The following is a 54,907-nucleotide window of genomic DNA, read 5'->3' as shown; positions in this document are numbered from 1 at the left end:
CGCCGTCTATGACGAAAATGGCCCCGCTGGCTGTGGTTTTGATCGGTTCGCTGGGTCTGGGTGGCTGTGCCACCAAGGGGTTCGTCCGTGAACAGGTCGCGACCGTCAATCAGCGCGTCGATGCGCTCGATGCGAAATTGCAGACCACCGATGGCACCGCTCAGCAGGCTTTGGCGGAGGCGCAGTCGGCGTCCGGCCAGGCGCAGCAGAACAGCCAGCGCCTCGACCAGCTGAACGGCCGTGTCGATGGTGTGGAGCAGCAGCTTCAGGCCGCCCAGCGCAAGCGCGCACGTAACTGACCCTGCGGGGCGGCCCCAAGCATCGCATGGACGGCGGGGCACACCCGTCCGCCCATGACGATGCGATCATAAAGCGGACGTGCAATTCCCCTTGCGACCGACCCCCGTCGGCGTTCGTCCGTGCCATAAGATCATGACCTTCCCGGCCGGCGTCTTCCCCCTAGGACGCCGGCCCCTTTTCGTGAGTGTAGACAAGAAGATGATCCGTGCTTTCATGGCGCTGGCGGGATTTGCGCTCGTCACCGCCGTCCCGGCCGAGGCCGCCGTCAAGAAGCCAGCCCCCAAATCCGCCGCCGCAAAGAAGAAGGCGGCGACCAGAAAGAAGCCGGCTGCCCCCGTCGCGAAAGTGGAGGCGCCGCCGCCCATATTATCGGACGGCGCGACCCGCGTGGTCGATTGGGTGGCTTCGGCAAAGGACAATCACGCGCTGCCCTATATCGTCATCGATAAGCAGGGGGCTGCCGCCTATCTGTTCGACGCCAAGGGCAAGATGCTGGATCATGCGCCGGTGCTGATCGGCATCGCGCCGGGCGATGATGCGACGCCGGGGATCGGTGCCAAGAGCCTGGCCGAAATCGGCCCTGCGGAAAAGACCACGCCGGCCGGGCGCTTTCTGGCGAAATTCGGCGTCGCGGCGGGCAAGCAGCGGGTGCTGTGGGTCGATTATGCGACCTCCGTCGCGCTGCACACCATCCCGCCGGGCAATCCCAAGGAAAAGCGCAAGGAGCGGATGCTGTCCCCCGGTATCGAGGATAATCGCATCACCTTCGGCTGCATCAACGTGCCCAAGGTTTTTTATGCCAAGGTCAGCCCGCTGTTCGGGCGCAAGGGCGGCTATGTCTATATCCTGCCCGACAGCAAGCCGATCGAGCAGGTTTTCCCGCGGCTACGGGTCCAGCCCTTCCTGAACGCCGCCCGCACCAGTGATGTGGGCTGAGTAGCAGATCAGTCCGCGAACAGCTTGAATTCGGCGAGGCGGATCGCTTTGCCTTTAGCTTGCGTAAAGAGCAGACGGACCTTGCTCGCCTGAAGCCGGGGCCAGCGGACGTCGGTGACGCCGTTGGCAACCGGGCTGCCCTTGGGCACGGCGATGTCGCGCCAGTCCCCGTCCACCCACGCCTGAAGCCGGTAGCTTTGCGGCACGGCAAAGCTTTTGCCATCAGCGAAGAAGGCGAGTTCGGCGCGGGAGATGTCAGTGGGCTTGCCCAGGTCGATCGCATACCATTGATCGGCGGGCGAGGGCGCCGAGGACCAGCCATTGGGCAGTTCCGGGAAGAACCAGACCCGGCCGTCGATCGCATCATGGACATTTTCGACGTCGGCGTTGCTGGAGGCTGACCCCATCGGGAACTGCCCGCGTACCAGTTGCACTGCCCGGTTGATCGGACGCTGGATGGCGGGCGTGGGCGCGCGGGCCACCGGCACCTCGATCCGGCCCAGCGTTTCGCGGTGGGCGACAGGCTGGCCATCCACTTCGATGAAGAGGCCCTTGCCGCGCTTGTAATGGCTGCCGTCCGCATCCCATGTCACCGCGACCTTATGGCCATGATAGGGGACGTCCTGCACCCGGAACCAGGCGAGCGCCTGTGGATCGCCGGCATTCGGCAATAGCGGGTTCACCTCCAGCATATCGTTGGCGCGCGGGCGGATGCCAACCAGCCCGGTCAGGATCAGATCGTTGAAGCCGGAATGGAAATAATGATGGCTGCGGTCCAGGCCCACGATCGGCTTGCCGGTTTCGGGGTGATAATCCTCCTCGATGTCGAGGTGATTTCCCTGATAGTGGAGCGCGGCATATTGGCGCAGCAGGCGCATATAGGCGCTGCGCGTGACCGGACCGGTCTGCGTCTGATGGTCGAGCAGGTTGGCCATGCCGTGCAGCACCTGCGTCGTCTGATATGGCCAGATCGGGCCGTTCCACTGGCATTCCGGGGCGCTGCCCAGATAGCGATATTGGCGCATATAATATTCGTAACTGGCTTCGACCGTGCGCATGCCTGCCTTGCCGGCGAGGGAGGCCGGGTCGAGCAGATGCGCCCAGGCCGCCGCATATTTGGCGTCGTCGGGCACCAGGTCGAACATCCAGGGCAGATAGCCGACCAGTTCGCGGTTACGGATCGGCTCCCAATATTTCACGAAGTCGGTCTTCGACTGGTGGCGGTCGATGAAGTGGCCGAGCTTGTCGCTCCACAGATCTGTCAGGACGCGCTTTTGCAGCGCATCGGCGCGGGCGGCATAGTCGGCAGCCATGGCTTTGTTGCCGGCCATCGCCGCCATTTTCGACAGCGCGCGGGCATTGGCGAACATATAGCTGTTGACCGAGGGGCGGAAAGCCTCACCGCCCCGGAACCCGTCCTTGCCGCCCGATGCGTCGATGGAGGAGACGGTATATTCGGTGGCGTCCAGCAGCGGCTCCACGAAATACAGCCCCTTGGCGAAGTCATATTTATCGTCCCACAGGCGATAGATATGGTTCATCACCGGCAGATGCGCGATCGCGTCCGCCCGGTCGCCATCGACCAGGAAGCGGCCCCAGACGCTGTCGGCCATATGGTCGGTAAAGTGCCGGTCGTTGCCGCCGCTGCGATACATGAAATGGATATAATCGTCGGCGAAGCGCCGGTCGTTCAGCCAGCGTCCCTCGCCGATGTGAAAGCCGCTGGCGTCGTTCAGGCTGGCATAGGGATGGCGCTGCCAATCGACGTCGTCGAAAAATTCGGTGGTGATATAGCCTTCGTCGCCCAGATCCCGCTGATGGCCGCGATAGAGCGCCCAGCGATAATAATAGACCGCGTCGATCTTGGGGTCGGCGGATTCGAAGAAGGGGATACGGTCCCGATACCAGGGTGCGTCGTTGCCGAAGCGCTGGGCGGCGATGGCGGTCGTGTCCATCTTGGAGGGGGGCGCCGACGCCGCGCCGATGCCCATCAAGGCGGCCCCCGCCAGCAGGATCATCTTCATCGCGCGCATCGGTCGTCCTCCTTTGTATCACAAACAAATATGGCGGCCGTAGCGGGACTGGAGAGCATCCCGATACGGCCGCCATGTTATGGGGCACGGCGAGGAGACGCCGTGCCCCATGGGCACTCACTTGAAGGTATAACGAACACCCAGCGCAAAAGTGCGCGACAACATGGTGGTGCCGAGGTTGAACTGCTCCGGCCCACCGACATCTTCAAACTTGTAATAGGTCTGCTGCTTGGACTTGGTGAGGTTCACCGCGTCGAAGGTCACGCCCAGACGGTCGTTGACGTTCCAGGTGAGCTGGAGATCCAGGCTCTTTTCCGGATTGCGCCACACGCCGATCGGGTTGGCGAACAGACGCGCTTCGTTGTTTGCCAGGAACTCCTTGCGCCAGATGTAGGACAGGCGGGCGCCGATCGGGCCGTTATCATAGGCCAGCGTGGCGTTGTAGCTGAGGTCCGACACGCCGAAGAAGGACGAGGTCGACTGGCCGGTGATGTTGCCCGCCGAATCCGACTGCGGAATATTCTGCTTGGAATCGAGGATCGTGACGCTGCCCACGAAGCCAAGGCCGTTCAGGACGCTGGGCAAGTAGGACGGGAAGTAGGTCAGACCCAGTTCGATGCCCTTGAGCACGCCGTCCGACGCGTTGACCGGGCGGGTGATGGCGAAATTGTTGGTCGCACCAGCAACGATGCCGTTGTTCGGGATAAATTCCTGAACCGTCAAGGGAACGACCAGCCCGCTGATCTTGCGACGGAAGGCGGTCGCGGTGATCGCGCTGTTGCGTTCGAAATACCATTCCAGGGCGACGTCGATATTCTTCGAATGGGTCGGGTCGAGGTTAGCCGTGCCCGCCGAACCGCTGCCATAACCAAGGTTGGTCAGATCGCCGACCAGATTATAGTTGGGGTTGATGTCGGTGAAGTTGGGACGACGCAGCGTTTCGCCATAGTTGAAGCGGACGCGCAGATTGTCGAAAATCTCGTATCGCGCGGTGAAACTGGGCAGGAACTTGTCGGACCCACGCGACACGCTGGTCTGCGCACCGTTGTTGTAGCGGTCGAAAAAGTTATAATCGGTGTCGACAGTGACATATCGCACGCCGCCCTGAAGTTTCAACGGGCGACCGAAGATCGATACTTCACCATCGGCCTGGAGATAGGCGGCGATGGTGCTTTCATCGATGTTGAACACGCGCTGCAGCGAGAGCTGGTCCGATGTTTTCAGGCCATAGAGGCCACGGACCGCATCGGCATTGTCGTGCAGCCAATAGCCGCTGGGCAGAGTCCAGCTGGTCGGCACGTCGGCGCCGCCCTGATAGAAATCCTTGTTGGTGAAAGCGGCATCCGCGCCCAGGCCTGCAAGAGTGGTGCGCACCCGCGGCGCGCCTGCATCCTGCGTCCGTACGGACGTCGACGCCTTGCGCTGGTCGATACGGATACCGGCCTTGATTTGGCGGATGAAGCCTTCATCCCAAGTATAATAGCCATCGAGCGTACCGGTGATGGCGCTGCCCTTGTCGCGATTGGCATTGTCGTAGAATTGCGCGACGTTCCAGAGCGCAGGGTTGGTCAGCACGCTGTCATCGTTGAAGTGGAAGGAGGGAATGCCGCCGCCCGCGTTGAAATCGACGTTGATCGAGTTCTGCGTGCTTGTACGCTCCGTACGCATGGCGAGGAACGACGATTTCACCGTGCTAGTCTGATAGGCGATATCGCCGATGATCTTGCCGCGATCGCCCAGATCCCACTTGCCGTTCAGGGCATAGACGAAGCTGTCGGTCTTCGATTTGTTATAGTCACCGCTGTTGAAGCCATAGACGTTATTGGCGACACGCGATTTGACGATATTGGTGCCCTCATACAGCGTCGGCGACTGCGGATTGTCCCAGAAGTCGACGAAGCTGAATTGCAAGCTGTTGAAGGTTTCGCCCCGGTAGCCCGCGTAGAAGACTTCGGCGGTGTAAACTGAGCTGGCGTTCGGCGCCCATTGCAGGGCGACGTTGAAGGACGGGCGTTCGCGCTTGCCATATAGGTCGGAGCTGAACACCGCGTCGCGCGACAGGACGTAAGGCGTGTTGACGCCATTCACCAACATCGAGGAACCGGGCGCGGTCGACAGGCCCTTGTCGAGGCCAGGCTCCCATGCGCCCAAGCCCGGAACACGCCCGAATGCGCCGGTAACCGGATCGCGGCCCACGGGGAAGATGCGCTGGAACGGCGTCAGGCCGGTTCCGGCAGCAGGCGTCATGTTGGCGAAAGGCACCAGCGCGCCAGCCGTCACGGTCTGATCGCGATATTTGGTGCGGGTATAGCTGCCGTTCACCAGGATGCCGATGTCGCCAATGCCGGTTTCCCAGCGATCGCTGACCAGCAGCGCGACGTTGGGATTATAGGTGTCGGCCTGCTCATTGTAGATACCGCGTGCTAGGCCGGAAATGGCAAAGCCGTCAAAATCGAACGGGCGGCGGGTTTGGACATCGACCTGGCCCGCAAGGCCGGTTTCGATCTGGTCGGCCGAACGGGTCTTGAACACGTCGACGCGGTTGACGAGGTTCGCCGAAATATCCTGAAGCGAGAAAGCCTGACCAGCGGCCGTGAAGATGTTGCGGCCGTTGAGAGTCGTCAGTGCGTCGGTCAGGCCGCGGATCGAGATGCCGGCCGCTTCGCCGCCGGTGCGATTGGTGACCTGGACACCCGTCACGCGCTGGAGCGCTTCGATGACATTGTTGTCGGGCAGTTTGCCGACGTCTTCGGACACGATCGAATCGACGATCTGGGTCGATTGCTTGCGGACGTTGAGTGCGCCGACGATCGAGGCGCGGACACCGGTGACGACGATGTCGGCGGCTTCATCCTGCGGTGCGACGGTGGCCGCGTCCTGTGCGTGGGCGGCGCCCGACAGCATCAGTGCGAACATGGAAGCGGAAGCGAGTGCGACCGGCTTGAATGCCATTTGGATATCCTCCCCATAAGCTGGCGCATCTACGCCATGCATGAATTACTCGGACTAATTATTGCTCCGACAAATGAATCGCAAGCGGAAAATTACGGTTCATTGCAGTGAAATTTCAGCGATGTGATATTATTGTCGCAGGCGTGGAACGCCCCATTTTACGGTCTATTCACGCCATGTCGTCGACGAAAAACGGGCGCCTCGCTCTTGGCGAGGCGCCCGTTAGGCTTTGAATAGTCAGACTTATGATGTCAGTCGAGATGCCACCAGGCGCTGGGGTCGCGGCTCGGCACCAGCGTCAGCTGATCTGCCGCAATGCCGATTGCCTTGCCCGGCGTGGCGATCGATACGAAGCGCGCCGCATGCAGCGTCTTCTCGTCGAAGCGGACGAACTGGCTGCGCAGATTGAAGTCCGCGCTCTTGCTGTCGGGTTGCAGGGCCAAGGATCCGTCCGCGCCGGCGACCAGATAATGGTCAGGCATCAGGATGGGGGACAGCATGACGCTGCGCGCGCCGGCGCGGCCGGGCGTCTGGCGGAACTGGGTCTGCGCCAGCGACGGGTTGCCCGCGATCAGCGCCGTGCCGTCATGCGCCATCAAACGCGTGGGATCGGTGGAGGACACGAAGCGTTCGGGCAGTGGGCCATTGCCCACCGGGACGCCGAAATCGGGGGTGCCGTCAGCGGTGTAATAGAGGCGCTGGACGCGGGTGTGGCGGTCCGGATTGAGCAGCGGGTCGCCCTGGATCGCCTCATAGTCGCGGCCATGATAGACGAGGATGTCGCGGCCTTTTTCATCGACGGTGAAGCTGTTGTGGCCGGGGCCATAGACGCTGGTGGCGCTGTTGGAGACGAAGACCGGCTGGGGTGACTTGGTCCAGCTGTTCGCGTCGAGCAGGTCGGCATTTTCGTCCGCCGTCAGCAGGCCCAGGCAATAGCGCGCATCGGTGGCGCTGGCCGAATAGGTCATGAACAGGCGGCCGTTGCGGTGCAGGACGGCGGGGGCTTCGGCGACCTTGTAGCCGCGCACTTCCCAGTCGAGCGTCGGCACCGTCAAGCGCGTGACCTTCTCGCCCAGCTTCAGCGGCGATTCGAGCTTCGCGATATAGAGGTTGCTGTTCGTTTCGATCCCCGGTTCGCGCTGCGCCCAGGCGAAATAGCGCACGCCCTTGTGCACGAAGCTGGTCGAATCGAGGTTGAAACTGTCCCAGGGCGTCTGCAATTCGCCCAGCACGCTCCAATTGCCGGTGATCGGATCGGGACCGTCGCAAACGATGGCGAAGGTGCGGATGCGGAACACGTCGTCACCGCCGCCCGCCGGGCCGGCGGCGAAATACATATACCATTTGCCGTCGATCTGATGCAGTTCGGGCGCCCAGATATAGCCCGAACGCGGGCCGCTCTTTTCATGCCGCCACAGCACCACTTCCTTGGCGGTGGCCAGGCCCGCGATCGTCTTGGACCGGCGCAGGACCAGGCGATCATATTCGGGGACGGAGCCGGTGAGGTAATAATAGCCGTCGTCGTGGCGGAAGACCTGGCCGTCGGCGCGCTGCTTGACCAATGGATTGACGGGGACCGGCGCATCCGCCGGGGTGGACGCGGCCTGGACGATGGCGGGCGTGGCGGACAGCGCAGCAGCGCTGCCGATAAAGCCACGGCGGGACAGGGTGATCGACATCAGAATCTCTCCGAATAGGTTAGTCGGACTAAAAGCGTTCAATATTCGGCCTGGGGCCAGCCGTCAGCCCCCCAGCGCACCGGGGCGATGCGTAAGGTGGGGGCGCCGTTCGCCTGTTTGTCATAGGCGTGGTAGACGACATAGTCTTTGCCGTCCCCGGTCTTACTATCAACGTCGTGGAGCCAGCCGGCATGGCCGGGGCCACGGAAACGCTGCTGTTCCTGAAGGTCGGCGCGCAGGAAGATGGTGCCGCCACCCTCCATCAACGGGCTGCCATCCTTGCCCAGATAGGGGCCGGTAATGTCTTTGGAACGGCCCATGACGGTATAATAGGTGCTGTTCGCGCCCTTGCAGCAATAATCATAGCTGACCATCAGCCAATAATAGCCGCCATGATCGACGATGAAGGGCGCCTCGACCGGAGCCGGGCCGCCGGCGGGGGCGGGGCGGCGCGCGATGGAGACGGGCTTCTTCGCATCCTTGGGCTTGCCGGTCTTGGGGTCCAGTTCGAACAGCTTGATGCCGGTCCAGAAACTGCCGAGGCTCAGCCAGTGGCGCCCTTCGCGGTCGATGATGAAATTGGGGTCGATGGCGTTATAATCATCGTCCTTGGTGGACATGACGACCAGGCCTTCGTCGCGCCAGGCGTAGTTTTTCGCCTTGGGGTCCAGCGTTGGGCTGGTGGCGAGGCCAATGGCGGACCGGTTGGAGCCGAAGGTCGATACCGAATAATAGAGGCGGTAGCGGCCGTTGACGTGAGCAATGTCGGGCGCCCACATGCCGTCGCTGCCGGGAATGGCGTCCTTGGCCCAAGCGGGCAGGGCGGTGAAGATCGGGTCGCCGGCGGTCCAGGTCACCAGATCCTTCGACGTGCGCGTTTCGATCAGCCGCTTGCCATGGCCGGTGCTGAACACATGATAGGTGTCGCCTTCGCGCGCGATGACCGGGTCATGGGTGGGGACGAGGTCGCCGGTCAGGCGGCTGTTGAGCGTCGCTGCGGCCGGGGCCGCCGCCTGCTGCGCGATGGCCGGGGCATTGGTTGCGAACAGGGCGAGGCCCGCCAGCGTGAACATGATCTGCCGGGTCATCCGGGCCTCTCCTTATCGTCAGCGTCATGCACCCGCCCGCTGGCAGGGGCATGACGGCAGGGGGATGGAGCGGGCGGCAATTCCACCCACCGCCCGCTCCAAACAGCTTAGTTCAGTTCCAGCACCACCACCGACTTGGCGGGCAGCGTGACGGTCAACGTGCCGCCGCTGACCTGCGCGCCGGTGAAGGCGACAGGCTTGACGGTTTCGGGCGCGTCGAACGTATTGTGCGCATTGATCGCACCGGCGGTCAGCACGCGGCCGGTGACGGTCGCGGCATTGAGGCCATCCAGCTTCACCGTGACGGTGTTGGGCTGGTTCGGGTCGAGATTCGACAGGCCGACATGCACCTTGCCATCCTTGCCCTTCACGGCCGATCCGCTGACGGCGGGCATGGTGTACTGATCCTTGGCATACCAGGGGGTCTGGATGTCGATCGGCAGCACGGTCGCATCCTGCCAGGGCTTGTACATTTCGAAGACATGATAGGTGGGCGTCAGCACCATCTTCTTGCCTTCGGTCAGGATCATCGCCTGAAGCACGTTCACCATCTGCGCGATCGCGGTCATGCGGACGCGGTCGGCATGACGCGCGAAGATGTCGAGATGGATCGACGCGATCAGCGCATCGCGCAGCGTGTTCTGCTGACGCAGGAAGCCCGGATGGGTGCCTTCGTCCTGCGCATACCAGCTGCCCCATTCGTCCACCGCCAGGAAGACGCGCTTGGCGGGATCATATTTGTCCATGATCGCGCTGTGCTTGGTGATCAGCTCGTCCATCTTGCGCGCGCCGTTCAGCGCATCGGCCCAGCCATTTTCGTCGAAATTGACGGCGGGCGCGCGCGGCGGCCAGCCACCGGCGGGGTGGACATAATAATGAAGCGATACGCCGTCGAGCTTGTCGCCCGCGACCCGCATCATCGTTTCGGTCCAGTTATAATCGTCGACATTGGCGCCGGCCGCGATCTTCAGGATCTTGGTATTGGCGGGCGCCTTGACGAAGGTGGCGTAGCGGCGGGTTTCGTCTGCGGCGAATTCGGCGCGCATATTGCCGCCGCAGCCCCAGAGTTCATTACCGACGCCGAAATAGGGCACCGCCCACGGCTCCTTATGGCCGTTCTTGGCGCGTTCGTCGGCCAGGCTGCCGGCGGGCGAGGTCATATATTCGACCCACTCCGCCATTTCCTGCGGCGTGCCGTTGCCGACATTGCCCGCGATATAGGCCTGCGCGCCGACCTGACGGATCAGCTCGAAAAACTCATGGGTGCCGACCGTGTTCGGCTCGGTCACGCCGCCCCAATGGGTGTTGATCTTGACCGGGCGCTTGTTCTTCGCGCCGATGCCTTCACGCCAATGATATTCGTCGGCGAAGCAGCCACCGGGCCAGCGGATGATCGGCACCGACAGATTCTTCAGCGCCGAAATCACGTCGTTGCGGAAGCCGTTGGTGTTGGGGATCGACTTGTCGTTGCCGACATAGAGGCCGCCATAGATGCCGGTGCCCAGATGTTCGGCGAACTGGGTGAAGATCGCCTTGTCATAGACCGCGCCGGGCTTGTCGGCGTGGATGGTCGCGGTGGTGGGCTTGCCATTGGTGTCGGCGACGGCGGTGGTGGTCGCCAGCGCGCTGGCGCACAGCAACAGCGCAGCGGTCGTGCGGCGCAGAGATTTCATCATATTCCTCTCCCTGTTGGAATTAGTCGTGAAATGCTTCGGTCGTTTCGCGGGTACCGCGCAGGAAGGCATCGGCGACCAGCCGCAACGGGCTGGTGTCGACATCCGACCGGCCGCCCCGGATCAGCGTGGCGAAACGGGCGTAGAGGCCGGCATATTCGACATCTTCGCCATGGTCCGTGCCGCTGGGCAGGGTCAGCACCGCGCCGCCATGGCTGAGTTTGAGCGTCCCCGCATCGGTGTCGACGATGATGTCCCAGCTTTGCGGGCCGGTCTGCCGCCAGTCGAGATCCATGTGGATCGGCGCGCCAGCGGTGTCGCGAAAGGCGAGGTCGGCGGCGATCGGCGCGGCGCGGTTTTCCGGCAGCACCAGTGTCGCATCCTTCAGGAAGAAGGGACGCGGCAGGATATGCGTGACGATCGAGAGCGCATTGATGCCCGGATCGAACACGCCAAGGCCGCCGGGCTGCCAGATCCATGCCTGACCCGGATGCCAGACGCGGACATCCTCCCGCCAGACGATCGACACTTTTTCGATGCGGCGTTCGGCCAGCCATGCGCGCGCCGGGGCGACCCCGGCGGCGAAGCGACTGTGCCAGGCGGCGAACAGGCTGACGCCGACCTTGTCGGCCTGCGACTTGAGAGCTTCCACCTCGGCCAAAGTCGCGCCGGGCGGCTTTTCCAGAAAGAGGTGGATGCCCTTCTTGAGCGCCTGCGTCGCCAGATCGTAACGGACCTGCGGCGGGGTGCAGAGCGCGATGGCGTCCACGGCCGGCCCCTGGGCGAGCAGGTCGTCCAGGCTGGCATGATGCGGCACGCCATCCAGGCCCGCATCATGCGGGCTGACGGTGGCGGCCAGGCTGAAGGCGCTATTGCCCAGGATCGCGGGCACATGCTGATCGCGCGCGATCTTGCCTATGCCCACGATCGCGATACGGATCGGGTCCATGTCGATGGGTTCAGAGTTGCTTGACGGCGACCTGAACGGGGGCAGCGCGCTTCAGCGGGTTGCGCACCGGCAGGGTGAAGGGCGCGGCGATGATTTCGAACACATCGCCTTCCTGCGGCACGATGCCGTCGCTGAACGACAGGGTGGCGGTGCCGAAGAAATGGACATGCACGTCGCCGGCGCGACGGAACAGATCATATTTGAAATGATGATGTTCCAGGTTCGCGAAGCTGTGCGACATATTGCCTTCGCCCGACAGGAACGGCTTTTCCCAGAGGATTTCGCCGTCGCGGATGATGCGGCTTGCGCCTTCGATATGCTCGGGCGGGGTGCCGACCAGCAGTTCCGGGCCAAGCGCGGCCTGACGCAGCTTGGAGTGGGCAAGCCACAGATAGTTATGACGCTCGGTCACATGGTCGCTAAACTCGTTGGCGAGCGCGAGGCCGAGGCGATAGGGGGTGCCGTCTTCACCGATCAGGTAGATGCCGGCCAGTTCCGGCTCCTCGCCGCCATCCTTGGCGAAGGCGGGCATGGTCAGCGCGTCGGTCGGACCGACCAGCTGCGAACCGTCGCCCTTGTAGAACCATTCGGGCTGCTGGCCGACTTCGCCCGCGGCGGGCTTGCCGCCTTCCAGACCTTCCAGGAACATGCGCATCGAGTCCGTCTGCTTTTCGACAGCGGCGGCTTCGCGGTGCATCTTGTCGCGCCCTTCGGCGGAGCCCAGATGCGTGAGGCCGGTGCCGGTCAGCTGGACATGGGCGCCATCTTCATGATCGATGGGGGCGAGCAGGCGATTGGCTTCGAATTCGGCGGCGATATCGACGGCATCGCCCTTGCCGGCGGCATCGACGGCGGCGGAGAGGCTGATTGTCTGCGCGATCGCATGCAGCGCCAGGGCGCGGATGGTGGTGAAGCCGGGCACGAACCAGGCAGCGTCGCCCTGAGCGGCGATGACCGACCGATCGCCATTGTCCGAACGGTGCTGCAACAGGCGCAATGTCATGAAAACTCTCCTCCCGCGCGCCTCAAACATGGCGCTCAATCCAACGTGCAAGACTTTTCGCCGCGGGCCCGCCATCGCGATGATGACGAGGGCAGCGGCGATGAATCCGTTAATTACTCCGACATATGACAGGATGATGGTAATGGCAATGCTTGTATTGTACCGAAGGTTGTGCCTCATTGGGGAGAGGTAAGAGGAGCGGAAATGGTGAAGGAAAATCCGTCTTTGCACAGGGATGAGACGGACAATAGTGGCGCGGCCAAGGCGGTCCGGGGACCGGGGCGTCGGCTGCACGGTGCGATCGCGCATAAATTGGGCATGGCGATCTTGTCCGGCCAATATGCGCCCGGCGACACGTTGTCGGGCGAAGTGGCCTTCGCCGAGGAACTGGAAGTGTCCCGCAGCGCCTATCGCGAGGCGATCCAGGTGCTGACCGCCAAGGGGCTGGTCGAAAGCCGGCCCAAGGCAGGGACGCGGGTGTTGCCGCGCAATCGCTGGAACCTGCTCGACCCAGAAGTGCTGGCCTGGGCCTTTGCCGGGGAGCCGGACATTCAATTCGTGCGCGACCTGTTCGAACTGCGCGCCATCGTGGAGCCTGCCGCCGCCCGGCTGGCGGCGCAGCGGCGCGACAAGGATGATCTGCGGATCATGAAGGATGCGCTGGCCGCGATGCGCCGCCATACGCTGGCGACCGAGGCGGGGCGCGCGGCGGACCGCGATTTCCACAATGCGATATTGAACGCGACCCGCAACGACGCGCTGCTGGTGCTGACCGCCAGCATCGGCGCGGCGGTCAATTGGACGACGCAATATAAGCAGCGTGCCCGCGCCCTGCCGCGCAACCCGATCCCCGACCATGTGCGCGTCTATGATGCGATCGCGGCGGGCGATCCGGTCGCGGCAGCCGAAGCGATGGGCGTGCTGGTCGACCTGGCGCTGGAGGATACGGCCAGCGCCATGGGGGGATAGGAGTCAGGTCAGGATATTGGCCTTCGCCTCGATCGGCGGAGGCAATATGGTTTCGCCCAGCGCGCTCAGCATTTCCCGTTCCACCGTGCGCGTCATGGCGTCGATGGGCAGGTCGTTGGGTTCCAGCCCGAACGGATCTTCCAACTGGTCGCCCAGCGCGTCGAGGCCGAAGAAGGTATAGCTGACCAGAACGGCGGGCAGCAACGTCCACCAGCCCAGCGCGCCGGCCAGCGCGAAAGGCAGCGTCAGGCAGAATATCGTCGCCGTGCGATGCAGCAGCAACGAATAGCTGAAGGGGAGGGGCGTCAGTTGGATGCGCTCGCAACCGGCCTGAACCTGCGCCAGCAGGTGCAATTGCTCCTCCAGCAGGCTGTGATGGATGGCCCCGATCCGACCGTCCTGCATCAGCAGCAGGCAGTGTCGGCCCAAATGCTGGAGCAGCGCGTCGGCCGGATTGACGGCGCCCAGCCATGGTCCCTCCCCGGCATGTCGGGCGATGGCCGCGCGTTCGTCCGCCCCGCGCAACCGTGCCGCAAGGCCGGCGGTGAAGCCGCACAATCCAGTGAGCACAAGGCGCCTATCCGCCATTTCCAATATCGTCGTGCGCCGCGCCAGGGAACGGCAGGCGATAATGAGCGAGCCCCAGAGCTTGCGCCCCTCCCACCAGCGATCATAGCAGGCATTGTTGCGAAAGCTCATGAACACCGACAGGGCGATGCCCATCAGCGTGAAGGGGATGGCGCTGATTTGCGAGAAGATGCCTGGATGCAGCCGCGCCGTCATGACGGCCGCGACGCTGAGCACGGTGATCAGCGCCAGCCGCCCCTTGATGCGGGGCAGGACGGAGCCGCGCAGCGCAAATGCGACATCCATCAGGCCGGGGCGCGGGCGGACGATCATGCGCCGCCCCTGTCGTTCGCGTCGCCATAGATGAAGGCTGTGAGGCCGGAGCGTAACGTCACGGCGCGGCGGACATAATCCACCTCATAGGCGTCCGCGCTGGCGATATCCTGTGGCGTCAGGCGGAACAGCAGGCCTTCGACCGCGTCGGCCGGATCGTCGCTCGGTTCGACCATCGGGTGCCAGCGCGTGCCGCTTTTGGCGATCACGTCCGGGTCGCTGATCTCGATCATATGCTGGCGAAAGCCGGGCAGGGCGTCGGGTTCACCCTCTACCGGGCGGCCGAACAACGCCATCTGCACTTCGATCTGCCGCAGCGTACCGTAGGAGAAAAGCAGGATGTCGGCCATGGCGGGTTCCTCATATGCGAAGCCATGCCGGATAGGCCGATGCACGATCCCCGAAAAGGAAAAAGGCCGGAGCGGCATGTCCGCTCCGGCCTTTTTCCTGTCCGAAATATGACTTTCGACGTTATTCGGCGATCTGCTGCTCCGGCAAGGCGTTGGTCGTCTTCGACCCCCACAGCGCGTAGAAGAGAACATAAAGTTCGCAGGCGGCGGTCAGCAGGAAGCTGGTCTGCAAACCATAATGGTCAGCCAGATAGCCCTGCACCACGACCAGCGCGCCACCGGCGATCGCCATGATCAGCAGGCCCGATCCTTCTTCGGTCAGCGGGCCAAGGCCCTTGATGCCCAGCGTGAAGATGGTGGGGAACATGATCGAATGGAACAGGCCGACCAGGATCAGCGACCACATGGCGACGGGGCCGGTGGTGAACACGGTGACCAGCATCACGACGAAGGCGCCGATCGAGAAGGCGGCGAGGACATGGCCCGCGTCGAACTTCTGCATGATCGCCGAACCCGCGAACCGGCCGACCATCATGCCGCCCCACAGCAGCGACAGATAATTGCCGGCCTGCTCATGCGTCAGATTGGCGATGTCGGGCTGGCTGACGAAGTTGATGAACAGGTTGGCGACGCCGATTTCCGCGATCAGGTAGATGAAGATCGCGGGGATGCCGAACACCAGGTTGCGGTGGTTCCAGAGCGAATATTTCTTCCGCTCTTCCTTGTTGTGGCGCTGCGTCGCGTTGCCCATGGCAGGCAGCGGGAAGCGCGCGATCACCACGGCCAACACGGCCAGAACGATCGCGACCAGAATATAGGGCAGGACCACCGACTGAGCGTCGGCAAGCCGTTCGGCCTGCGTCAGGACGACTTCGCCCTGCGCCGTGCCGCCCTTCGACCGGCCCAGGATCAGATAGGCGCCGAACATCGGGGCCAGCATCGTGCCGGCCGAATTCATCGCCTGAACGAGGTTGAGGCGCGAGGAGGCGGTTTCGGGCTTGCCGACGACCGCGACATAGGGATTGGCCGCAACCTGAAGCAGGGTGATGCCGCTGGCGATCACGAACAGCATGACGAGCGTCACGCCATAAGACGGGATCGACGCCGCGACCGTCATGCCCAGCGCGCCGGCCGCCATGACGAGCAGGCCGGTGACCATCGACTTTTGGTAGCCGACCCGTTCGATCAGCTTGGCCGACGGGATGGAGGCGACGAAATAGGCGATGAACCAGACCGATTCGATCAGGGTCGTCTGGGTATAGCTCAGTTCGAACACGCTGCGCAGATGCGGCAGCAGCGTGTTGTTGATGACGGTGATGAAGCCCCACATGAAGAAGAGGCTGGCAAGTAGCGCGAGGGCAGGGCCGTAGCGTGTGCCGGGGTTATGCGTTGCGACAGGCGCAGCGCCAGACGAGATCGGTCCTGCCATTCATCCTTCTCCAGTGCAGTTCCAGTAGCAGGCCGCCCGATCAAGGGTTGCGCCCGCTTATTTTGTCGGAGTATATCTCCCTCAACCGCCCGTCAATGGGCGCAGTGTCATCGGGAGGAAGTCCATGCGAAAGGTCGTCGATTTGAAAACAGCGCTGTCATACGCTCTGGTCCTTGGCCTCGCAAGCGGCTCAGCGCTCGCCGCCGAAGCCAGCCGCGCACCCGCAGGAACGGCCAATGGCGCTGCCGTCGAAACGATCACGCTGAAAAATGGCGCGGGCGTTTCGGCGAAGATCCTGACCTATGGCGCGACGCTCCAGTCGCTGTCCGGTCCGGGCAAGGATGGCAAGAGCGCCGACGTGCTGCTCGGCTATGACGACCTCAAGGACTATGTCGATCATCCCAATTTCTTCGGCGTGACCGTGGGCCGCTATGCCAACCGCATCGCCGGCGGCAAATTCAGCCTGGACGGCAAACCCTATCAGCTGCCGCTCAATGACAAGGTCAACACGCTGCACGGCGGCGGCAAGGGCTTCGACAAGCAGGTGTGGAAAGTCGTGTCCTTGAAGAGCGGTCCCAAGGTCAGCCTGGTGCTGGGCCTGACCAGCCCGGACGGCGATTCGGGCTATCCCGGCAAGCTGGACGTGACCGTCACCTATACGCTGGACGAAAGCGGCAACCTTGGCATCGCCTTCGACGCGAAGACGGACAAGCCGACCATCGTCAACATGACCAACCATGCCATCTTCAACCTCCAGGGCGAAGGGTCGCCCGATGGCGCGATGGGCCATATGCTGACGATTCCCGCCAAGGCCTATACGCCGGTCGACGCGAACCTCATCCCCACCGGCGAGTTGAAGCCGGTAGAAGGCGGCGTATTCGATTTCCGCAAGCCCCGCCGCGTGGCGGACGGGTTGCGCGATGGTCGCGATGCGCAGATCATCGCCGGCCGTGGTTACGACCATAATTGGGCGCTGGACAAGGGGCTGACCAAGACCCCCGAACTGGCCGCCCGGCTGGAAGATCCAGTGTCGGGTCGCGTAGTCGAAGTGTTGACCACCGAACCGGGCGTGCAATTCTACACCGGCAATTTCCTGGACGGCACCTTCATCGGCAAGGCTAGCCATGTCTATCGCATGGGCGACGGCATCGCGCTGGAGCCGCAGAAATTCCCGGACTCGCCCAACAAGCCGAACTTTATTTCGGCCCGCGTCGATCCCGGCAAGCCCTATCATCATGAAATGGTCTATCGCCTGTCGGTGGCCCGCTGATGCCGGAATGGCGGCTGATCGACCGAGGCGTCGCCGACACGCTGGGGGAGGGGACGCTCTGGTCGGCGCGCGGCAACGCGGTCTATTGGGTCGATATCCTCGCCCCGGCGCTCAACCGGCTGTCTCTGGAGAGCGGCACGGTCGAACGCTTCGCCATGCCCGAGCCGCTGGGCTGGGTGGCGGAGCGTGAAGCGGGCGGCTTCATCGGTGGCTTCCAGAGCGGCTTTGCCGAGATCAGCCTCGATCCGCTGACCATCACTCCCTTCGGCGATCCGGAGCCGCATTTTCCGGGCAACCGGATGAACGATGGCAAGGCGGATGCGCAGGGGGCCATCTGGTGCGGCACGATGGACATGGGCGAAGAGCATGATCGCGGCGCGCTCTATCGCCTGGCGCCCGACCGCAGCTGGACCGTCGTGGACAGCGATTATCGCGTGCCCAACGGCCCCTGTTTCTCGCCGGACGGCCAGTGGCTCTATCATAGCGATACCGCCAGAAAGCAGATGTACCGCTTCCGCCGCACCGAAGGTGGCGCAGCCGAGCGCGAGCCATTCATCCAGTTCGGCCAGGAGGATGGCTATCCCGACGGCATGACCGTGGATGCGGATGGCCATATCTGGGTCGCCCATTGGGGCGGCAGCCGGATCAGCCGCTTCACCCCCGGAGGCAAGCTGGACCGCGCCATCGCCATGCCGGCGCGGCAGGTGACGAACATCACCTTCGCCGGCCCCGACCTCGACCGCATGTTCGTCAGTTCGGCGACCGTGGGCCTCGACGATCCGACCGAATATGACGGCGGCTTTTTCGAGGTGGAAAGCGGCGTACGCGGTCTGCCGACCAACCTCTACGCGGGCTGAGCCTTCCCATCATCGGGCCTTCGGGGCGCGGCTGTCATTCGGCAGCCGCGCCCTTCCTTTATGCGATGCAAATCCGGTTGCGCCGGTTGGGCGAATCGGCTAGAGCGCCAGGACAACGTTGTCATGCCCTCTCCAAAGTCATGCGATGTTGCGATCCCGGACGGCCCGCTGGCGAACTGCACGCGTCATCAGCCGTCCGGGACGATTCCCCCCCCCCCCGGATATCCTGCCACCCTTCCTCCGCTGCATGGCTATGCCATTGTCGCGCGATGACGACCGGTTGCCACAGGTTCGGCCCCCAGAAAAACAGCATCGCGCCCGCACTGGCGCTGACGACGCAGGCGGCCGCCAGCAATATTTGGGCTGGCGTGATGGCGGCCGACTGCTGGACAAGTGCGCGCAGGGCAGCGCCCTGTGGTCGCAAGCTGGCGATGAGGGCAAGGCCGATCAGTCGCAGCCCTATCCGCGCGACGAGGCGATGATGCCAACAGATCATGATGAATGCGCCTTCCCGATCGAAGAGGCGCTCTATCTATCGGTTGTGGTGGAGGGATTTGAAGAACAGGAACAGCGCCAAGGCATAGAAATGCCGTAATATTCCACCCTATCGCCGACGCCAGCGTCGAAACAGCGACAGGCTGAGGAAACCGCCGCCCACCACTGCCGCGATCGCGCCGCCGGCCGAGGCGAGCGCCCATGCGCCGGCCGCCAGCAGGCCCGTCAGGAAATCGACGATGATGAGCGTCAGATGGATCATGATAGGAACAAGACGGCGCTAAGCCCCGAGTTCCTTGGCTTCCTGATATTTGAGTTCAAGAAACCGGTTCTGTGTGGCCAATTTGTCGAGGTCGCCGCTGGCCAGGCTTTCGCTCATCCGGCCGATTTCGGCGTCGATGACCGACAGGCCTTCGACCAGCTGCTTCTCGGGCACACGGCCATTGCGCTCCTCGCGCCGCAACGGGGCGGGGATCGACTGATAGCCGGTCACCAGTTCGGGCAGATGATCGGCCAGCAGCCGGCGCACCTCCTGCGCGGCCGGTTCCTGCTCGCTCAGGCGCTCGAGCTGCGGCGCCAATATCTCCAGCTTCACGCCGATACTGTCGACCAGCGTGACCGCCGGGGCGGGCAGGGCCTTGCGCTGGTTTTCCAGCCAGATTTCGGTCTTGAGCGGCAGGGCGGCCAGTTCCGTCTGCGCCAGAGCTTCCGTCTTCACCTGGCTTTCCGTCGGCGCGAGCGCGATCAGCAGCAGCGCGGCGATCATCACGCCCATCACGATCATGACGCCGGTGGTGCCCAGCGGCAGGACGAAGCCCGCCACCGCGCTGCCCAGCACTATCGCCAATACCGCCCAGAAGGCATATTTGACCTTGCGGATCAGGCCGGCGTTGCGCCGCGCCCGCGCGCGCGTAGACAGGCTTTGCCCGCGATCGCTATGGCGGCGGAGCACGGCGTCCGCATCGGCCAATATGCGGTCGGACCGGCTCATGCTTGCGTCCCCGCCGTTCGGTTCGAGCCTGTCGAGAACCGATGCGCATGGGTTCTCGACAAGCTCGAACCGAACGGGGTGAGGGGAAGCATTTTGTTCACCCCTCGATCGCGCTCAACAACGGATTGTCGGCGCGCACTTCCTTGGCGGCCTGCGCCTGACCTTCCGCGCGGGCGATATAGCCCTTGGACTTTTCCACTTCGCCCGACAGCGTGTTCACCGTCGTCTTCATATTCTCCAGCGCCTTCAGCTTGAAGGCGTCGATATTATCCATCGTGTCGTAGATATTCTGGAAGGCGCGCTGGAGCGTTTCGATCGGGATCGTGCTGGACGCTGCCTGCTCGTGAATCTGCGCGGTCTGGCTCTTGAGCAATTCGCCGGTCCGGTCGATCATGTTCGCGGTCGTGGTGTTGAGCGCGCTGATCTGCTCCAGCACCAGCCGCTGCCCGGCCAGCGCCTGCGCCACCGTCACCGCCGTGCGCAGCGCTGCCACGGTGGTGGTGCTGGCGCGGTCCACGCCCTTCACCAGTTCGACATTATTCTTCTTCACCAGATCCAGCGCCAGATAGCCCTGCACCGTCACCGCCATTTGCGTCAGCAGATCCTGCGTGCGCTGGCGGATATAGAAGAGCGCGCTTTCGCGGATCGCCTTCGCCTTGGCCGGATCGGACGAATCCAGTTCCAGCGCCTTGGATTCCAGCCGCGCGTCCATCGTCTTGCTGATATGGATCATCTGCTCCAGACGGCCCATGGTCTGCCACATATTCTGGCGTTCCACGTCGATCGCGGCATTATCCTTGATCAGCACATCCTTGCCGCTGGCCAGCGACCCCAGGATCGAATTGATATGGTCCTGCGCGCTCTTATAGCCGTCGAAATAGTCGCGCATCTTGTTGCCGAACGGGATGATCCCGAACAGCTTCTTGGGCGCCAGCAGATTGCCGCGCTTGCCGGGGTCCAGATCCTCGACCGTGCGGCGCAGTTCGGCCAGGTCCGCGCCGACCTTGGTATCGCTGTCCATCGCCCGCACCGGGCGATCGAGGAAGCGGTTGGAGTGCCCGGCAGCCTCGGCGATTTCCTTGCGCCCCATATTGGTCAGCTGATCGACGCGCGCGCCGAATTCGGGCGAATTGGCATCCTGCGCGACGAGGTCCGCGACGAAGGCGTCGACCTTCTCGTCCAGCTTCGACTTCTTCTCATCCTCGATCGGGACCAGGCCGGACGCCTTTTCCGGCGCGACTACGGGTACCGGATCGGGCGGGGTCAGGTTCAACGCATCAGCAGTCGCAGTCGTCGTGGGCGCAGTGGTGGCCATATCGTCTCCAGTCGCCATGAGCGGCTTGCCGTGTAATATGGTAATAATACACTGGGGCGCAAGCCTTGGTCCGGGGAACGATATAGGGCTTCCGGCGATTGCTTGGCAATCTTGACTGGAGAGGAACCTGCCATGGCCAGCCTGAAACCCGTCGCCGACCTCATTACCCACCGCAAGCCGCGCTTCCCCGGCGAAAATGCCGCCTATCGCGACGCCCGCACGGCGTTGCTGGCCGAAGAAATCGAATTTCGCCGCCATGCCACCCGCCTTGTCGCACAGCGCCAGGCGCTGCCGCCCGGCCCGTCGATCGAAAAAGACTATCGCTTCAAGGATGAGCAGGGGTTCGAAGTCGGCCTGTCCGACCTGTTCGGCGACAAGGGCGTACTGGTCGCCTATTTCTGGATGTACGGCCCGGAACGCGAGCGGCCCTGCCCGATGTGCACCAACTGGATCGGATCGGTCGATGGCAATGCCGCCGATATCAAGCAGCGCGTCGCTTACAAGATTTTCGGTCGCAGCCCGGTCGAGCGGCAATTCGCCTTCGCGCAGGAGCGGGGCTGGCGCGATACCGACTTCATCCAGACGATCGGCGACGATTATGCCAATGACTTGGGCCTGCTGACGCCGGACGGCGAATATCCCGCGCTGGTCGTGTTCCGCAAGGACGACGACGGCATCCGCCTCTTCTGGATGAGCGAGATGACGGGCGAGATGGCCGATCCGGGGCAAGACCCGCGCGATGCGCCGGATATCGCTGCGCTCTGGTCGATCCTGGACCTGACGCCGGAAGGGCGACCGGCGGACTGGTATCCGAAATTGCGCTATTAGGCGTCTGCTGTCTGGCTTGTTCTGAGCAATAGGCGCCGAACGCCCCAAGCGATTGCAAATGGAAATAATGCGATAAGATAACCTATGAATAGTCCGTATATGATCGCTTCGGTGCTCACCGACACGCTACGTCTCGTGGTGTGCCGGATGTAGGAATAGAGGAAATAGAGTGTCCAGGCGCCAATGCAGACAAGCATCGACTTATTGAGTCGCCGTAAAGGAAGATCGTTCGCGAAGGCGAAGCGGCCTATTACGATCGTTGCGAAGGCAATCAACGCGGCGCGCCATGCCGTATCTATGGCCACTATTATCAGAACATAGATCAGCATGATGATGCGCCCCCTACGCTAAAGGAGCCATCGTCTATGCGCAGCGTTTTAAAAAGACGATAACCGCATGATGTGTATGCGTGGTGGGCGACGGTTCAACCGCCGCCCGCCAACGGTTTTCAGCGCGCACCCTCGGCGTAGTAACGCTCCATATCCAGCCGCATCTGGTGCAGCGCTTCCGGGTTCAGATAGACCATGTGGCCCGCCGGATAATATTTGAACTGGAGGTTCTGGCGCAGCTGCGGCTCCAGCATCATGTGCTTCAAATCGCGCTCGGTCGAGAAGAAGGGCGTCGCCATGTCGTACCAGCCATTGAGCGACAGCACGCGCATATGCGGGTTGGTGCGCATCGCGGCGGAAAGGTCGGCGGTCACGTCCGCGACATTCTGCTTGCCGCCTTCCGGGGGCGAATGGCTCCAGTCCCATTTGAAGTCGCCGCCCTCGCGCGCGCTCAGCCGATAGTCAAGGTCGGTCTTGTAGCCGATCCTGTTCGTCACCTGATCCAGGAAGCTGCCGACATATAGGCCGGTGATGCCGGTGCTGGACGGATCATATTCCGGTTCCTCGCCGGCGGCATCGGCGTCGATCCCCTTGTAGCGGCTGTCGAAACGGCCGATCGTCTCATGCCCGTCGCGCAGCAATTCCTTGCGGAAGCGGGACAGGCTGACGCGTAGATTCGCGCGCTTCAGATAATCGACCGACAGGCCGGTGAAGCGGCTCAGCTGCTGGGCGATCGCGTCGCTTTCCTGCGCGCTGATGTCGGACCCCTTGAGCAATGCCGTGGCGTAGGGACCGTTGGCGAAGATGCGGGCTTCCTCGACGAACGCTTCCAGGCTTTCCGGGCGGCCGCCGGGGACGCGATTATGATACCAGGCGCTCGCGGCATAGCTCGGCAGATAGCCGACATGGATCGCGTCGAAACCGGACTGGCGGATGCCGTAATTCATGATCGACGACAGCAGCACCACGCCGTTCAGCGTCAGCCCCCGATCCTCCAACTGATAGGCGAGCGCCCCCGACCGGGTCGTGCCATAGCTTTCGCCGAAAATATATTTGGGCGACGCCCAGCGGCCATTCTTGGTCGTGTAACGGATGATCGCCTTGGCAAAGGCGTCTACATCGCCATCGACGCTGTAGAAGTCGGACGGCTTGGCATCGCCCAGGATGCGCGAATAGCCCGAACCTATCGTGTCCAAAAACACCATGTCGGTGCTGCCGATCAGGCTGTCATTGTTCGGGCCGACGTCGAAGGGCGCGGGCTTGACCGCTTCGGGGTTGCCGGTGCGCACATGTTCGGGCGCGAAGCTGCCCATGCGCAGCCACAATGACGACGAGCCGGGGCCGCCATTGTAAAGGAAGGTGACGGGGCGGTTCTTACCGGCCGCCGTATAGGCGGTGTAGAACATGCTCGCGACCGGCTTGCCCTTTTCATCGCGGATGGTGAGCGTGCCGGCGGTCTGGGTATAGGGGATGGCCTTGCCATCGACGCGGGCCGTGCCCTTGCTGCTCTGGGTGACTTCCTCGATCGGGGCGCTGGCCCAGTTGGCGGCGACCTGTTCGGCGACCTTGTCGGCATGCTGTTTCGCAGCGTCGGGCGCATCCTTCTGCGCGAGGGCCGGGGTGGCGAGGACGAGGAGGGAGGCGAAAGCGAAGGTGGCGGCAGACCGCATCGAGAGAAGGCTCCTTGCAAGGATATGCTATATTATCAGCGACGGGCGGCACCATAGAAAGGTCGGCCCGTGGGGCAAGGGGCAATTTGACTGGTGTAAAGCAAGGGGACTTTGATCCCTCTCCCTCTTGGGGGAGAGGGCTGCGCAGACTTGGCAGCTTGCTGCCTAGGCGGAGCTGGGTGAGGGGGATGCAGCGTCGCCGGAATAAGGCGACATCGCGCCAATCCCCCTCATCCAACTCCGCCTAATCGCTACGCGATAAGGCTTCATATCCTTCTCCCCCCAAGGGAGAAGGCGGTTCAACCCGCCCGCAGCCCCTCGATCACCGCTGCCACATCGTCATCGCTATTATAGACATGCGGCGAAAAGCGGATCGCGGCGCCACCGCCTATTTTCGACGCGGCAGTGGCGATTTTCGCCTGCCATAGTTTCGCGCGCAGTGCCGCCACATCGCGGCCGGGGAAGGCGACGGTGATGACCGGGCCGGTAATGGCGTCCACCCCGCTGCCGAAGGGCTTGGCCCCCGGCACGGCGGACAGCGCCTGCCGCATCGAGGCCGCCCGCTGCCGCGCCGCCTGTTCGATCGCCGCCTGGCCCACGCCGTCCAGCACGTCCAGCGTCGCGGCAAAGGCCATCAGGCGGGGATCGTCGCGTTGACCCAAAATCTCGTATTTCTGGGCGGTGTCCAGGTTCGCCTCGTCGGTCAGCCAATAGCCATGGCTCATCATGATCGGCTGCAATTCCGCCTGCCGCTCGCGCTTCACATAGAGCATCCCGCCCTCCAGCGGCCCCATCAGCCATTTATGCGTGCTCCCCGAATAGCTGTCCACGCCCAGCGCCGCGAGGTCCAGCTGCATCCAGCCGAAGGTCTGCGCGCCATCGGCATGCAGCCAGATATTCTTCGCCTTCGCCAGTTTCGCGATGTCCGCCACCGGGTAGACGATGCCGCTGATATTGCTCATATGCGACAGGAAGATCGCCTTGGTCTTCGGGGTGATCGCAGCGGCGATGCCGTCCAGCAATGCCTGCGGTGTCTTCGCCTCGACGGGCACCGGCACGACATGCAGGTCCAGCCCCTCCCGCTCCGCCCGCAGCTTCCAGCTGTCCCAGGTCGATGGATGATTATGGTCGGTCAGGATGATCCGGTCGCCCGCTTTCAGCGCCAGTCCGCGCACCGCGACCGTGTTCGCCTCGCTCGAATTGCGGACCAGCGCGATTTCCTGCCCAGTCACGTTCAATCGCTTCGCCAGCCGCGCGCGCAGAGCGTCGGCGGCCTTGGGATAAAGCGCACGCCGTTCGACCGACGGGTCCATCTGAAATGCGCGGGTTTCGTTTGCATGCACGGCCGCCACGCTGCGGAAGGTCGGCGCGATATTGGCTGCGTTGAAATAGCGGATGGCGGGGTCGAGGATCATCGCCTCGCGCAGGGCGGGCTTGCCGGCCGCGCTCAGCATGTCGGGCGTCAACGCCAGTGGGGCGGCGATCGCTGCGGCCTGCATCAGGGTGCGGCGGCTGATGAGCGGGCTGTCGGACATGGGCGTCTCCTTATAAGGCATAGGGATTGACGGATCGGGCAGGGCGATCCGCCACCCGACCCTTGCCGCATCGCATCATTTCCTGTAGGGGCGCGCCCGATAGTCCTGGACAGGCGTGGTGCCGGCCGGGAGAACCCGAATCCCGAAGGCACAATATGTCCCTGCGTAATATCGCGATCATCGCGCACGTCGACCATGGCAAGACCACCCTCGTCGACCAGCTTTTCCGCCAGTCCGGCACGTTCCGCGACAACCAGCGCATCGAAGAACGCGCGATGGACTCCAACGATCTGGAAAAAGAGCGCGGCATCACCATTTTGGCGAAGCCCACTTCGGTCGAATGGAACGGCACCCGCATCAACATCGTCGATACGCCCGGCCACGCCGACTTCGGCGGTGAAGTCGAGCGCATCCTCTCCATGGTCGACGGCGTCATCCTGCTGGTCGATTCGTCGGAAGGCGCGATGCCGCAGACCAAGTTCGTGACCGGCAAGGCGCTGGCGCTCGGCCTGAAGCCCATCGTCGTCGTCAACAAGGTCGACCGTCCCGACGAACGCATCCAGGAAGTGCTGGACGAAGTGTTCGACCTGTTCGTGACGCTGGAAGCCAATGACGAACAGCTCGACTTCCCGGTCCTCTACGCGTCGGGCCGCAACGGCTATGCCAGCGAAGATCCGCAGCGCCGCGAAGGCACGCTGGAGCCGCTGTTCCAGAAGATCGTGGACCATGTGCCCGCGCCGTCGCTGGATCAGGACGCGCCGTTCAGCTTCCTCGTCACGCTGCTCGACCGCGACAACTTCCTGGGTCGTATCCTGACCGGCCGCGTCCAGTCGGGCACGGTCAAGGTCAACCAGCCGATCCACGCGCTGGACATGGACGGCAACATCATCGAAACCGGCCGCGCGTCGAAGATCATGTCGTTCCAGGGTCTGGACCGTGTGCCCGTCGATGAAGCCAAGGCTGGCGACATCATCTCGCTCGCTGGTCTGGCCGTCGCGACCGTGGCCAACACCATCTGCGACACCGCCGTCAGCGAACCGATCCAGGCCCAGCCGATCGATCCGCCGACCCTGTCGATGCGCTTTGCCGTGAACGATTCGCCGATGGCCGGCCGCGAAGGCAGCAAGGTGACGAGCCGCATGATCCGCGATCGTCTGGCCCGCGAAGCCGAATCGAACGTCGCCATCAAGGTGACCGAATCGGAAGACAAGGACAGCTTCGAAGTCGCCGGCCGTGGCGAACTGCAGCTGGGCGTTCTGATCGAAACCATGCGCCGCGAAGGCTTTGAACTCGGCATCTCGCGTCCGCGCGTGCTGTTCGGCGAAGACGAAAATGGCGGCAAGACCGAGCCTTATGAAACCGTCGTCATCGACGTGGACGATGAATTCTCCGGTACGGTCGTCGACAAGATGAACGTGCGCAAGGCGGAAATGACCGACATGCGTCCTTCGGGCGGTGGCAAGACGCGCATCACCTTCTCCGCGCCGTCGCGCGGCCTGATCGGCTATCATGGCGAATTCCTGTCCGACACGCGCGGCACGGGCATCATGAACCGCCTGTTCGAGAAGTACGGCCCCCACAAGGGCAAGATCGAAGGCCGCAAGAACGGCGTGCTGATCTCCAACGGTGCCGGCGAAGCCAATGCCTATGCGCTGGGTCCGCTGGAAGAGCGCGGCATCCTGTTCGTGGGCGTGGGCGAAGCGCTGTACGAAGGCATGATCGTCGGCGAAAATGCCAAGCCGGAAGATCTTGAAGTCAACCCGATGAAGTCGAAGGCGCTGACCAACTTCCGCGCCAGCGGCAAGGACGACGCCGTCCGCCTGACTCCGCCGAAGAAGGCGACGCTGGAACAGGCGATCGCTTACATCGACGACGATGAAATGGTCGAAGTGACGCCCAAGACCATCCGTCTGCGCAAGCGCTACCTCGACCCGAACGAGCGCAAGCGCATGAGCCGTTCGAAGGCCGCCTGATTTATCAGATTGGCCTCAACGGAAGGGCCGCCTGATTTTTCAGAGCTGACAGGTTATACAAGGGCCGGCGTCGCGAGGCGTCGGCCCTTTGTTTTTGAAAAAGGAGCCATCTGGATGGCCGATCTCTATTCCAAGGCGCTCAATAGCGAGCGCAAGGCTCTGTGGGCCGAATGTCGTCTCAAGGGCCTGGCCAAGGACACGTCCCAGCGCCTGCGCATCGTCGAAATCGACGCGCTGCTCGCCGCGCACAAGGCGAAGCAGGACGGCAAGAAGGGCAGCTGAAATCCTGACAGCGCTTTTTGCAAGACAGACGCAATAAGCCTTCCTATCCTGCATCCCCTCACCATTCAGGGGAATGTCGATGGAATATATGCTCTTGCCGCTGAAGCGCTATGCCGACTTTTCGGGCCGATCGCGGCGCAAGGAATATTGGATGTTCGCGCTGGGCTATATCCTGCTCGCGATCGTCATATCGCTGCTGGCCGTCGCGACGGGCGGTTTCGGTGAGGGGGCGCCGTCCGGTCCCTTCTTCTGGCTGCTCATCCTGCTGGTGCTGGCGCTTATCATTCCTTCGCTGGCGGTGCAGGTCCGCCGCTTCCATGATCAGGACAAGAGCGGCTGGTTCGTGCTGCTGAACTTCGTGCCCTATGTCGGCGGGCTGATCGTGTTCGTCTTCATGTGCCTCGACGGGACGCGCGGCGACAATCGCTTCGGACCCGATCCCAAGCAGACGGCGGCCGACGTCGCGGACGTGTTCAGCTAAACTGTCACAGCCATTGCGGGGCACGCCCGCAAAATAACATCCTCCCATGGCCGGCGCGGTGGACAAGCGCGCCGGCCATCTGCATTGCGCCTTTCGCCCATATCGTGCGAATTCATGCGCAGCGTGAACCGAATCATAACGGGTGGTTCGCAAGCTAGAGAAGGCGTGGGGCCTTCAATGCCGGTCGATGTCGCAGACCGGAGGCGCCCGCAGGAGGAATGAAGACGTGGCGGAAACCCTTCCGGCCTTGAGCGAGGGGGAAAAGCAGTGCCTGCGGCTGGTGGCCCAGGGCTTCAATTCCAAAGAGATCGCGCGCCAGCTCGACGTGTCGGAGCATACGGTCGATCAGCGCGTCCGCACCAGTTTGCGCAAATTCGGCGTGCCATCGCGCAAGGAAGCCGCACGCCTGTTCGTTTCGGGGATGGAACGGTCGCCCCAAAGTGACACATATCAGCCTTTGATATATCAACCGGAGCCGCTTGCGCCCGATCCCGAACCTGCGTCATCCCTTGCTCAGCCGGACAGGCCGGATGGGCAGACGGAGCATAAGACGCTCCTGCGCCGCATCCTCGCCTTCGGCCCGCCGCTCGGGGGATCGACCAATGAACTGAGTAAAGATGGCCGCATATTGGCGATGATCCGGGCCGCGGTTCTGACCGGGGTTGGTGTCGTCACGCTGCTGCTGCTCATTGCCGGGGCCTTCACGGTCCTGGGCTGATCCATCCGGAAATCGCTACGCCGAACGACGCACCACCGGGCTAGGGTGGGTGCGAAGGAGAAGACTTGTGCTCAACCTCGATCCCATCAAGACCCAGGCCGTCGCCGATCAGACCCGCCAGGCATTCGCGGCCTTCGACAGCGCGCTGGTCGATGCCGCGCAACTGACCACGGCTTTCCTTGCCGCGTCGCAGGGATCGGGCCTGACCGCCAGCGAAAGCCAGCGCATCCTCAAGCAGATTCACGAAAGCGCCACGAAGATCATCGAAGGCCGCGGCGACATGATCCGCGCGACTGCTCTTCTTACCCGCTGCCTCGAACATAGCCAGCATGAAGTGACAGCGTTCGGCTGTCCTATAGGCCTAGAACTCGAACAGCGCGAGACAGCGCGCCACCTGACCCTGGTCGCTTGATCCGGGTGGAAGCCGTCGGCATCTGTATGACCTTTGCCCCCCCTCTCAATCGGAAATACAGATGCTGGCGGCTTTCTTCTGGCTATTGACCCTCATGACTTGCGCTTTCGCCATTTGCTTTGGTGGGCGTGACGGGCGGCTACTCGTGCTGATCTCGGTTACGGCGGCGCTACTCACCATACCCGCACAAATCGTCGGCACATGGCACGCGCCTCAACTATGGCTGATGGTAGTCGATCTGGGCACTTTCATCGCGCTCCTCTGGCTGATGCTGAACAGCCAGCGCTATTGGCCCATCTGGGCCGCGGCCTGCCAGTTGATGACCGTGTTGACCCACGTTGTGACCTTGCTGCTGCCGGACTTTTCTGACCGCATTTATGCCGGCCTCAGCACCGTGTGGGTCATTCCCTTGATGCTCTTCACGATCATCGGTATCGAACTCGACCGGAAAGCGATGCATGACCGCGCATATCCCGCCTGACCGCCACCTGCCGAGCCAGGAAGCGGTGGACCTGGTAATCGCGCTGCAACGCTGCCTGACCAATTTCCACGCCCGCAAGGAAGAACCCGCCATATTGGACGGGGAGGGCAATGATCAGCTTCCCGCTCTCGCCCGCTATCTGGAGGCCCGCCGCGTGCGGGCGATGCTGTTTGGGCAGAATCTCTTTGCCGATCCGGCTTGGGACATATTGCTGGCCCTCTATCAGGCGGAACTGGAAGGCGTGGCGCTGACGCTGGAGCAATTGAGCGAGACGCTGCGCCTGTCCTTGAGCGTCGTGGTGGGACAGGTCGGCACGATGGAACGGCGCGGCCTGCTGGACGAACATCGCACCTCCCCCAACAGCCGCCGCCGCCGCGCCATCCGCCTTTCGCCGCTGGCGATGGACGCCATGGCCTCCTGGTTCTCGCTCGCGTTCGAGGAGTGAGCGGGGCGCTTTAACCCTGCCGTTCCAGCGGCAGGGTTACGCTTGCGCGCAGTCCGCCCTCGGTCCGGTTGGCGAAGTCCAGTCGCCCGCCATGATCGTCGGCGATGCGCCGGGCGATCGCCAGGCCCAGCCCGACCCCGCCGGTTTCCCGATTACGCGATGCTTCCCCGCGATAAAATGGCTCGCACAGCCGTTCGATCGCATCCGGCGGCACACCCGGCCCGTCATCCTCGACCGCCACGGTCACGCGACCGCCCACGATCGCCAGCGCGATCCGCGCCGATCCGCCATAGCGGACCGCATTTTCCACCAGATTGGCCACACAGCGGCGCAGCGCGATCGCATCGCCGCGTATCACCGCGCGGGCGCTGCGCGTCACCGTCACATCCTGCCCCATATCGGCCAGATCGTCCGCCAGCGTCTCCACGATGGCGCTCAGGTCGATGCGCACATGGGCGGCGGCATCGCCCTGACCGCGCATGAAGTCGAGCAGGTCGGTAACCATCGCCCGCATTTCCTCCACATCCGCCTGCGCCTTGGCGCGGGGACCGTCGGGCAGCGCCTCCAGCCGGAAGGAGAGGCGAGTCATCGGCGTGCGCAGGTCGTGCGCGATCGCCACCAGCATCGCCGTCCGCTCATTGAGATAGTCGGCGATGCGTGCGCGCATATGATTATAGGCGGCGCCCACCGCGCGCACCTCCGGCGGGCCGGTCAGCGGCAGCGGATCGGCCCGTTCCGGCCGTTCCGTCGCCGCGCCCTCGGCCAGCCGGCGGATCGGCTGAGTGATGCGCCGCGCGACCCAATAGGCCGGCAACAGCAGCAGAATGAAGATCCCCGCCATCAGCGACAAGGTGATGGCGTACCAGCGCAGATTGGCGCCCTGACGGGCCTGCACCACCTGCCAGCCATCGCCTATATGGCGCGCCAGCAGGACCGATCCATGCAGCATCATTCGATCGGGGCCTGGTTGAGGCCAGAGTTTCCGGTCGGGATCGGCCATTCGCATCGGCGGCTGTTCGCGCAGCACACGGACGTCCGACGGTCGCGCGCCGAGCAGGCCGGCGATTTGCGCCGCCATGCCCCGATCCTCCATTTGGCCCGGCTCCATCAGCGGCGGCGGGTCGGATCGGTAGCGCGTCACCGTCCAGCTGCCGGTGGGGACGGGGCCGCCCTGCATCAGCGCGGCGGCTTCGCCCAGCATCATCGGCCGGGCATGGGGCGGCGGGCCGCGAAAGGCGACCAGCATCATCGCGCCCAACGCCAGCAGCAACGTCGCGGCGACCAGTGCGACGATGCGCGTCAGGATGGACGGGTTGGGCGGCGTCAAACCGGGCGAACCTCGGCCGTGAACATATAGCCTTCGTTACGGATGGTGCGGACCAGTTCATCCGTCCCCTCCGCGCGCGCGCCGCGCTCCAGCTTGCGGCGCAGGCGGCTGACCTGCACATCGATCGCCCGGTCATAGCTATCGCTTTCGCTGCCGGCCGAATAGTCGAGCAGCTGGTCGCGGCTCAGCACCCGGCGCGGATGTTCGATGAAGGCACGCAGCAGGCGAAACTCGCCATCGGTCAGCGTGACGACGACATTTTCCGGATCGGTCAGCAGGCGCGCGCCCATATCGACCTGCCAGCCGGCAAAGCGCAGGCGCTTGCCATGGGCTTCGGGCGTTTGCGCCACCTGGCGCCGGTGACGGCGCAGCACGGTGCGGACGCGGGCGAGCAGTTCGCGCGGGTTGCATGGCTTGGGCAAATAATCCTCCGCCCCCATTTCCAGCCCCACGATCCGGTCGATGTCGCTGCCGATTGCCGACAGCATGATGACCGGCAGGCCGCCCCGTGCCGACAGGCGGCGCAGGATCGACAGGCCATCTTCGCCCGGCATCATCACGTCCAGCACCGCGATGTCGAAATCCTGCGCGGCCAGCGCTTCGTCCATGCGCGCGCCATCGGGCACCGCCGTCACCGCAAAGCCATGCTGTTCCAGAAAATCCGACAGGAGCGTGCGGATATCCGCATCATCGTCGACCACCAATATGCGTGAACCATCCATGACGGCCAGCATATCGGCACAAGGCGCCCCCTGCAAAGTCATCCGCAAACCCCTTTATGGTCAGATGGCGACGCCGACCGTCACCGTGCCGGTGTATCCGTTGGTGGTGTCGCCGGTCATGGTGATGGTCATCGCCGTCTGTTGCGCGGTCGTATTGTCACCGAACACATTGTCGCTGCTGATGCTCTCGCCGGCGAAATTGCTCTTGCTGCTGCTATAGGCGCTGGTGGCATAAACGGTGGTGCAGGCGGCGGCCGGCATCGCAAATTGCGAGCAGAGGACGCGGTTGGCGTAGGTCGTCGCCCGCGCCAGGCTGGGATAGACCTCGAAATGGATATGCGGGTAGCGCCCGTCATAGCAGCCGGGGAAAATGGTGGTGAAGGTCACCTGTCCGTTCGCGTCGGTCACGCCCACGCCGCGCAGGAAATTTTCCGCCGGATAGTCGTAGAGCGAATATTTGCCGTTGATGTCGCAATGCCAGATATAGATGGCATAGCCCGCCAGCGCGGCGCAGCTGCCGTTGGTGTTGACCAGCGTGATCGTCAGCGTGGTGTATAGCCCGCTCGCCGTGGTGATGGACGATCCGAAGCTGGAGCGGATGTCGCTGCGCACGATTCCGCTATCGTCCAGCACATTGACCACGGTGCCGCTGCGGCTGTTGGACCCGTCGGCCGGATAGGGGCCGTTGGTTTCCTCCGGATCGGCGACGCAGCTGCCCGTTGAGGTAGGGGTGGGCGTCGGCGTGGGTGTAGGGGTTGGCGTCGGTGTTGGCGTGGGCGTCGGTGTAGCGGTCGAATCGCTCGACGATCCCGATCCGCCGCCGCAAGCGCCGACCAGCGCGGCGCCGCTCGCCGAAAAGAGCAGGCGCAAGGTCCGCCGCCGCCCGATCTTTTCCCGCGCCAGATCGCGCATCCGTTCCAGGTCGTGCATCAATCCATGGTCGTGCGTGTCGTTCGTATCAGCCATCTACCCTAATCCCTCTTGTCTTGTTTAAAGACCCTCAGGATCGTCCCTAGGCGCGCCATGTCTCCGGCCGATTGCCCAATGTAGCGGCTTTGTAGCAGTCGGACGGATTAGGCTGACCTGTCGGGCAAACGGGACTGGCCTCCGGGCGTCCGGGGCCATATAGTCGCACGGTTTGTCATTTCCCGCGAAAGCGCTTCATGCATCTTCTTATCGGCCTCGCCGGCATCATATTGATTCTCGCCATCGCTTTCGCCCTCTCTTCGGATCGCCGCGCCATTCGCCCGCGCGTGGTCGGCGCGGCTTTCCTGTTGCAGGCGGGGATCGCCATTTTGGTGCTCTATGTCCCGGCCGGCCGCGCGATCATCGGCGGCATGTCGCACGGCGTCGCCAATCTTCTCAGCTATGCGCAGGCGGGCACCGACTTCATCTTCGGCCCGCTGGCCAAGCCGGAAATCGGCGGCGCCAGCTTCGCCATCGCGGCGTTGCCGGTCATCATCTTCTTCGCCAGCCTGGTGTCGATCCTCTATTATCTGGGGATCATGCAGTTCATCGTCCGCTGGGTCGGCGGCGCGATCGAAAAGGTGACGGGCGTGTCGAAGGTGGAAAGCCTGTGCGCTGCCGCCAATATCTTCGTGGGACAAAGCGAAAGCCCGCTCGTCATCCGCCCCTATCTGGCCGGCCTCACCCCGCCGCAGCTGTTCACGGTGATGACCAGCGGCATGGCCGGCGTCGCGGGCACCATTCTGGCCGCCTATGCCTCCATGGGGATCAAGATCGACTATCTGCTCGCGGCCAGCTTCATGGCGGCGCCGGGCGGCCTGCTGATGGCCAAGATCATGATGCCCGACGTACCGGAATGCGAGCCGGAATTGCCGCTGGAGGATGACATCCACCTGCCCGAAACGCGCCGCAGCGCGGCGGTGTCGCAGGCGCTGAACGCGGAAACGACGCCGGGCGAACCCATGCCGGTCGCCACCCATGACGAAGAAAAGCCCGCCAACCTCATCATGGCGGCGGCTCAGGGCGCGCAAACAGGTGTCAAACTCGCTGTCGCGGTCGGCGCCATGGTGCTGGCCTTCGTCGCGCTGGTGGCGCTGGCCAATGGCATATTGGGCGGCATCGGCGCCTGGTTCGGCTATCCCGATCTCAGCTTCCAGATGCTGCTCGGCTATGTCTTCTCGCCGGTCATGTATCTGCTCAACATCCCCTGGCAGGAAGCGCAGGTGGCCGGCGGCCTGTTCGGGACGAAGGTCGTGCTCAACGAATTCGTCGCCTATATCAACCTGGGCCAGGTGCAGGGTGTGCTGTCGCCCGCGACCATCGCCATCATCACCTTCGCGCTGTGCGGCTTTGCCAATTTCAGTTCGATCGCGATCCAGATGGCGGTGACGGGCAACCTCGCCCCCAATCAGCGGCCGATGATCGCCAAGCTGGGGCTGAAGGCGCTGGTCGCCGGCAGCCTCGCCAATCTGATGAGCGCGGCGCTGGCCGGACTGATGCTCAGCCTCTGATCGCGATCGAGACGATGCCGTAACGTTGGGCCTGTCCCTGCCGATGCAAATCGGTTATGGTTAACCCATGGGGGCAAAGCATTTTTTCCTAACCGCGCTGGCGGTACTCGGCTCGACAGGCACAGGGGCCGCGCAGGCGCCCAAGCCCGGCGCACTCGAAACCTACAAGGACTGGACCATCGGTTGCGACAATCGCAACCGATGCGAAGCCGTGTCCTTGTTGCCCGAAGGCGGCGAATGGCCCGACAGCCCGATCATGGTCGGCGTGGTCCGGGAAGCCGGCCCGGATGCCGCCGCCGAAGTCTGGGTCAGCCGCGATGCCAAGGGCGGCGGCGAATTCAGTTTCCATGTCGACGGCCGCCGCATCGCCAGCGCCATGAGCCGCGAGGGCGACGCCACGTTGCGCGGGCCGCAGGCGTCGGCGCTGGCCATCGCCATGGCGCGCGGCAGCGTGCTGGAGATCAAGGCGGGCAGCCGATCGCTGGGCAAGCCGTCGCTCGCCGGAACGGGCGCGGCCTTGCGCCATATGGATGCGCGGCAGGGCCGGGCCGGGACCAGCACCGCGCTGGTCGCGACCGGGGCCATGGGGCCGATCGCTGTGCGCGCCGCGCCTGCCGCACCGACCATCCGCCGCGCCCCGTTGCCCGGTGCGGGAACACCCGCCGCCTTGTGGCGCGAGGAACTGACCGCGATCGGCAAATTCACGCGCTGCGCCGATGAGATGAAGGGCGCGGAACCGCCGCAGCTCTATCGGCTCTCCCGCACCGAAACGCTGATCCTCGTCCCCTGCGGCAGCGGCGCCTATAATTTCACCTCCATTCCCGTCATCGCGACCGGAGAGGCCGGCCGCCGTGCCTTCCGCCTTGCCGGGTTCGACATGAAGCCGGGCTGGAGCGAGGAAGAAGCCCGGCCGATGCTGGTCAATGCCGGCTGGACGCAGGACAAGCTGCGGCTGGACAGCTTCGCCAAGGGGCGGGGCCTGGGCGATTGCGGCGGCAGCGAAGCCTATGTCTGGGACGGCACCCGTTTCCGCCTGATCGAAGCGACCAGCATGGGCGAATGTCGCGGCGCCTGGCACTGGATCAGGACATGGTCCGCGCAGGTGACGGAGTAATAACGCCAGCATTGGTGTGAAGCGTTCCCCGGCCTGCGCCGGGGAGCGCTTCACATGCGTGAGCGCATCCCGTCATGCTATAATCCCCGCTTCGGGCAATATTCGCAATCGCCTCACCCGATTTTGCAATGGAATTGAGACGCAACGCGGCCATATCGATGTCATGACCCAGCCGCTTCGCCAATCCGCCCCGTCGCTCAGCCCGTCCAACCTGCCGGACCCGGTCCGTGCGGTGATCTTCGACATGGACGGCACGCTGATCGATACGGAGGCGGCGCACCGCCGCGCCTTTGCCGAGACGGGCGAGGCGATCGGCTGGCCGATGTCGGATGCCTTGCTGCTCTCGATGGTCGGCATCCATCGCGATGAAAATGAGCGGATGCTTAGCCAGCATCTGGGACCGGACTTTCCACTCGCTCGCTTCTATGCCGAAAGCGACGCGCTGTTCGAAGCGGCAGTCGATGCCGGCATAGCGCTACGTCCCGGCGCGCTGCTGCTGCTCGATCATCTGAAGCAGGCCGGCATCCCCATGGCGCTCGCCACCTCCACCGCCGCGCCCTATGCGCAGCAGCGGCTGGAGAAGAGCGGTCTGCTCGATTATTTCGACGTCATCGTCACCCGCAGCGACGTGGAGCATCCCAAACCGCATCCCGAACCCTATCTGCTCGCGGCGCAAAGGCTTGGGGTCGATCCGGCCCATATTGTCGCGGTGGAAGACAGCTATGCCGGCGTTCGATCGGCGGTGGCGGCGGCCATGGCGACGGTGATGGTCCCCGACCTCCTCCCCCCGACAGAGGAACTGGTCCTCGCCTGCGCGCAAGTCCTGCCCAGCCTCACCGACCTGCGCGATCTGCTGCTCGCGACGGCGTAGGAAAGACGGGAAGCTTTTTTAAGCCCTCTCCCGTCTTCACGGGAGAGGGTTGGGTGAGGGTCTTTCTTCTTGCTGGAAGGTAGTGCTTGTCCAGTAACAAGAAAGACCCTCACCGACATCGACTAGGCAGCCAGCTGCCAAGTCTCCGTAGCCTCTCCCGTGAAAAACGGGAGAGGGAGATAACGCGTCCGCCTTTAACCCCTTCCCGGCCCGCTATCCCGCCTCCGCCAGCACCAGCGCGAACAGCCCTTCATCGTCCATCCACTCCGTCGCCGGTTCCCATCCGCCCGCGCGCAGCAGCAGTCGTTCGTCGCGCGCGCCATATTTATGGCTGCTTTCGGTATGGATCGTCTCGCCGGCGTCCATATGGAAACATTGGCCCGCGACATGGAAATGGAGCGGCCGCCGCGCCTCCAGATGCATTTCGATCCGCGCCTTCTCGTCATTCCAGATCGCGCGATGGGCGAACTCCTCCACCGGCAGGTCGCCCTCCAGCTCCCGGTTGATCCGCTCGATCAGGTTGAGGTTGAAGGCGGCCGTCACGCCCTGCGCATCGTCATAGGCAGCGACCAGCCGATCGCGATCCTTGATCCGGTCCATCCCGATCAACAGCTTGGCATCATCGCCCAGCAGGCGACGCATCGCGCGCAGCAGGTCGACCGCCGCATCCGGTTCCATATTGCCGATGGTGGAGCCGGGGAAGAAGCCAAGGCGCGGCATCCCCTCGATGGCCGCCGGCAGGTCCAGCGGCCGATTGAAATCGCCCACGACGGGCAGCACCGGCAGGTCGGGAAAGGCCTGCGCCAAGGCGGCGCTGCTCGCGTGCAGAAAATCGCCGCTGATGTCGATCGGCACATAGGCGGCCGGGGCTATGGCGCGCAGCAGATGCGGCGTCTTGCGCGAACTGCCCGCGCCAAACTCCACCACCGCCCGGCCGGTGCCGATCGCGGCGGCGAAGTCCGCCCCATGCCGCGCCAGCAATGCGGTTTCGGTGCGGGTTGGATAATATTCGGGCAGGTCGGTGATCGCCTCGAACAATTCGGACCCGCGCCGGTCGTAGAACCAGATGGGCGGCGTCGCCTTGGGACTGCGGGACAGGCCGTGCATGATGTCGTGGCGAAATTCAGGGTCGATGGCAGAGGCGAAGGTCGGCGCCTGATCGGTCAGCAGCATGTCAAAGATCCTTGGCCAGTCGCAGTCCGGTGAACTGCCAGCGTTGGTGGGGATAGAAGAAATTGCGGTAGCTCGCCCGCGCATGGCCGCGCGGCGTGGCGCAGCTGCTGCCCTTCAGCACGAACTGGCCGGACATGAACTTGCCATTATATTCGCCCACCGCGCCGGGGGCCGCGCGGAAACCGGGATGGGGGCGATAGGCGCTGCCGGTCCATTCCCACACATCGCCGAACATCTGGGTCAGGCTGGTGCCCGCATCGGCCGGGCGGGGACGGGGGCAGGCCGGGCCGTCGAGCTGATTGCCGCTGACGGCCGCGACATTTTGCGCCGCGCTTTCCCATTCCGCCTCGGTTGGCAGGCGCGCCCCGGCCCAACTGGCATAGGCATCGGCTTCATACAGGCTGATATGGGTGACGGGTGCGGCCGGATTGACCGGCTGCCGCCCGTCCAGGCCGAAGCGGGTCCAGCCATTCTCACCCTGTTTCCAATAAAGCGGCGCGTCGATGCCCTCCGCCTGTATCCAGGCCCAGCCATCCGACAGCCAATGCGCCGCCGTGCGGTACCCGCCATCCTCGATGAAGGCGATCCATTCGCCGTTGGTAATGGGTCGATGCGCCAGCGCGTGAGGATGCAGCACGACCTTGTGCCGTGGCCCTTCGCAATCGAAGGTGAAGGCGCTCCGCCCATCCTCGCCGATTTCCACCAGCCCCTCGCGCCCCTCGATCCAGTGGAGCGGGCCGGGCAGGGCGACCGGCGCGGCGCTGGGCGCTTCGAACAAGGCCGGCTCCAGCGGGTTAAGCGAAAAGAGGTGGAGCAGGTCGGTCAGCAACAATTCCTGATGCTGCTGCTCATGCTGCAAGCCCAGCGTCACCAAAGCGCGTGCCGCCTGCGGTAACATGCCCAGCGCATCGGTCAGCGCCGCATCGACATGGGCGCGATAGGCATAGATCTCGGTCAGGGAAGGGCGGGTCAGCATGCCCCGCAGCGGCCGGGCATGGCGCGCACCCTCCGCCTCATAATAGCTGTTGAACAGGAAGGCGTAGCGCGGGTCGAACGGCCGATAGCCAGGCACATGGTCGCGCAGCACGAATGTTTCGAAAAACCAGCTGCTATGCGCCAGATGCCATTTGGCAGGAGAGGCGTCGGCCATGGACTGGACCGTGGCATCGGCATCGGACAGTGGGGCGGTAAGCGCCTGCGTCAGCGCGCGCACCGCGCGATACCGCTCCTCCAGGTCGTCCTGATGGGCCTCTGTCCAGCTTCTCGCCATGCCTGCCCTTTCCGATACGGTTGGCCGTTCTCGGAAAGACAAGCGCATGAAGGCGGCACGCGGTTCCGACCGCTGCCCTAAAGGTCACACTTCTTGCAGGATCGGCACGGCGCGGCAGACCCGGTCGCGGCCGGATTGCTTGGCTTCGTACAGCGCATCGTCGGCGCGGCGCAGCGCTTCGTCCAGATCGCCGCCGGTCCAGCGGCATATGCCGGCGGAAAAGCTGATCGGCCGGTCGTTGACTTCGCCGATCGGTTCGCTGCGCATCCGGCTGGCGATGCGGGCCAGCGACCAGCTCGCCTCATCCTCGATACAATCCTGGAAGAAGATGGCGAATTCCTCGCCGCCCCAGCGCGATACCATGTCGACGCGGCGGACCAGCGCGGACAGACGAGTGGCGAAACTGGCCAATACCCGGTCGCCCTCCTCATGCCCCAGCAGGTCGTTGACCCGTTTGAAATAGTCGATGTCGATGATCGCGACGCAACCCCTGCGCCGGTCTTCGGGCAGGGCCTCCATATGGCTAAGGAAACCGCGCCGGTTGGCGATGCCGGTCAGCGGGTCTTCATGCGCGGCCTGATGCAGATGGTCCATCTGGTCGCGCGTGGCGCTCGCGACCCGCTGCACCCCGGCATAGAGGGTGTGGATGACGTCGCCGACCTCTGGCAGGGCTGGGGCGTCGCCTTCGCCCCGGTGGAGCGTATCGGCCAGCGCATGAATGGGGTTGAGCAGCGCGCCGATGCCCAGCAGGGCGATGCCGGTGCCGATCACCGTGGCCATGGTCAGCAGGACGAATTCGGCCAGAGCGATCCGGCCACTGGCAAAGCCCCAGCCCAGATAGGCCAGCAGCGGCAAATGGGTGGCCAGGAAGCAGAGCGTAAATAGGCGCAGCCGAAGCGAACGCGGAAAAATGAAGGAAGTGGCCAGATAAAAGTGCATGGCGATCCCCGTCTATTATCAACGGTTGCCCATTCTCCGGCTGCCCCTAAACGTCTTCTGAAGAAACAGGGTTAATTGTCTGACATAGGGCAGGCCGTGCCCGCCGAGAGTCAGTCCGTGTTTCCCGAAGATTGCCGGCCGATCATCGCGACGCGCCGGGCACCCATTTCACATCGGCCGCGCCATTGTCGTTCAAGCGGCGGGCCATCACGAACAGCAGGTCGGACAGGCGATTGAGGTAGGCGAGCGCCTGATCGTTCAGCGCCATCTCTGCCGCGGCGGCGGTCGCGCTGCGTTCGGCCCGGCGGGTGATGGCACGGGCGAGGTGGACGGCCGCGGCGGCCGCCGATCCGCCCGGCAGGACGAAGCTGTCGAGCGGCGCAAGGTCCGCGTTCATCGCGTCGATCTCTTGTTCCAGCCGCGTCACCTGGCTCGCCACGATGCGTAGCGCCCAGGGTTCGTCCGGTCCGTCGGGAATGGGCGTCGCCAGATCGGCGCCCAGGTCGAACAGGTCGTTCTGAATGACCGTCAGCCAGTCCGCTTCCTCGCCCGCGCCCATGGCGACGATGGCCAGGCCGATCGCGCTGTTCGCTTCATCCACATCGCCCACCGCCTGCATGCGCGGCGCATATTTGGGCAGGCGCGATCCGTCGACCAGGCCGGTCGTCCCCTTGTCGCCGGTGCGGGTGTAGATCTTGTTCAGCTTGACCATGGGAGCGCGGCTCGTTTTTCAGAGTGTTTTGGTGTCGCGTTTTGTGAACCGTCGACCGTTCCAGCCGACTTTACAACGCTTAATGACCCTTGGACAGCAACAGGATGGCGACGATGATGATCGCGGCCGCCTGAAACAGGATGCGGTTCAGCATCATCTTGTTCTGCTTCAGGCTGGACGGGCGCACCGTGCCTTCGGGCAGGTTCAGCTCTTCCTTGGTCGTCTGAAGAAAGGCGATGATGCCCCGGATCAGCGCGAACAGCGTCGCGGCCATGGCAAGGATCAGGGCGATGACGAGGATGGTGTTCATGGGGGCAGATGCTAGGCGCTTGCGAGGCTGATGCCAATGGGAAAGCGCCCCGCCCGCAGGTCCGCCGCCAACGCCGCCGGGTCCATGCCATCGCGCCGCAGATCGGCCAGCGCGATCGCGCCGTCGCGCTTGGCCAGCCGCTTGCCGTCCGCGCCCAATAGCAGCGGATGATGGATATAGGCGGGGCTTGGCAGGTCGAGCAGCGCCTGGATCAACCGGTGGATATGAGTCGCGCCATAGAGATCGTCGCCGCGCAGCACATGGGTCACGCCCATGGCGGCATCGTCCAGCGTGCAGGACAAATGATAGCTGGCCGGCGCATCCTTGCGCGCCAGCACGACGTCGCCATGGGGGAGGGGGGCGGCGGCGATTTGAAGCATGCCACCCAAATCATCGTCATCCCGCCTTGGCTCGAATGACGGGAAAGAAAGCGCGCGCCATTCCAATGTGCCAACCCGCGCCCCCGCCCGGCCCATGTCGATCCGCCAGGCATGCGCCTCGCCCGCCGCGATGCGCCGGGTCCGTTCGGCCTCGCTCAACCCCCGGCACGTCCCCGGATAGACCGGCCCCTCCGGTCCATGCGGCGCGGTCAGGCTGGCCTGTATGTCCGCTCGCGTACAGAAACAGGGGTAAAGCAATCCGTCCGCCCGCAACCGGGCCAGCGCGGCGTCATATTGGTCCAGCCGCCGCGACTGGAACACCACCTCGCCGTCCCAATCCACGCCCAGCCATGTCAGGTCGGCCATGATCCCCGCGACATGCTCGGGCCGACTCCGCGTGCCGTCTATATCCTCGATCCGCAGGCGAAAGGCGCCGCCCGACGCGCGCGCCAGGTCCATCGCCATCAGCGCGGACCAGCCATGGCCGACATGGAGCAATCCCGTGGGGCTGGGGGCGAAGCGGGTCACCATATGCAGTGGTGCGGTAAGATGAGTCATACAGGCTCTTGACGGGGGATATTCGTTAATGCTGTCATGCCCTTGTCACCTTGCTGGACGATCAGCGGCGGGGACCAGGGGGAAGAAGGTTTTTATGTACCATCCCGACCTCATACGGCATCCGGAAAATTGTCCGGCGCTTGTTCTCAATGCGGATTTCACGCCGCTTAGCTATTATCCGCTCAGCCTCTGGCCATGGCAGACGGCGATCAAGGCGGTGTTTCTGGACCGGGTGGACATCATCGCCAGCTATGAGCGGCAGGTGCACAGCCCCAGCATGGAAATGAAGATTCCGTCGGTCATCGCGCTCAAACAATATGTGCGCCCGTCCGAACATCCCGCCTTCACCCGCTTCAACCTGTTCCTGCGCGACAAGTTCGCCTGCCAATATTGTGGCACCAGCGCGGACCTGACCTTCGACCATGTTGTGCCGCGCCGCGCGGGCGGGCGCACCACCTGGGAAAATGTCGCCACCGCCTGTTCGCCCTGCAACCTCAAAAAAGGCGGGCGCACTCCCCGGCAGGCCGGCATGACCCTGCATGTGCAACCGATCCGCCCGACCAGCTGGCAATTGCAGGAACATGGCCGCGCCTTCCCGCCCGGCTATCTGCATGAAAGCTGGCACGACTGGCTCTATTGGGATGTCGAACTGCTGGCCTGATATGCTGCGCGCCGGGCGTCAGCCGACCGGCAGCCAGTCCAGATCCATATCCTTGTGCCGGTTGGTATAATGGCCGATCTCTTCCAACCGCGCCATGTCGTTGAGGATGATGCGCCCGTTGGTGCGGCTGATCAGCCCTTCCTGCTCCATCTGGCGGATCATGCGGTTCACATGCACCGACGTCAGGCCGATCGAATCGCCGATTTCCTCCTGCGTCAGCTTCAGGTCGAAACTGTCGGTGATGCTGTCGTCGGTCACGCGCAGCCGGTCGAACATGTCTAGCAGGAAGGACGCGACGCGCGCCTTGGCCGACGTACGGCCCAGCGACGCCAGCCGGTCGGTCATCGCCACCCGCTCCGCATTGGACAGCAGGAACAGCAAAGCGGCGACGCGCGGATAATCTTCCAGAAGCCGGCGCAGCGCATGCTTGTCGAACGGACAGACGATCGCATCGGATAGGGCGACCAGCGATTCGGGCGCCTTGCTATAGATGGTGCTGGCCGATCCGATGAAGTCGCCGGGGAAGTAGACGCGCAGGATCTGGCGGCTGCCGTCGGGCAGGATCACGAAACTCATCACGCGACCTTCGCGCAGGACGAACAATTCCGTCACCGTCTCATTCACGCGCTGGATCATCGCGCCGCGCTTCACCTTGCGGGGATTTTCCTCGAGCCGGGCCAATGCCTTTTTTTCCGCGTCGGACAGCGGCACCTGTTTTGCCAGTCTCGCTGCGAAACAACTCGTTGCCACCAAAAACACCTTTTTCCTGTTGTCGTTACGATGGCAAAACGCCCCTTTCGCCTTTTGGCTGCATTTTCAGAACGCGCACTAAACTCGATCAAGGTCCGGCTTTGCTTTGCAATAATGTTTCACATTGCCGTCAACCGCCCGCCCGATGCCGTCAAATGACGCCGCAGCCGCCTTGCGCGGGCCGCATTAGACGTTATTAACCCTGCCCAATGGACCGCATTCACATTCGCGGCGGCAACACGCTCAATGGCCGCCTTCCCATCTCCGGCGCGAAGAACGCCGCCCTGACGCTGCTGCCCTGCGCGTTGCTGACGGACGAGCCGGTGACGCTGCGCAATCTGCCGCGTCTGGCCGACGTCGACAGCTTCGGCCATTTGCTGAACCAGTTGGGCGTATCGACCATGATCGAAGGCGCTCGGCCGGAGGATTTCGGCCGCGTCCTGACGATGCGCGCGGGTCGCGTCACCTCGACCGAGGCGCCCTATGACATCGTGCGGAAAATGCGCGCGTCCATCTTGGTGCTGGGGCCATTGCTCGCCCGCGTCGGCGAAGCGCGCGTGTCGCTGCCGGGCGGCTGCGCCATCGGCAACCGCCCGATCGACTTGCATTTGAAGGCGCTGGAAGCCTTCGGCGCCACGCTCGAAACGACGGCCGGCTATGTCCGTGCCAGCGTGCCGGACGGCGGCCTGCCCGGCGGCATCTACACCTTCCCGGTCGTGTCGGTCGGCGCCACCGAAAATGCGGTCATGGCTGCCTCGCTCGCCAAGGGCACCTGCATACTGGAAAATGCGGCGCGCGAACCGGAAATCGTCGACCTGTGCAATCTGCTCGTCGCCATGGGCGCGGACATTGAAGGCATCGGCACCGACAAGCTGATCATCCATGGGCGTGAGCGTCTGCACGGCGCGACCTACAGCGTCATGCCAGACCGGATCGAAGCGGGCAGCTATGCCTGCGCCGCCGCCATCACCGGCGGGTCGGTCGATCTGATCGGCGCCAATGCCGACGACATGCACGCCATCCTCGCCGCCCTGCGCGACGCGGGGGTTCAGGTCGATCCGCACAAGGACGGCATCCGCATTTCGTCGGACGGCAAGCTCAAGCCCCTGACCCTGTCGACCGCGCCGTTCCCGGCCTTCCCGACCGACATGCAGGCGCAGTTCATGGCGATGCTGACGAAGGCGGACGGCGCATCGGTGCTGACCGAAACCATTTTCGAAAATCGCTACATGCATGTGCCCGAACTGGCGCGCATGGGCGCGGACATCGCCGTCAACGGTCGCACCGCCGTGGTACGCGGCGTCGACAAGCTGGTCGGCGCGCCGGTGATGGCGACCGATTTGCGTGCCTCCATGAGCCTCATCCTCGCCGGCCTCGCCGCCGAAGGGGAAACGCAGGTCCAGCGCGTCTATCATCTCGATCGCGGCTATGAACGGCTGGAGGAGAAACTCTCCGCCGTCGGCGCCGATATCGAACGCGTCAGCGATGGCTGAAGCCCATAATGGCTGATGGGCGCGGCTTGGCGACGGATCGCGCGGCACTGCTGGCGCTTTACGATCTGGATGCCGGCGGCTTCCGCACTCTGGACGAGATAACCGGCTTTGCGTCGGCGCTGTGCGACGCGCCGATCGCGCTGGTCAGCATCGTAGAGGATGTGCGCCAGCGCTTCCTGGCGCGCGTCGGCCTGGATGCGGAGGAAACGCCGCGCGACGTCTCCTTCTGCGCATTGGCGATGCTGGGCGACGATATCTTCACCGTGGCGGATGCGACTCGCGATCCCCGTTTCGCCGACAACGCCCTCGTCACTGGTCCGCCGCATATCCGCTTCTATGCCGGCGCGCCGCTCGTCGGCGCCGATGGTGAGCCGCTGGGTGCGCTGTGCGTCATCGACACGGTGCCGCGGGACGGGCTGACCCCATTGCAGCGGCAGGGACTGACGCTGCTCGCCCGGCAGGTGATGGTGGAACTGGAGGGGCGCCGCCGCGACCGCGACATGATCGTGCGCCAGCGGATGGACGCGGCCGCCGTCGCCGAAAGCGATCGGATGTTCCGCTCACTCGCCGACACCATGCCGCAAATGGTCTGGTCGACGCTGCCGGACGGCTATCATGATTATTATAATGCCCGCTGGTACGACTATACCGGCGTCCCGCCCGGAACCACCGATGGCGCCGGCTGGAGCGGCATGTTCCATCCCGACGATCAGGACCGGGCCTGGGGACGCTGGCGCAACAGCCTGGCGACCGGCGAGCCTTATGAAATCGAATATCGGCTGCGCCATCATGGCGGCGATTATCGCTGGACGCTGGGCCGCGCCCTGCCGATCCGCGATGCCGATGGCGTCATCATCCGCTGGATCGGCACCTGCACCGACATTCACGAACAGAAGATGATGATCGACGAGCGGGAGATGATCGCGCACGAACTGTCGCATCGGATCAAGAATATCTTCTCCGTGATCGCCGGCCTCATCGGTCTGTCGGCGCGCCAGCATCCGGCGATCGCCGACGTCGCGGACGACCTGCGCGACCGCATATTGGCGCTCGGCCGCGCCCATGATTTCGTCCGCCCGCATAGCGTCGAATCCGCGCCGCAGATCGGCGATGGGGAAGGGCTGCTCCGGGGCGTGCTGGATCAGATTTTCGCGCCCTATCGCAGCGAGAGCGTGGCGCGCATCATCCTGTCGGGTGACAATGTTCCGATCGACGACCGGTCGGCGACGCCGCTGGCGCTGCTGTTCCATGAACTGGCGACCAATGCCGCCAAATATGGCGCGCTCTCCGTCGCGCAGGGCGTGGCGCGCCTGCATGTGGCGATGGACGGCGATGACGTCCGCATCGATTGGCAGGAAGAGGGCGGCCCGCCGGTCGTGCCCGGCGGCGCGGTGGGCTTTGGCACCCGGCTGATGACGCTCAGCGTCGAACGGCAATTGGGCGGGCGGATGGAGCGGAACTGGGCGCCCGACGGGCTGCGGCTCAGCCTCTGGATTCCATCCCGGTCCATGAGCCGCGCGGCCGGAAAGGCGTAAAGCCGGCAATTTCTGCGTCGGTCAGGTCGGGCTGCTCGGACGCCGCAAGTTGCAAGGTGGCGGTAATGCTCTGTGCACGGAACGGCTTGGTGATGACGCCCAGCGCCGCGACCGACGCGTCGCCGATCTGCGCCGGATTGGCGGTGACGTAGATGACGCGGATGCCGTGCCGCGCGGCCAGTTCCATGCCGATCTGCGGTCCGGTGGGTCCGTCGCGCAGGTTGAGGTCGACCAGCGCGATGTCGCAATCGTCCGCGCTTGCCAGCGCGCTCTCGCGATCGGCGGCGATTGCCCCGACCGCGAATCCGGCATCCTCGACGATCTGCTCGATTTCCAGTGCGACGAAAATCTCGTCTTCGACGATCAATACCTTCTTGCGCATTCCACGACCCGTTAAATCTGGATCAAGTAAATACCGACAAGGCCGTTCGGTTCCCTGTCGAGCGCTAAAATGACTCTAGGGCGCGCTGGGCTCATCCTCGACGACGCTGGTCCACAGCGTCTCGAACTGTGTTCCCTGCATCAGCAGCACGGACGCGGGATAGCCCGCCTCGCTCGCCTTTTGCGCCGTACCGGTGGCGCTTTCCACCGCCAGTGCCTGGGTAGGGAAGGGGCCGTAATATTTATTGTCCAGATTGATCTTCCAGACGCCTTCATGGCTCAGAACGATATAGCGGGCGTGGGGCAGGGGCATGTTTCAGAGTACCTCGGTGTTATAATGGTGCCAGGCCATGATCGCGGCGGCACCACGATGCGGGCGCCAGGCTTCGGCGACGTCACGGGTCAGTTTTTCGCTTGGCCGTGTGGCCATGCCCAATATCCGACCGATCTCGATCTGCACGGCCAGATCGCCGGCCGGCCAGATATCGGGCCGCCCTTCCGCGAACAACAAATAGATTTCCGCCGACCAGCGGCCGATGCCCTTGATCTGGACAAGCTGCGCGATCGCCTCCTCGTCATCGGCGGGCAGGGCGTGGAGGTCGAGTGCGCCCGACACGACCAGTTCGGCCAGGCTGCGGGCATAGCCCTGTTTCTGCCGCGACAGCCCGCAAGCGCGCAAAGCATCGAAATCCCGCGCCAGCAACGCTTGCGGCGTGCAGCCCTCGCCCAGTTCCGCCTCCAGCTTGCGCCACACGGCGGCGGCCGACGCGACGCTGACCTGCTGGCCCACGATCGTGCGCAACAGCGTCTCATAGCCCGGCTCCCGCACGCGTGGCGCGGGATAGCCGACCCGTGCGATGGCGGCGACGAAGCCCGGCTCCAGCGCGGCGATCGCATCCAGACTGTCGCGCAACTGATCTACACTGTTCACCATGTTGCGATAGCTCGACCCTTGATTTCCCGGTCCCTGTCGGTCAGAGCGGAGAAAATTCTAGGGGATAGGGTAGATGCCGAAACTGATCGTGGTCAACCGTTCGGGTGAAGAACAAGCTGTCGATGGCGACAATGGCCTGTCGGTGATGGAAGTCATCCGCGACAATGGCTTTGACGAATTGCTGGCGCTGTGCGGCGGATGCTGCTCCTGCGCGACCTGTCATATCTATGTCGATCCGGCTTTTGCCGACGCGATTCCGGCAATGAGCGAGGACGAGAACGACCTGCTCGACAGCAGCGACCATCGCAACGACACCAGCCGCCTGTCCTGTCAGGTGATGCTGAACGACGCACTGGACGGCCTGCGCGTCACCATCGCACCGGAAGACTGATCCCGTTCGGGTGAGGTCGGGTTACTGCCTCACCCGCAACGTCGCGGCCGGCGCATCGCTGGTCAGCTGCGTGATCGTCCAGACGATTCGCTTGCCCTGCGGCGTGCTTTGCGCGCCGTCTTCCTGATTCTGGCTGACGATCTCCGCATCCGTCGTCAGCGTGAAGCTGCCGTTCAGCGCCTTCGCGGCCTCATCGCCTGCGCCGCCCATACCGGCCGGCCCCTGGCTCTTGTCGAACCCGTTGGCAAAGCCCGGCGCCTTCACGCGCACCCGGTCGTCCCCGCGCATCTCCACCGCGACGAAGGGCAGGACGATCTGCGCGTCGATGTTGAACGGAAACAGGAAGGCGTGGTCCAGCCTGCCCGTGATCGCATAGTCGATTTCGAACTTGTGATTGCCCATGTAGCGGGCCGACCGAAATCCCTTCTCCTTGGCCAGCGCCGTCGCGATTCCCTGCATCTGCGCGTCGTCGCCCTTGGCGTCATCGACCGCGTCGCTGAAATCTTCCTCTTTCGCTGCGATCTGCATCAGCGTGGGGCTGTTCTCCGCCTCACCCTCCGGCGCGTCGTCCCCGGATGAGGCGGCGGCGCCCGTCAGCGCCTCCTTGCCCATGTCCGACGCCAATATCTCGCCCTTATAGGCGAAGCTGAAACTGCGGTCGGCGCGGATATCCAGGCTCGATTCGAACCGGCCCGGCGTCACCAGACAGGCGGAGAGCGCCAGCAGCCCCGCCAGCGCGCCCAAAGTGCGATACAGGCGGTCCATGGCCACTCTCCCCCTAATCAACGCCCCGTCAGCCCACCGTCGCGGCGTACAGCGCGATCGCCGCCGCGTTGGAGACGTTCAGGCTCTCCATGCGCGGGCTGATCGGCAGCTTGGCGATGATATCGCAATGGGCGATCGTGTTGTGGCGCAGCCCTTCGCCCTCGGCCCCCAGCACCAGGGCGACGCGCGATTCGCCGATCGCCTCGCCGATCGTCGTCTCGGCCTCGCCGTCCAGGCCGATGCGCCAGTAGCCGGCCTCGGCAATTTCCTCCAGCGCGCGGGCCAGGTTCACCACCCGCACCCAGGGCACATTTTCCAGCGCGCCCGACGCCGCACGCGCCAGCACCCCCGATTCGGGCGGCGCATGCCGGTCCTGCGTCACGATGCACAGCGCGTCGAACGCTGCGGCGGAGCGCAGGATGGCGCCCACATTATGCGGGTCCGTCACCTGATCCAGCACCAGGATCGGCCGCTTGTCATCCCGCCCCTGTTCCAGAACATCGCCCAGCCACACATCGTCCAGCGGCTCGACTTCGGCGACGATGCCCTGATGCGGCGCGTCGGACGGGACCATGCGGCCCATGTCGGAAACGTCGGAATAGACGATCGGCAGCACCGGCGGCAGGTCGAGGGCGCCGAGCGCCTCGCGCGTCCCCCATATCTTGCGCACGATGCGGTCAGGGTTGGCGAGGGCCGCGATAACGGCGTGACGACCATAGAAGCGCGGAAAGGCGCTCTTGGGCTTGGTGGAGCGATTGGGCTTTTTCATGATTTCGCTCTTTTCACATCAGGCCATTGACAGGCAAGTCTCCATTCGCCATTAGGCCGCCTCCAACGCAGCGGGAACGCAATTTTCCGCAGCGTAGGGCACTGGACAGGTGGCCGAGTGGTTAAAGGCAGCAGACTGTAAATCTGCCCGGGTTTCCCGTACGCTGGTTCGAATCCAGCCCTGTCCACCACTGCATCGGGCCGATGCAGTCACCCCCTTTTTCGAAAGGGGCGGAGGTAGGCCAGTGTGGACACATAGCTCAGTTGGTAGAGCAGCTGACTCTTAATCAGCGGGTCCTTGGTTCGAGCCCAAGTGTGTCCACCACCCTCCTTCCTCACAAAAAACGGTCCTTCGGCGCGCCGCCTCTTTCGGGTTTCCGGCCACCGCGCCGCCTTTCCGAGCCCGCCCTGTATGAAAGGGAAGCGCCCCATGGCGTGGCTCATCCTCGGCATTGCCGTATTCACTGAAATCTGCTGGGCGCTTAGCCTGAAATGGGCCGCCACCATTGGCAGCTGGCAAGCCTCCGCCGTGCCGATCGCTTTGAGCTTCCTCAACATGGGCCTGCTCGCGCTGGCGATGAAAGGCATCCCTGCCGGCACCGCCTATGCGGTCTGGACGGGCCTGGGCGCCGTGGGCGTCATCATCGGCGGCATGATCTTCTTCGGTGACCGCGTGAACATGGTCCAGGCAGGCTTCATGGCGATGATCGTGGTGGGGGTTGTGGGGACGAAGGTGTTTGGGAACGGGTGAGGGGGCGGCAGGTATAAGCTCTAAATTAAGTGTTGATATGGCCAATGTAGATATGCCTATATTTGGCGTGGAGGCCGAGACTTCCGTTGAGAATCTTATTCTGCGCGGGCAAGTTGGGTTCGCTGCCTTGTCTTTCGCTGGTTTGTCAGATGGAAAATTAAGGCGGGTGTATGCCAGTTATTACATTCGATCAGGCGATCGCAGATTCGGCTCAGTTCAACAAGCGTCATTTACTGCTCGGCAATGGGTTCAGCATCGCTTGCCGTGCTGACATCTTCCACTACGGTTCTCTTTTTAGCCGGGCTGACTTCAGTTCATGTCCGGAAGCGGAAACGGTCTTCGGGTTACTCAATACGCAAGATTTTGAAACGGCTATTCGGGCATTAGAAAATGCTGCAACGATATTGCCTGCCTATGTGCCTGACGGTGTAGACGCTATTGCTAAAATGCAGGATCATGCCGCAGCATTGAAGGAAATCCTTATCCAAACTATTGCTGGAAATCATCCGGCAGTGCCGCCTGAAATTGAAGACGACAAATTTTGGGCCTGCCGAGCGTTCCTGGCACACTTTCTTGCAGCCGGCGGGCAAGTATTTACATTAAACTATGATTTATTGTTGTACTGGACCTTGATGCACGGCGACGATCCCGTTGGTGACCAGATTAATTTGGCTACTAACGATGGTTTTGGAAATGATGAGGAAGATCCTGATGCCGAATATGTTGTATGGCAGGGAGAAATTGGCGCTCACGATGCGAGAGTGCATTTTCTTCATGGCGCACTTCACCTATTCGATTCTGGATCGGAGTTAAAAAAATATACTTGGATACGTAAAGGTGTGCCTCTAGTCGAGCAGGCGCGTTCTGCGATTGACGCTAATGCTTATCCGTTATTCGTTGCCGAGGGGACCAGCGCGCAGAAAAAAGCAAAGATACGCCATAATGCTTATTTATATCAGGGATTTAAGCAATTCACGGCTAACGTGAAAACTGGCACACATTGCTTCTTTGTGTTCGGGCATTCACTTGCAACTAACGATGATCACATCCTTATTCGGATGGCGCGCGGTAAATTCAAAAAATTATACGTCGGTATTTATGGCGACCCGTTGACCGAAGATAACCAACGTATCATGAATCGCGCTAATGAACTCGCCGCACAACGGCATGTCACAAACCCTCTCTCGGTTGCCTTTTACGACGCTGCGACGGCAATGGTGTGGGGGTGATTTGAGGCGCTGTCGATTTCTTGCGTCATCTCATCCCCCTGTCCTACACCCTCCATTTCATGCCATCCTCTCGCCGGCTCTTTCCCACCGTCGGCTTCATCCACCCCGCGCCGCCTTCGCACCGGCACGGGCCTGACTTTGCAAAAATTTTCCTATTGCGAAATCCGCACCACCGGTTTGTGCCCACGCTTTTGCGTTCGCCACGACGGTGTGAACTTTGCAACCGCTGACCCTGTTGCAAAACGCGTCCCCGCGCCTTTGCGCCTCCGCGACGTCATGCTAAGGGCGCGCCCATGCTGAACCTGAATTCCATCACCGTGCGCCTGGGCGGCCGCACCATTCTCGATCGCGCTGCCGCCGCGCTGCCGCCGCGCAGCCGTGTCGGCCTCATCGGCCGCAACGGCGCGGGCAAGTCCACGCTGATGAAGGTGATGATCGGCCAGCTCGACCCGGATGAGGGGTCGTGCGACATGCCCCGCGACACGCGGCTGGGCTATATCGCGCAGGAAGCCCCCTCGGGCACCGCCACCCCGTTCGACACCGTGCTGGAGGCCGACAAGGAACGCGCCGAACTGATGGCGGAGGCGGAGCATACCGAAGACCCCGATCGCCTGGGCCATATCTATGAGCGGCTGACGACGATCGACGCCTATACCGCGCCGGCCCGCGCCGCCCGCATCCTCGTGGGCCTCGGCTTCGACGAAGAAATGCAGGGGCGTCCGCTCGACAGCTATTCGGGCGGCTGGAAAATGCGCGTGGCGCTCGCTTCGCTTCTCTTCTCCAACCCCGACCTGCTGCTGCTCGACGAACCCTCGAACCATCTCGATCTCGAAGCCACGCTCTGGCTGGAGAATTTCCTGAAAGCCTATCGCGGCACCGTGGTCGTCATCAGCCATGAACGCGACCTGCTCAACAATGTCGTGGACTATATCCTCCATCTGGAAGGGGGGAAGGTCACCCTCTATCCCGGCGGCTACGACGCTTTCGAACGGCAGCGCGCCGAACGGCTGGCCCAGCTCGAATCCGCCCGCGCCAAGCAGGCGGCGGAGCGCGAGAAGTTGCAGGATTATGTCGCCCGCAACAGCGCCCGTGCGTCCACTGCAAAGCAGGCCCAGTCTCGTGCCAAGGCGCTGGCGCGGATGCAGCCCATCGCCGCCGCGATCGAAGATCCGACGCTGCATTTCGGCTTTCCAAGCCCCGCCGAACTGCGCCCGCCGCTCATCACCATGGACATGGCCTCGGTCGGCTACACCGAAACGCCGATCCTGCGGCGCATCAACCTGCGCATCGACCCGGACGACCGGCTGGCGCTGCTGGGCCGCAACGGCAATGGTAAGACGACGCTGGCCCGCCTGATCGCCGCGCAACTCACGCCGATGGAAGGCATGATGCAAAGCTCGGCCAAGATGAATGTCGGTTATTTCACCCAATATCAGGTGGAGGAACTGGACGTCACGGACACGCCGCTGGAACATATGACCCGCGTGATGAAGGGCGCGACCCCCGGTGCGGTCCGTGCGCAACTCGGCCGTTTCGGCTTCTCCGGCGAGCGCGCGGTGCAGAAGGTCGGCTCCATGTCGGGTGGCGAGCGCGCCCGTCTGGCCCTCGCCCTTATCACCCGCGATGCGCCGCATCTGCTGATCCTCGACGAACCGACCAACCATCTGGACGTCGACAGCCGCGAAGCGCTGGTGCAGGCGCTCAACGATTATAGCGGCGCGGTGGTGATCGTGTCGCATGACCGGCACATGATCGAACTGGTCGCCGATCGTCTGGTGCTGGTCGACAATGGCACCGCCCAGCCGTTCGACGGCAGCCTTGACGATTATACCGACATCATCCTGCGCAAGACGGACGGCAACAGCAGCAGCGGCGACGCGCCCAAGGTGGACAAGAAGGCGGACAAGAAAGCCGCCGCCGAATGGCGTGAAAAGCAGAAGGTGTTGAAGAACGCGGTCAACAAGGCGGAGCGCGAGATGACGGCGCTGGCCACCGAGCGCGGCCGGATCGACGCCGCCTTGTCTGACCCCAAGACCGCGACCGGCGCAGAGGCGAAAATGACCAACAGCCAGCTGATGGTAAAGCGCGCCGACGTCGAAAAGAAGCTGGCCGCCGCCGAAGAAGTCTGGATGGAAGCCGGCGCCGCGCTGGAAGCGGGCTAGAGCATTTTGAAGTCAGCTGGCACAGCTGACGGCTCGCAAAATGCGGAAACAAAAGACTTTTAGAGAATGATCCGATTCAATCTGATCGGATCATTCTCTAAACCACCCGTTCCAGCAGCACCAGCGCCGGGTCGCCCTCCACGGCGCGGGCGCTGAACCCCATTTCCCGTTCCAGGGCGATGGCGGCACGATTGTCCCGGCTCTCGATCGACTGGAGCCGGCCGATGCCCCATCCGCGTGCCTCCCGCGCGACATGGTCCAGCAGGGTCCAGCCGATCCCCTTGCCCTTGTGATCGGGCAGGATGGAGATGGCGACCTCCCCGGTGCCGCCCTCCCGGTCGGCGGCCAGCGTGGCGGCGGCTATGATATCGTCCAGCGCCGGTTCGTCGGCATGGCCGGCGACGCGAATGTCGATGCGAAAGCCATAGCGGGTTTCAAGCGCGATCATGGGAAAGTCCTTTGCGTCCAGGTCGCCCCGACCTATCCGCCTTCCGCTTACGGAAACCTACAAGGACTATTCCTTATCACCGGCCCATCAGGATGAAGGGCGCCCAGATATAGGGCTGCACCGCATTGGGATGTTTCGACCCGATCAGCTTGAGCATCGCCCGTTGCAGCGCCACCGCGCGGGGCAGGCCGCGATTGGCGCCCTTGACCGTCTCCAGCGTGACGAAGGCGCTGGCATCGTCCCGCACCGGCCAGTGCGATACCAGCAGCGACCCCGCCCCGGCATAGCGGAACGCCTGGGCGAGGCCCGAATAGGCTGTAGATATCAGCGCTGATTGGCACCGTTCTGTCAGCGCTAAGTGACACCGATCACGAGGGTGCTGCGTGCAGCTTCCACCACGTCGTCAGTGATCGCGTTCAGGCCGTTGATCCTCAGGATGCGCT

57 protein-coding genes and 2 tRNA genes (1 of these 59 cut by a window edge) are annotated in these 54,907 nt (G+C 63.6%); 26 read left to right on the top strand and 33 right to left on the bottom strand.

Translation table 11 applies throughout. The features are described 5' to 3' along the window. Positions 1 to 299, top strand: partial view of a hypothetical protein gene (locus F4U94_RS19075; RefSeq protein ID WP_120250935.1) — the 3' portion only. 4 nt of this gene lie to the left of the window's left edge; only the last 299 of its 303 coding nucleotides appear in the window; the start codon falls outside the window, past its left edge; its stop codon occupies positions 297 to 299. A gap of 199 nt (positions 300 to 498) precedes the next feature. Further along, on the top strand, positions 499 to 1,236 hold the full coding sequence (locus F4U94_RS19070) for a hypothetical protein (protein ID WP_120250934.1): 738 nt from the start codon (positions 499 to 501) through the stop codon (positions 1,234 to 1,236). Between the two features lie 8 nt (positions 1,237 to 1,244). Here the strand turns inward: F4U94_RS19070 and F4U94_RS19065 are convergent, their stop codons facing one another. From F4U94_RS19065 to araD1, 7 genes are all read right to left on the bottom strand, one after another. Next, complete coding sequence (locus F4U94_RS19065) at positions 1,245 to 3,269, bottom strand: MGH1-like glycoside hydrolase domain-containing protein (protein ID WP_120250933.1); 2,025 nt, start codon at positions 3,267 to 3,269, stop codon at positions 1,245 to 1,247. A gap of 117 nt (positions 3,270 to 3,386) precedes the next feature. Continuing rightward, a complete protein-coding gene (locus F4U94_RS19060) occupies positions 3,387 to 6,221 on the bottom strand; it encodes a TonB-dependent receptor (RefSeq protein WP_150412140.1) in 2,835 nt (944 codons plus the stop codon). Between the two features lie 251 nt (positions 6,222 to 6,472). After that, positions 6,473 to 7,900, bottom strand: a complete 1,428-nt coding sequence (locus tag F4U94_RS19055) for a glycoside hydrolase family 43 protein (RefSeq protein ID WP_120250932.1) — start codon at positions 7,898 to 7,900, stop codon at positions 6,473 to 6,475. Positions 7,901 to 7,938: 38 nt separating this feature from the next. Then, positions 7,939 to 8,988 carry an arabinan endo-1,5-alpha-L-arabinosidase gene (locus F4U94_RS19050; protein WP_150412138.1) on the bottom strand — a complete coding sequence of 350 codons (1,050 nt, stop codon included), beginning with the start codon at positions 8,986 to 8,988 and terminating at the stop codon, positions 7,939 to 7,941. 107 nt (positions 8,989 to 9,095) lie between these two features. After that, positions 9,096 to 10,664 carry an alpha-N-arabinofuranosidase gene (locus tag F4U94_RS19045; RefSeq protein WP_120250931.1) on the bottom strand — a complete coding sequence of 523 codons (1,569 nt, stop codon included), beginning with the start codon at positions 10,662 to 10,664 and terminating at the stop codon, positions 9,096 to 9,098. A gap of 19 nt (positions 10,665 to 10,683) precedes the next feature. Continuing rightward, positions 10,684 to 11,610, bottom strand: coding sequence for a Gfo/Idh/MocA family protein (locus F4U94_RS19040; protein ID WP_120250930.1), 927 nt, complete (start codon positions 11,608 to 11,610; stop codon positions 10,684 to 10,686). A gap of 10 nt (positions 11,611 to 11,620) precedes the next feature. Continuing rightward, the gene (gene araD1, locus F4U94_RS19035) at positions 11,621 to 12,613 is read right to left on the bottom strand and encodes an AraD1 family protein (RefSeq protein WP_120250929.1); all 993 of its coding nucleotides are present in this window, start codon (positions 12,611 to 12,613) and stop codon (positions 11,621 to 11,623) included. 204 nt (positions 12,614 to 12,817) lie between these two features. On the opposite strand from araD1, the gene F4U94_RS19030 reads away from it, so the two are divergent. After that, on the top strand, positions 12,818 to 13,582 hold the full coding sequence (locus tag F4U94_RS19030) for a FadR/GntR family transcriptional regulator (protein ID WP_172598781.1): 765 nt from the start codon (positions 12,818 to 12,820) through the stop codon (positions 13,580 to 13,582). A gap of 3 nt (positions 13,583 to 13,585) precedes the next feature. Here the strand turns inward: F4U94_RS19030 and F4U94_RS19025 are convergent, their stop codons facing one another. The 3 genes from F4U94_RS19025 to F4U94_RS19015 all read right to left on the bottom strand — a co-directional run bounded on the left by F4U94_RS19025 (position 13,586) and on the right by F4U94_RS19015 (position 16,261). After that, on the bottom strand, positions 13,586 to 14,482 hold the full coding sequence (locus F4U94_RS19025; protein WP_120250927.1) for a bestrophin family protein: 897 nt from the start codon (positions 14,480 to 14,482) through the stop codon (positions 13,586 to 13,588). Beyond that, positions 14,479 to 14,832, bottom strand: coding sequence for a gamma-glutamylcyclotransferase family protein (locus F4U94_RS19020; protein ID WP_120252180.1), 354 nt, complete (start codon positions 14,830 to 14,832; stop codon positions 14,479 to 14,481). The genes F4U94_RS19025 and F4U94_RS19020 overlap by 4 nt, the downstream gene beginning before the upstream one ends. Positions 14,833 to 14,953: 121 nt before the next feature. Continuing rightward, entirely contained in the window at positions 14,954 to 16,261 is a 1,308-nt protein-coding gene (locus tag F4U94_RS19015; protein ID WP_120250926.1) for a sugar MFS transporter, read from the bottom strand. 124 nt (positions 16,262 to 16,385) lie between these two features. Here F4U94_RS19015 and F4U94_RS19010 point away from each other — a divergent pair, with 124 nt between their 5' ends. From F4U94_RS19010 to F4U94_RS24465, 3 genes are all read left to right on the top strand, one after another. Continuing rightward, positions 16,386 to 17,531, top strand: coding sequence for an aldose epimerase family protein (locus tag F4U94_RS19010; protein ID WP_120250925.1), 1,146 nt, complete (start codon positions 16,386 to 16,388; stop codon positions 17,529 to 17,531). After that, positions 17,531 to 18,388, top strand: a complete 858-nt coding sequence (locus F4U94_RS19005; protein WP_150412136.1) for an SMP-30/gluconolactonase/LRE family protein — start codon at positions 17,531 to 17,533, stop codon at positions 18,386 to 18,388. The genes F4U94_RS19010 and F4U94_RS19005 overlap by 1 nt, the downstream gene beginning before the upstream one ends. Before the next feature lie 247 nt (positions 18,389 to 18,635). Continuing rightward, positions 18,636 to 18,983: a hypothetical protein gene (locus F4U94_RS24465; protein WP_170271966.1), complete on the top strand. Its 348-nt coding sequence runs from the start codon at positions 18,636 to 18,638 to the stop codon at positions 18,981 to 18,983. A 9-nt stretch (positions 18,984 to 18,992) separates the two neighbouring features. Here F4U94_RS24465 and F4U94_RS24460 read toward each other — a convergent pair whose 3' ends face one another. From F4U94_RS24460 to F4U94_RS18990, 3 genes are all read right to left on the bottom strand, one after another. Next, positions 18,993 to 19,145 (bottom strand): hypothetical protein, encoded by a 153-nt coding sequence (locus F4U94_RS24460; protein WP_170267506.1) that lies wholly within the window; start codon positions 19,143 to 19,145, stop codon positions 18,993 to 18,995. A gap of 18 nt (positions 19,146 to 19,163) precedes the next feature. Then, entirely contained in the window at positions 19,164 to 19,874 is a 711-nt protein-coding gene (locus tag F4U94_RS18995; protein ID WP_120250923.1) for a hypothetical protein, read from the bottom strand. A 97-nt stretch (positions 19,875 to 19,971) separates the two neighbouring features. After that, positions 19,972 to 21,189, bottom strand: coding sequence for a toxic anion resistance protein (locus tag F4U94_RS18990; RefSeq protein WP_120250922.1), 1,218 nt, complete (start codon positions 21,187 to 21,189; stop codon positions 19,972 to 19,974). A 132-nt stretch (positions 21,190 to 21,321) separates the two neighbouring features. On the opposite strand from F4U94_RS18990, the gene F4U94_RS18985 reads away from it, so the two are divergent. Continuing rightward, positions 21,322 to 22,017 (top strand): DUF899 family protein, encoded by a 696-nt coding sequence (locus F4U94_RS18985; protein ID WP_120250921.1) that lies wholly within the window; start codon positions 21,322 to 21,324, stop codon positions 22,015 to 22,017. Here F4U94_RS18985 and F4U94_RS18980 read toward each other — a convergent pair. From F4U94_RS18980 to F4U94_RS18970, 3 genes are all read right to left on the bottom strand, one after another. Beyond that, positions 22,014 to 22,346, bottom strand: coding sequence for a hypothetical protein (locus tag F4U94_RS18980; protein WP_120250920.1), 333 nt, complete (start codon positions 22,344 to 22,346; stop codon positions 22,014 to 22,016). The genes F4U94_RS18985 and F4U94_RS18980 overlap by 4 nt on opposite strands. 119 nt (positions 22,347 to 22,465) lie before the next feature. Beyond that, positions 22,466 to 24,016 carry a S10 family peptidase gene (locus tag F4U94_RS18975; protein ID WP_120250919.1) on the bottom strand — a complete coding sequence of 517 codons (1,551 nt, stop codon included), beginning with the start codon at positions 24,014 to 24,016 and terminating at the stop codon, positions 22,466 to 22,468. A gap of 299 nt (positions 24,017 to 24,315) precedes the next feature. After that, positions 24,316 to 25,551 (bottom strand): aminotransferase class V-fold PLP-dependent enzyme, encoded by a 1,236-nt coding sequence (locus F4U94_RS18970; protein WP_120252179.1) that lies wholly within the window; start codon positions 25,549 to 25,551, stop codon positions 24,316 to 24,318. A 155-nt stretch (positions 25,552 to 25,706) separates the two neighbouring features. Between F4U94_RS18970 and typA the strand changes: the two genes are divergently transcribed. From typA to F4U94_RS18940, 7 genes are all read left to right on the top strand, one after another. After that, on the top strand, positions 25,707 to 27,524 hold the full coding sequence (gene typA / locus F4U94_RS18965; protein ID WP_120250918.1) for a translational GTPase TypA: 1,818 nt from the start codon (positions 25,707 to 25,709) through the stop codon (positions 27,522 to 27,524). A 114-nt stretch (positions 27,525 to 27,638) separates the two neighbouring features. Then, the gene (locus tag F4U94_RS24455) at positions 27,639 to 27,806 is read left to right on the top strand and encodes a hypothetical protein (protein ID WP_170271965.1); all 168 of its coding nucleotides are present in this window, start codon (positions 27,639 to 27,641) and stop codon (positions 27,804 to 27,806) included. Positions 27,807 to 27,885: 79 nt separating this feature from the next. Next, complete coding sequence (locus F4U94_RS18960; protein ID WP_120252178.1) at positions 27,886 to 28,287, top strand: DUF805 domain-containing protein; 402 nt, start codon at positions 27,886 to 27,888, stop codon at positions 28,285 to 28,287. A gap of 226 nt (positions 28,288 to 28,513) precedes the next feature. Further along, the gene (locus F4U94_RS18955) at positions 28,514 to 29,005 is read left to right on the top strand and encodes a helix-turn-helix domain-containing protein (protein ID WP_150412134.1); all 492 of its coding nucleotides are present in this window, start codon (positions 28,514 to 28,516) and stop codon (positions 29,003 to 29,005) included. A 67-nt stretch (positions 29,006 to 29,072) separates the two neighbouring features. Next, entirely contained in the window at positions 29,073 to 29,417 is a 345-nt protein-coding gene (locus F4U94_RS18950) for a hypothetical protein (RefSeq protein ID WP_120250917.1), read from the top strand. A gap of 61 nt (positions 29,418 to 29,478) precedes the next feature. After that, positions 29,479 to 29,898: a hypothetical protein gene (locus F4U94_RS18945; RefSeq protein ID WP_120250916.1), complete on the top strand. Its 420-nt coding sequence runs from the start codon at positions 29,479 to 29,481 to the stop codon at positions 29,896 to 29,898. Further along, on the top strand, positions 29,876 to 30,343 hold the full coding sequence (locus tag F4U94_RS18940; RefSeq protein WP_120250915.1) for a MarR family transcriptional regulator: 468 nt from the start codon (positions 29,876 to 29,878) through the stop codon (positions 30,341 to 30,343). Before F4U94_RS18945 ends, F4U94_RS18940 begins: the two co-directional genes overlap by 23 nt. A 10-nt stretch (positions 30,344 to 30,353) precedes the next feature. On the opposite strand, the gene F4U94_RS18935 is transcribed toward F4U94_RS18940, so the two are convergent. From F4U94_RS18935 to F4U94_RS18925, 3 genes are read right to left on the bottom strand one after another with little or no spacing between them, the layout of a single operon-like run. Further along, on the bottom strand, positions 30,354 to 31,670 hold the full coding sequence (locus F4U94_RS18935) for an ATP-binding protein (RefSeq protein WP_232015734.1): 1,317 nt from the start codon (positions 31,668 to 31,670) through the stop codon (positions 30,354 to 30,356). Beyond that, complete coding sequence (locus F4U94_RS18930; protein WP_120250914.1) at positions 31,667 to 32,434, bottom strand: response regulator; 768 nt, start codon at positions 32,432 to 32,434, stop codon at positions 31,667 to 31,669. Before F4U94_RS18930 ends, F4U94_RS18935 begins: the two co-directional genes overlap by 4 nt. Before the next feature lie 18 nt (positions 32,435 to 32,452). After that, complete coding sequence (locus F4U94_RS18925; protein ID WP_120250913.1) at positions 32,453 to 33,358, bottom strand: dioxygenase family protein; 906 nt, start codon at positions 33,356 to 33,358, stop codon at positions 32,453 to 32,455. Between the two features lie 197 nt (positions 33,359 to 33,555). Between F4U94_RS18925 and F4U94_RS18920 the strand changes: the two genes are divergently transcribed. The 3 genes from F4U94_RS18920 to F4U94_RS18910 all read left to right on the top strand — a co-directional run bounded on the left by F4U94_RS18920 (position 33,556) and on the right by F4U94_RS18910 (position 36,854). Further along, positions 33,556 to 34,869 (top strand): NupC/NupG family nucleoside CNT transporter, encoded by a 1,314-nt coding sequence (locus F4U94_RS18920; RefSeq protein ID WP_120250912.1) that lies wholly within the window; start codon positions 33,556 to 33,558, stop codon positions 34,867 to 34,869. A gap of 67 nt (positions 34,870 to 34,936) precedes the next feature. Beyond that, positions 34,937 to 35,983, top strand: coding sequence for a DUF1176 domain-containing protein (locus tag F4U94_RS18915; RefSeq protein WP_120250911.1), 1,047 nt, complete (start codon positions 34,937 to 34,939; stop codon positions 35,981 to 35,983). A 163-nt stretch (positions 35,984 to 36,146) separates the two neighbouring features. Then, on the top strand, positions 36,147 to 36,854 hold the full coding sequence (locus F4U94_RS18910; protein WP_150412133.1) for an HAD family hydrolase: 708 nt from the start codon (positions 36,147 to 36,149) through the stop codon (positions 36,852 to 36,854). A 213-nt stretch (positions 36,855 to 37,067) separates the two neighbouring features. On the opposite strand, the gene egtD is transcribed toward F4U94_RS18910, so the two are convergent. The 6 genes from egtD to gluQRS all read right to left on the bottom strand — a co-directional run bounded on the left by egtD (position 37,068) and on the right by gluQRS (position 42,196). Beyond that, positions 37,068 to 38,027: an L-histidine N(alpha)-methyltransferase gene (gene egtD, locus F4U94_RS18905; protein WP_120250910.1), complete on the bottom strand. Its 960-nt coding sequence runs from the start codon at positions 38,025 to 38,027 to the stop codon at positions 37,068 to 37,070. Position 38,028: 1 nt separating this feature from the next. After that, complete coding sequence (gene egtB, locus F4U94_RS18900; protein ID WP_120250909.1) at positions 38,029 to 39,297, bottom strand: ergothioneine biosynthesis protein EgtB; 1,269 nt, start codon at positions 39,295 to 39,297, stop codon at positions 38,029 to 38,031. A gap of 84 nt (positions 39,298 to 39,381) precedes the next feature. Beyond that, positions 39,382 to 40,236, bottom strand: coding sequence for a GGDEF domain-containing protein (locus F4U94_RS18895; RefSeq protein WP_120250908.1), 855 nt, complete (start codon positions 40,234 to 40,236; stop codon positions 39,382 to 39,384). A 142-nt stretch (positions 40,237 to 40,378) separates the two neighbouring features. Then, positions 40,379 to 40,948, bottom strand: a complete 570-nt coding sequence (locus tag F4U94_RS18890) for a cob(I)yrinic acid a,c-diamide adenosyltransferase (RefSeq protein ID WP_120250907.1) — start codon at positions 40,946 to 40,948, stop codon at positions 40,379 to 40,381. Positions 40,949 to 41,027: 79 nt separating this feature from the next. Continuing rightward, complete coding sequence (locus F4U94_RS18885) at positions 41,028 to 41,258, bottom strand: twin transmembrane helix small protein (protein WP_120250906.1); 231 nt, start codon at positions 41,256 to 41,258, stop codon at positions 41,028 to 41,030. Between the two features lie 11 nt (positions 41,259 to 41,269). After that, positions 41,270 to 42,196, bottom strand: a complete 927-nt coding sequence (gene gluQRS / locus F4U94_RS18880; RefSeq protein WP_120250905.1) for a tRNA glutamyl-Q(34) synthetase GluQRS — start codon at positions 42,194 to 42,196, stop codon at positions 41,270 to 41,272. A gap of 94 nt (positions 42,197 to 42,290) precedes the next feature. Between gluQRS and F4U94_RS18875 the strand changes: the two genes are divergently transcribed. Further along, positions 42,291 to 42,857: an HNH endonuclease gene (locus F4U94_RS18875; RefSeq protein WP_120250904.1), complete on the top strand. Its 567-nt coding sequence runs from the start codon at positions 42,291 to 42,293 to the stop codon at positions 42,855 to 42,857. 18 nt (positions 42,858 to 42,875) lie between these two features. Here F4U94_RS18875 and F4U94_RS18870 read toward each other — a convergent pair whose 3' ends face one another. After that, positions 42,876 to 43,610, bottom strand: coding sequence for a Crp/Fnr family transcriptional regulator (locus F4U94_RS18870; RefSeq protein ID WP_120252176.1), 735 nt, complete (start codon positions 43,608 to 43,610; stop codon positions 42,876 to 42,878). A 206-nt stretch (positions 43,611 to 43,816) separates the two neighbouring features. Here F4U94_RS18870 and murA point away from each other — a divergent pair, with 206 nt between their 5' ends. Then, positions 43,817 to 45,100, top strand: a complete 1,284-nt coding sequence (murA, locus tag F4U94_RS18865; protein ID WP_120250903.1) for a UDP-N-acetylglucosamine 1-carboxyvinyltransferase — start codon at positions 43,817 to 43,819, stop codon at positions 45,098 to 45,100. A gap of 8 nt (positions 45,101 to 45,108) precedes the next feature. Further along, positions 45,109 to 46,635, top strand: coding sequence for a PAS domain-containing protein (locus F4U94_RS18860; RefSeq protein WP_120250902.1), 1,527 nt, complete (start codon positions 45,109 to 45,111; stop codon positions 46,633 to 46,635). Here the strand turns inward: F4U94_RS18860 and F4U94_RS18855 are convergent. The 3 genes from F4U94_RS18855 to F4U94_RS18845 form a co-directional block, all read right to left on the bottom strand. Then, on the bottom strand, positions 46,583 to 47,017 hold the full coding sequence (locus F4U94_RS18855) for a response regulator (protein ID WP_120250901.1): 435 nt from the start codon (positions 47,015 to 47,017) through the stop codon (positions 46,583 to 46,585). The two genes, F4U94_RS18860 and F4U94_RS18855, sit on opposite strands and share 53 nt — an antisense overlap. A gap of 75 nt (positions 47,018 to 47,092) precedes the next feature. Then, positions 47,093 to 47,329, bottom strand: a complete 237-nt coding sequence (locus F4U94_RS18850) for a DUF2188 domain-containing protein (RefSeq protein WP_120250900.1) — start codon at positions 47,327 to 47,329, stop codon at positions 47,093 to 47,095. Positions 47,330 to 47,332: 3 nt separating this feature from the next. Further along, positions 47,333 to 47,950 carry a DNA-3-methyladenine glycosylase family protein gene (locus tag F4U94_RS18845; protein ID WP_120250899.1) on the bottom strand — a complete coding sequence of 206 codons (618 nt, stop codon included), beginning with the start codon at positions 47,948 to 47,950 and terminating at the stop codon, positions 47,333 to 47,335. A 73-nt stretch (positions 47,951 to 48,023) separates the two neighbouring features. On the opposite strand from F4U94_RS18845, the gene F4U94_RS18840 reads away from it, so the two are divergent. Then, positions 48,024 to 48,341: a 2Fe-2S iron-sulfur cluster-binding protein gene (locus tag F4U94_RS18840; protein ID WP_120250898.1), complete on the top strand. Its 318-nt coding sequence runs from the start codon at positions 48,024 to 48,026 to the stop codon at positions 48,339 to 48,341. Between the two features lie 21 nt (positions 48,342 to 48,362). Here F4U94_RS18840 and F4U94_RS18835 read toward each other — a convergent pair whose 3' ends face one another. Both F4U94_RS18835 and rlmB read right to left on the bottom strand, forming a co-directional pair. Beyond that, the gene (locus F4U94_RS18835) at positions 48,363 to 49,106 is read right to left on the bottom strand and encodes a hypothetical protein (protein WP_120250897.1); all 744 of its coding nucleotides are present in this window, start codon (positions 49,104 to 49,106) and stop codon (positions 48,363 to 48,365) included. Positions 49,107 to 49,134: 28 nt separating this feature from the next. Beyond that, a complete protein-coding gene (rlmB, locus tag F4U94_RS18830; RefSeq protein WP_120250896.1) occupies positions 49,135 to 49,875 on the bottom strand; it encodes a 23S rRNA (guanosine(2251)-2'-O)-methyltransferase RlmB in 741 nt (246 codons plus the stop codon). A 103-nt stretch (positions 49,876 to 49,978) separates the two neighbouring features. On the opposite strand from rlmB, the gene F4U94_RS18825 reads away from it, so the two are divergent. The 5 genes from F4U94_RS18825 (at position 49,979) to F4U94_RS18805 (ending at position 54,016) form a co-directional block, all read left to right on the top strand. Then, positions 49,979 to 50,065 (top strand) — tRNA-Tyr (locus tag F4U94_RS18825). A 58-nt stretch (positions 50,066 to 50,123) separates the two neighbouring features. Then, positions 50,124 to 50,199: transfer RNA gene (locus F4U94_RS18820), tRNA-Lys, on the top strand. Between the two features lie 105 nt (positions 50,200 to 50,304). Next, positions 50,305 to 50,625 (top strand): DMT family transporter, encoded by a 321-nt coding sequence (locus F4U94_RS18815; protein WP_120250895.1) that lies wholly within the window; start codon positions 50,305 to 50,307, stop codon positions 50,623 to 50,625. Between the two features lie 170 nt (positions 50,626 to 50,795). Then, on the top strand, positions 50,796 to 51,854 hold the full coding sequence (locus F4U94_RS18810; protein WP_120250894.1) for a DUF4917 family protein: 1,059 nt from the start codon (positions 50,796 to 50,798) through the stop codon (positions 51,852 to 51,854). A gap of 293 nt (positions 51,855 to 52,147) precedes the next feature. Then, entirely contained in the window at positions 52,148 to 54,016 is a 1,869-nt protein-coding gene (locus tag F4U94_RS18805; protein ID WP_120250893.1) for an ABC-F family ATP-binding cassette domain-containing protein, read from the top strand. Positions 54,017 to 54,113: 97 nt separating this feature from the next. Here the strand turns inward: F4U94_RS18805 and F4U94_RS18800 are convergent, their stop codons facing one another. Together F4U94_RS18800 and F4U94_RS18795 are read right to left on the bottom strand one after the other, a co-directional pair. Further along, entirely contained in the window at positions 54,114 to 54,464 is a 351-nt protein-coding gene (locus F4U94_RS18800; protein WP_120250892.1) for a GNAT family N-acetyltransferase, read from the bottom strand. A 76-nt stretch (positions 54,465 to 54,540) separates the two neighbouring features. Next, on the bottom strand, positions 54,541 to 54,792 hold the full coding sequence (locus tag F4U94_RS18795; RefSeq protein ID WP_282957479.1) for a CHAT domain-containing protein: 252 nt from the start codon (positions 54,790 to 54,792) through the stop codon (positions 54,541 to 54,543). Between the last annotated feature and the right edge of the window lie 115 nt (positions 54,793 to 54,907).

Origin of the sequence: Sphingobium limneticum (genome assembly GCF_008710155.1) — a bacterium.
Lineage (GTDB): Bacteria > Pseudomonadota > Alphaproteobacteria > Sphingomonadales > Sphingomonadaceae > Sphingobium > Sphingobium limneticum.
This window is presented reverse-complemented; position numbering and strand designations above follow the sequence as displayed.

Bases quoted from the DNA above. Each gene is read 5' to 3' on its own strand.
- F4U94_RS18850 (WP_120250900.1), bottom strand. From the start codon at position 47,329: ATGCCCCTGCCCCACGCCCGCTATATCGTTCTGAGCCATGAAGGCGTC.
- F4U94_RS19045 (WP_120250931.1), bottom strand. From the start codon at position 10,664: ATGATGAAATCTCTGCGCCGCACGACCGCTGCGCTGTTGCTGTGCGCC.
- murA (WP_120250903.1), top strand. From the start codon at position 43,817: ATGGACCGCATTCACATTCGCGGCGGCAACACGCTCAATGGCCGCCTT.
- F4U94_RS18800 (WP_120250892.1), bottom strand. From the start codon at position 54,464: ATGATCGCGCTTGAAACCCGCTATGGCTTTCGCATCGACATTCGCGTC.
- F4U94_RS18930 (WP_120250914.1), bottom strand. From the start codon at position 32,434: ATGACTTTGCAGGGGGCGCCTTGTGCCGATATGCTGGCCGTCATGGAT.
- F4U94_RS18815 (WP_120250895.1), top strand. From the start codon at position 50,305: ATGGCGTGGCTCATCCTCGGCATTGCCGTATTCACTGAAATCTGCTGG.
- F4U94_RS18995 (WP_120250923.1), bottom strand. From the start codon at position 19,874: ATGAGCCGGTCCGACCGCATATTGGCCGATGCGGACGCCGTGCTCCGC.
- rlmB (WP_120250896.1), bottom strand. From the start codon at position 49,875: ATGAAAAAGCCCAATCGCTCCACCAAGCCCAAGAGCGCCTTTCCGCGC.
- F4U94_RS19065 (WP_120250933.1), bottom strand. From the start codon at position 3,269: ATGCGCGCGATGAAGATGATCCTGCTGGCGGGGGCCGCCTTGATGGGC.
- F4U94_RS19005 (WP_150412136.1), top strand. From the start codon at position 17,531: ATGCCGGAATGGCGGCTGATCGACCGAGGCGTCGCCGACACGCTGGGG.
- F4U94_RS18895 (WP_120250908.1), bottom strand. From the start codon at position 40,236: ATGCACTTTTATCTGGCCACTTCCTTCATTTTTCCGCGTTCGCTTCGG.
- F4U94_RS24455 (WP_170271965.1), top strand. From the start codon at position 27,639: ATGGCCGATCTCTATTCCAAGGCGCTCAATAGCGAGCGCAAGGCTCTG.
- F4U94_RS18860 (WP_120250902.1), top strand. From the start codon at position 45,109: ATGGCTGATGGGCGCGGCTTGGCGACGGATCGCGCGGCACTGCTGGCG.
- F4U94_RS18855 (WP_120250901.1), bottom strand. From the start codon at position 47,017: ATGCGCAAGAAGGTATTGATCGTCGAAGACGAGATTTTCGTCGCACTG.
- F4U94_RS18845 (WP_120250899.1), bottom strand. From the start codon at position 47,950: ATGGTGAACAGTGTAGATCAGTTGCGCGACAGTCTGGATGCGATCGCC.
- F4U94_RS18975 (WP_120250919.1), bottom strand. From the start codon at position 24,016: ATGCGGTCTGCCGCCACCTTCGCTTTCGCCTCCCTCCTCGTCCTCGCC.
- F4U94_RS18985 (WP_120250921.1), top strand. From the start codon at position 21,322: ATGGCCAGCCTGAAACCCGTCGCCGACCTCATTACCCACCGCAAGCCG.
- gluQRS (WP_120250905.1), bottom strand. From the start codon at position 42,196: ATGACTCATCTTACCGCACCACTGCATATGGTGACCCGCTTCGCCCCC.
- F4U94_RS18875 (WP_120250904.1), top strand. From the start codon at position 42,291: ATGTACCATCCCGACCTCATACGGCATCCGGAAAATTGTCCGGCGCTT.
- F4U94_RS18990 (WP_120250922.1), bottom strand. From the start codon at position 21,189: ATGGCCACCACTGCGCCCACGACGACTGCGACTGCTGATGCGTTGAAC.
- F4U94_RS18810 (WP_120250894.1), top strand. From the start codon at position 50,796: ATGCCAGTTATTACATTCGATCAGGCGATCGCAGATTCGGCTCAGTTC.
- F4U94_RS19040 (WP_120250930.1), bottom strand. From the start codon at position 11,610: ATGGACCCGATCCGTATCGCGATCGTGGGCATAGGCAAGATCGCGCGC.
- F4U94_RS19010 (WP_120250925.1), top strand. From the start codon at position 16,386: ATGCGAAAGGTCGTCGATTTGAAAACAGCGCTGTCATACGCTCTGGTC.
- egtB (WP_120250909.1), bottom strand. From the start codon at position 39,297: ATGGCGAGAAGCTGGACAGAGGCCCATCAGGACGACCTGGAGGAGCGG.
- F4U94_RS19050 (WP_150412138.1), bottom strand. From the start codon at position 8,988: ATGACCCGGCAGATCATGTTCACGCTGGCGGGCCTCGCCCTGTTCGCA.
- araD1 (WP_120250929.1), bottom strand. From the start codon at position 12,613: ATGACATTGCGCCTGTTGCAGCACCGTTCGGACAATGGCGATCGGTCG.
- F4U94_RS18835 (WP_120250897.1), bottom strand. From the start codon at position 49,106: ATGGACCGCCTGTATCGCACTTTGGGCGCGCTGGCGGGGCTGCTGGCG.
- F4U94_RS19030 (WP_172598781.1), top strand. From the start codon at position 12,818: ATGGTGAAGGAAAATCCGTCTTTGCACAGGGATGAGACGGACAATAGT.
- F4U94_RS18970 (WP_120252179.1), bottom strand. From the start codon at position 25,551: ATGTCCGACAGCCCGCTCATCAGCCGCCGCACCCTGATGCAGGCCGCA.
- F4U94_RS19055 (WP_120250932.1), bottom strand. From the start codon at position 7,900: ATGTCGATCACCCTGTCCCGCCGTGGCTTTATCGGCAGCGCTGCTGCG.
- egtD (WP_120250910.1), bottom strand. From the start codon at position 38,027: ATGCTGCTGACCGATCAGGCGCCGACCTTCGCCTCTGCCATCGACCCT.
- F4U94_RS18890 (WP_120250907.1), bottom strand. From the start codon at position 40,948: ATGGTCAAGCTGAACAAGATCTACACCCGCACCGGCGACAAGGGGACG.
- F4U94_RS18925 (WP_120250913.1), bottom strand. From the start codon at position 33,358: ATGGCTGATACGAACGACACGCACGACCATGGATTGATGCACGACCTG.
- F4U94_RS24465 (WP_170271966.1), top strand. From the start codon at position 18,636: ATGGCTATGCCATTGTCGCGCGATGACGACCGGTTGCCACAGGTTCGG.
- F4U94_RS19070 (WP_120250934.1), top strand. From the start codon at position 499: ATGATCCGTGCTTTCATGGCGCTGGCGGGATTTGCGCTCGTCACCGCC.
- typA (WP_120250918.1), top strand. From the start codon at position 25,707: ATGTCCCTGCGTAATATCGCGATCATCGCGCACGTCGACCATGGCAAG.
- F4U94_RS18940 (WP_120250915.1), top strand. From the start codon at position 29,876: ATGACCGCGCATATCCCGCCTGACCGCCACCTGCCGAGCCAGGAAGCG.
- F4U94_RS18840 (WP_120250898.1), top strand. From the start codon at position 48,024: ATGCCGAAACTGATCGTGGTCAACCGTTCGGGTGAAGAACAAGCTGTC.
- F4U94_RS18920 (WP_120250912.1), top strand. From the start codon at position 33,556: ATGCATCTTCTTATCGGCCTCGCCGGCATCATATTGATTCTCGCCATC.
- F4U94_RS18980 (WP_120250920.1), bottom strand. From the start codon at position 22,346: ATGCTGATCTATGTTCTGATAATAGTGGCCATAGATACGGCATGGCGC.
- F4U94_RS18885 (WP_120250906.1), bottom strand. From the start codon at position 41,258: ATGAACACCATCCTCGTCATCGCCCTGATCCTTGCCATGGCCGCGACG.
- F4U94_RS19060 (WP_150412140.1), bottom strand. From the start codon at position 6,221: ATGGCATTCAAGCCGGTCGCACTCGCTTCCGCTTCCATGTTCGCACTG.
- F4U94_RS24460 (WP_170267506.1), bottom strand. From the start codon at position 19,145: ATGATCCATCTGACGCTCATCATCGTCGATTTCCTGACGGGCCTGCTG.
- F4U94_RS19020 (WP_120252180.1), bottom strand. From the start codon at position 14,832: ATGGCCGACATCCTGCTTTTCTCCTACGGTACGCTGCGGCAGATCGAA.
- F4U94_RS18805 (WP_120250893.1), top strand. From the start codon at position 52,148: ATGCTGAACCTGAATTCCATCACCGTGCGCCTGGGCGGCCGCACCATT.
- F4U94_RS18945 (WP_120250916.1), top strand. From the start codon at position 29,479: ATGCTGGCGGCTTTCTTCTGGCTATTGACCCTCATGACTTGCGCTTTC.
- F4U94_RS18960 (WP_120252178.1), top strand. From the start codon at position 27,886: ATGGAATATATGCTCTTGCCGCTGAAGCGCTATGCCGACTTTTCGGGC.
- F4U94_RS19015 (WP_120250926.1), bottom strand. From the start codon at position 16,261: ATGGCAGGACCGATCTCGTCTGGCGCTGCGCCTGTCGCAACGCATAAC.
- F4U94_RS18910 (WP_150412133.1), top strand. From the start codon at position 36,147: ATGACCCAGCCGCTTCGCCAATCCGCCCCGTCGCTCAGCCCGTCCAAC.
- F4U94_RS19025 (WP_120250927.1), bottom strand. From the start codon at position 14,482: ATGATCGTCCGCCCGCGCCCCGGCCTGATGGATGTCGCATTTGCGCTG.
- F4U94_RS18915 (WP_120250911.1), top strand. From the start codon at position 34,937: ATGGGGGCAAAGCATTTTTTCCTAACCGCGCTGGCGGTACTCGGCTCG.